General features: G+C 43.8%; 46 protein-coding genes. 20 read left to right on the forward strand and 26 right to left on the reverse strand.

The annotated features are described in order from the left end of the window. Both JFC07_RS07730 and pncB read left to right on the forward strand, forming a co-directional pair. A partial coding sequence (locus JFC07_RS07730) for a zinc ribbon domain-containing protein (RefSeq protein WP_198328778.1) occupies positions 1 to 110 on the forward strand: 110 nt, incomplete at its 5' end. A gap of 253 nt (positions 111 to 363) precedes the next feature. Then, entirely contained in the window at positions 364 to 1605 is a 1242-nt protein-coding gene (gene pncB, locus JFC07_RS07735; protein WP_068408208.1) for a nicotinate phosphoribosyltransferase, read from the forward strand. A 17-nt stretch (positions 1606 to 1622) separates the two neighbouring features. Here the strand turns inward: pncB and xseB are convergent, their stop codons facing one another. The 3 genes from xseB to JFC07_RS07750 all read right to left on the reverse strand — a co-directional run bounded on the left by xseB (position 1623) and on the right by JFC07_RS07750 (position 4168). Next, complete coding sequence (gene xseB / locus JFC07_RS07740) at positions 1623 to 1868, reverse strand: exodeoxyribonuclease VII small subunit (RefSeq protein ID WP_068408206.1); 246 nt, start codon at positions 1866 to 1868, stop codon at positions 1623 to 1625. Between the two features lie 196 nt (positions 1869 to 2064). Beyond that, positions 2065 to 3591 (reverse strand): exodeoxyribonuclease VII large subunit, encoded by a 1527-nt coding sequence (gene xseA / locus JFC07_RS07745; protein ID WP_068408204.1) that lies wholly within the window; start codon positions 3589 to 3591, stop codon positions 2065 to 2067. A gap of 208 nt (positions 3592 to 3799) precedes the next feature. After that, on the reverse strand, positions 3800 to 4168 hold the full coding sequence (locus JFC07_RS07750; RefSeq protein WP_068408202.1) for a hypothetical protein: 369 nt from the start codon (positions 4166 to 4168) through the stop codon (positions 3800 to 3802). Positions 4169 to 4352: 184 nt separating this feature from the next. On the opposite strand from JFC07_RS07750, the gene JFC07_RS07755 reads away from it, so the two are divergent. The 11 genes from JFC07_RS07755 to purF all read left to right on the forward strand — a co-directional run bounded on the left by JFC07_RS07755 (position 4353) and on the right by purF (position 15129). Continuing rightward, positions 4353 to 5018 (forward strand): alpha/beta hydrolase, encoded by a 666-nt coding sequence (locus JFC07_RS07755; protein ID WP_198328779.1) that lies wholly within the window; start codon positions 4353 to 4355, stop codon positions 5016 to 5018. A gap of 80 nt (positions 5019 to 5098) precedes the next feature. Continuing rightward, positions 5099 to 6205, forward strand: coding sequence for a cell division protein ZapE (gene zapE / locus JFC07_RS07760; RefSeq protein WP_068408266.1), 1107 nt, complete (start codon positions 5099 to 5101; stop codon positions 6203 to 6205). Between the two features lie 45 nt (positions 6206 to 6250). Then, positions 6251 to 6925: a nitroreductase family protein gene (locus tag JFC07_RS07765; RefSeq protein ID WP_198328780.1), complete on the forward strand. Its 675-nt coding sequence runs from the start codon at positions 6251 to 6253 to the stop codon at positions 6923 to 6925. Positions 6926 to 7138: 213 nt separating this feature from the next. Beyond that, the gene (locus JFC07_RS07770; RefSeq protein WP_198328781.1) at positions 7139 to 8425 is read left to right on the forward strand and encodes an NAD(P)H-dependent glycerol-3-phosphate dehydrogenase; all 1287 of its coding nucleotides are present in this window, start codon (positions 7139 to 7141) and stop codon (positions 8423 to 8425) included. A gap of 90 nt (positions 8426 to 8515) precedes the next feature. Beyond that, positions 8516 to 8974: a SixA phosphatase family protein gene (locus tag JFC07_RS07775; RefSeq protein ID WP_193030591.1), complete on the forward strand. Its 459-nt coding sequence runs from the start codon at positions 8516 to 8518 to the stop codon at positions 8972 to 8974. A 120-nt stretch (positions 8975 to 9094) separates the two neighbouring features. Beyond that, complete coding sequence (gene gspL, locus JFC07_RS07780; protein ID WP_193030589.1) at positions 9095 to 10387, forward strand: type II secretion system protein GspL; 1293 nt, start codon at positions 9095 to 9097, stop codon at positions 10385 to 10387. 2 nt (positions 10388 to 10389) lie between these two features. Beyond that, a complete protein-coding gene (gspM, locus tag JFC07_RS07785) occupies positions 10390 to 10953 on the forward strand; it encodes a type II secretion system protein GspM (RefSeq protein WP_198328782.1) in 564 nt (187 codons plus the stop codon). A gap of 127 nt (positions 10954 to 11080) precedes the next feature. Further along, positions 11081 to 11506 (forward strand): DUF4870 family protein, encoded by a 426-nt coding sequence (locus JFC07_RS07790; RefSeq protein ID WP_102076389.1) that lies wholly within the window; start codon positions 11081 to 11083, stop codon positions 11504 to 11506. Positions 11507 to 11745: 239 nt separating this feature from the next. Further along, positions 11746 to 12780 carry a quinone-dependent dihydroorotate dehydrogenase gene (locus JFC07_RS07795; RefSeq protein ID WP_102076526.1) on the forward strand — a complete coding sequence of 345 codons (1035 nt, stop codon included), beginning with the start codon at positions 11746 to 11748 and terminating at the stop codon, positions 12778 to 12780. 70 nt (positions 12781 to 12850) lie between these two features. Continuing rightward, complete coding sequence (locus tag JFC07_RS07800; RefSeq protein ID WP_068408192.1) at positions 12851 to 13348, forward strand: CvpA family protein; 498 nt, start codon at positions 12851 to 12853, stop codon at positions 13346 to 13348. 245 nt (positions 13349 to 13593) lie between these two features. Beyond that, positions 13594 to 15129: an amidophosphoribosyltransferase gene (gene purF / locus JFC07_RS07805; protein ID WP_068408191.1), complete on the forward strand. Its 1536-nt coding sequence runs from the start codon at positions 13594 to 13596 to the stop codon at positions 15127 to 15129. A 236-nt stretch (positions 15130 to 15365) separates the two neighbouring features. Here purF and JFC07_RS07810 read toward each other — a convergent pair whose 3' ends face one another. The 6 genes from JFC07_RS07810 to yajC all read right to left on the reverse strand — a co-directional run bounded on the left by JFC07_RS07810 (position 15366) and on the right by yajC (position 21911). Next, positions 15366 to 15737: a branched-chain amino acid transport AzlD family protein gene (locus tag JFC07_RS07810; protein WP_068408190.1), complete on the reverse strand. Its 372-nt coding sequence runs from the start codon at positions 15735 to 15737 to the stop codon at positions 15366 to 15368. After that, on the reverse strand, positions 15727 to 16458 hold the full coding sequence (locus tag JFC07_RS07815) for an AzlC family ABC transporter permease (RefSeq protein ID WP_198328783.1): 732 nt from the start codon (positions 16456 to 16458) through the stop codon (positions 15727 to 15729). The genes JFC07_RS07810 and JFC07_RS07815 overlap by 11 nt, the downstream gene beginning before the upstream one ends. A 90-nt stretch (positions 16459 to 16548) precedes the next feature. Then, positions 16549 to 17943, reverse strand: coding sequence for an MATE family efflux transporter (locus tag JFC07_RS07820; RefSeq protein ID WP_198328784.1), 1395 nt, complete (start codon positions 17941 to 17943; stop codon positions 16549 to 16551). 179 nt (positions 17944 to 18122) lie between these two features. Continuing rightward, entirely contained in the window at positions 18123 to 19385 is a 1263-nt protein-coding gene (gene secF / locus JFC07_RS07825; RefSeq protein WP_068408187.1) for a protein translocase subunit SecF, read from the reverse strand. A 9-nt stretch (positions 19386 to 19394) separates the two neighbouring features. Continuing rightward, positions 19395 to 21272, reverse strand: coding sequence for a protein translocase subunit SecD (gene secD, locus JFC07_RS07830; RefSeq protein ID WP_068408185.1), 1878 nt, complete (start codon positions 21270 to 21272; stop codon positions 19395 to 19397). A 309-nt stretch (positions 21273 to 21581) separates the two neighbouring features. Next, positions 21582 to 21911 (reverse strand): preprotein translocase subunit YajC, encoded by a 330-nt coding sequence (gene yajC, locus JFC07_RS07835; RefSeq protein WP_068408182.1) that lies wholly within the window; start codon positions 21909 to 21911, stop codon positions 21582 to 21584. A gap of 512 nt (positions 21912 to 22423) precedes the next feature. Between yajC and JFC07_RS07840 the strand changes: the two genes are divergently transcribed. The 3 genes from JFC07_RS07840 to JFC07_RS07850 all read left to right on the forward strand — a co-directional run bounded on the left by JFC07_RS07840 (position 22424) and on the right by JFC07_RS07850 (position 27728). Next, positions 22424 to 23734, forward strand: a complete 1311-nt coding sequence (locus JFC07_RS07840) for a hemolysin family protein (RefSeq protein ID WP_193030583.1) — start codon at positions 22424 to 22426, stop codon at positions 23732 to 23734. A gap of 286 nt (positions 23735 to 24020) precedes the next feature. Further along, complete coding sequence (locus tag JFC07_RS07845) at positions 24021 to 24515, forward strand: nuclear transport factor 2 family protein (RefSeq protein WP_191692031.1); 495 nt, start codon at positions 24021 to 24023, stop codon at positions 24513 to 24515. Positions 24516 to 24686: 171 nt separating this feature from the next. Then, positions 24687 to 27728, forward strand: a complete 3042-nt coding sequence (locus tag JFC07_RS07850) for a LysM peptidoglycan-binding domain-containing protein (protein ID WP_198328785.1) — start codon at positions 24687 to 24689, stop codon at positions 27726 to 27728. A gap of 137 nt (positions 27729 to 27865) precedes the next feature. Here the strand turns inward: JFC07_RS07850 and JFC07_RS07855 are convergent, their stop codons facing one another. Further along, positions 27866 to 29089 carry a transglycosylase SLT domain-containing protein gene (locus JFC07_RS07855; protein ID WP_198328786.1) on the reverse strand — a complete coding sequence of 408 codons (1224 nt, stop codon included), beginning with the start codon at positions 29087 to 29089 and terminating at the stop codon, positions 27866 to 27868. Positions 29090 to 30169: 1080 nt separating this feature from the next. After that, a complete protein-coding gene (locus JFC07_RS07860) occupies positions 30170 to 31051 on the reverse strand; it encodes a Nif3-like dinuclear metal center hexameric protein (protein ID WP_198328787.1) in 882 nt (293 codons plus the stop codon). Between the two features lie 416 nt (positions 31052 to 31467). Between JFC07_RS07860 and JFC07_RS07865 the strand changes: the two genes are divergently transcribed. Then, positions 31468 to 32802 (forward strand): S1C family serine protease, encoded by a 1335-nt coding sequence (locus tag JFC07_RS07865; RefSeq protein WP_198328788.1) that lies wholly within the window; start codon positions 31468 to 31470, stop codon positions 32800 to 32802. Positions 32803 to 32920: 118 nt separating this feature from the next. Here the strand turns inward: JFC07_RS07865 and yfaE are convergent, their stop codons facing one another. The 15 genes from yfaE to JFC07_RS07935 all read right to left on the reverse strand — a co-directional run bounded on the left by yfaE (position 32921) and on the right by JFC07_RS07935 (position 48998). Further along, a complete protein-coding gene (gene yfaE / locus JFC07_RS07870; protein WP_068408173.1) occupies positions 32921 to 33187 on the reverse strand; it encodes a class I ribonucleotide reductase maintenance protein YfaE in 267 nt (88 codons plus the stop codon). A gap of 146 nt (positions 33188 to 33333) precedes the next feature. Continuing rightward, on the reverse strand, positions 33334 to 34467 hold the full coding sequence (nrdB, locus tag JFC07_RS07875; RefSeq protein WP_144296877.1) for a class Ia ribonucleoside-diphosphate reductase subunit beta: 1134 nt from the start codon (positions 34465 to 34467) through the stop codon (positions 33334 to 33336). Between the two features lie 77 nt (positions 34468 to 34544). Further along, on the reverse strand, positions 34545 to 34916 hold the full coding sequence (locus JFC07_RS07880; RefSeq protein ID WP_227678252.1) for a hypothetical protein: 372 nt from the start codon (positions 34914 to 34916) through the stop codon (positions 34545 to 34547). Between the two features lie 22 nt (positions 34917 to 34938). Then, positions 34939 to 35226 carry a type II toxin-antitoxin system RelE family toxin gene (locus JFC07_RS07885; RefSeq protein ID WP_198328789.1) on the reverse strand — a complete coding sequence of 96 codons (288 nt, stop codon included), beginning with the start codon at positions 35224 to 35226 and terminating at the stop codon, positions 34939 to 34941. Next, positions 35216 to 35467 carry a type II toxin-antitoxin system Phd/YefM family antitoxin gene (locus JFC07_RS07890; protein WP_198328790.1) on the reverse strand — a complete coding sequence of 84 codons (252 nt, stop codon included), beginning with the start codon at positions 35465 to 35467 and terminating at the stop codon, positions 35216 to 35218. The genes JFC07_RS07885 and JFC07_RS07890 overlap by 11 nt, the downstream gene beginning before the upstream one ends. A gap of 78 nt (positions 35468 to 35545) precedes the next feature. Beyond that, the gene (locus JFC07_RS13270; protein WP_265091040.1) at positions 35546 to 35671 is read right to left on the reverse strand and encodes a hypothetical protein; all 126 of its coding nucleotides are present in this window, start codon (positions 35669 to 35671) and stop codon (positions 35546 to 35548) included. Between the two features lie 280 nt (positions 35672 to 35951). Continuing rightward, entirely contained in the window at positions 35952 to 36926 is a 975-nt protein-coding gene (locus JFC07_RS07895) for a tetratricopeptide repeat protein (protein WP_198328791.1), read from the reverse strand. Positions 36927 to 37111: 185 nt separating this feature from the next. Beyond that, the gene (gene nrdA / locus JFC07_RS07900) at positions 37112 to 39388 is read right to left on the reverse strand and encodes a class 1a ribonucleoside-diphosphate reductase subunit alpha (protein ID WP_198328792.1); all 2277 of its coding nucleotides are present in this window, start codon (positions 39386 to 39388) and stop codon (positions 37112 to 37114) included. 549 nt (positions 39389 to 39937) lie between these two features. Beyond that, positions 39938 to 40249 carry a YbeD family protein gene (locus JFC07_RS07905; protein WP_286797783.1) on the reverse strand — a complete coding sequence of 104 codons (312 nt, stop codon included), beginning with the start codon at positions 40247 to 40249 and terminating at the stop codon, positions 39938 to 39940. A gap of 221 nt (positions 40250 to 40470) precedes the next feature. Next, positions 40471 to 41169, reverse strand: a complete 699-nt coding sequence (locus tag JFC07_RS07910; RefSeq protein WP_198328794.1) for a class I SAM-dependent DNA methyltransferase — start codon at positions 41167 to 41169, stop codon at positions 40471 to 40473. An 86-nt stretch (positions 41170 to 41255) separates the two neighbouring features. Continuing rightward, positions 41256 to 41903 carry a thiaminase II gene (gene tenA, locus JFC07_RS07915; RefSeq protein WP_198328795.1) on the reverse strand — a complete coding sequence of 216 codons (648 nt, stop codon included), beginning with the start codon at positions 41901 to 41903 and terminating at the stop codon, positions 41256 to 41258. 365 nt (positions 41904 to 42268) lie between these two features. Further along, positions 42269 to 42709, reverse strand: a complete 441-nt coding sequence (locus tag JFC07_RS07920) for a hypothetical protein (protein ID WP_198328796.1) — start codon at positions 42707 to 42709, stop codon at positions 42269 to 42271. Between the two features lie 221 nt (positions 42710 to 42930). After that, entirely contained in the window at positions 42931 to 44850 is a 1920-nt protein-coding gene (gene rpoD, locus JFC07_RS07925) for an RNA polymerase sigma factor RpoD (protein WP_144296886.1), read from the reverse strand. 619 nt (positions 44851 to 45469) lie between these two features. Further along, positions 45470 to 47659: a DNA primase gene (locus JFC07_RS07930; RefSeq protein WP_198328797.1), complete on the reverse strand. Its 2190-nt coding sequence runs from the start codon at positions 47657 to 47659 to the stop codon at positions 45470 to 45472. 175 nt (positions 47660 to 47834) lie between these two features. Beyond that, entirely contained in the window at positions 47835 to 48998 is a 1164-nt protein-coding gene (locus tag JFC07_RS07935; RefSeq protein WP_198328798.1) for an outer membrane protein assembly factor BamD, read from the reverse strand. 745 nt (positions 48999 to 49743) lie between these two features. Between JFC07_RS07935 and JFC07_RS07940 the strand changes: the two genes are divergently transcribed. The 3 genes from JFC07_RS07940 to JFC07_RS07950 all read left to right on the forward strand — a co-directional run bounded on the left by JFC07_RS07940 (position 49744) and on the right by JFC07_RS07950 (position 52603). Next, positions 49744 to 50952 carry an RluA family pseudouridine synthase gene (locus tag JFC07_RS07940; protein ID WP_227678251.1) on the forward strand — a complete coding sequence of 403 codons (1209 nt, stop codon included), beginning with the start codon at positions 49744 to 49746 and terminating at the stop codon, positions 50950 to 50952. 91 nt (positions 50953 to 51043) lie between these two features. Beyond that, positions 51044 to 51916, forward strand: coding sequence for a purine nucleoside phosphorylase YfiH/LACC1 family protein (locus JFC07_RS07945; protein WP_227678250.1), 873 nt, complete (start codon positions 51044 to 51046; stop codon positions 51914 to 51916). Positions 51917 to 51973: 57 nt separating this feature from the next. Next, positions 51974 to 52603, forward strand: coding sequence for a flavodoxin family protein (locus JFC07_RS07950; protein ID WP_198328800.1), 630 nt, complete (start codon positions 51974 to 51976; stop codon positions 52601 to 52603). The last annotated feature ends 109 nt before the right edge of the window (positions 52604 to 52712 follow it).

A 52712-nucleotide genomic window follows, 5' to 3' on the forward strand; every position in this document is an offset into this window, starting at 1 on the left:
GAGAATGGCTTTGCGAGTGCGGTGTCACTCATGACCGTGATATTAATGCGGCAAAGAATATTCTTGCGCTCGGGCTTGAGCGTCTAGTAGTAGGAATCCCCTCACTTTAGGGAGGAGAGGAAGTCAAGGCTGTTATTCCAAACCTATAAGTCAGAGTAAAAGGATAAATACGATTATTATCGTTGTAGTTTTGCTTTTATAAGCGTTGAGTTATGAAAAATGAGACAAACTTCGTTATACTCAAAATCTGAACCTTTTCTATTATTGGCATTTTGATAACTTTGGCATCTTGATAACTATTGCTACCTATTTCGTCGCTCGTTTTGTTTAGCGACTTTTCATTTTTGTATTTAAGGCTGTAACATGACCGTTACTCAAACTTCTAAACCTTTTGAACCTATTATTACCTCGTTATTGGATAACGACTTATATAAATTTACTATGTTGCAAGCCATGCTACATCAGTTTCCGCAGACCCATGGCGTTTATCGTTTTCGCTGCCGTAATAACGAAGATACGCTGTATCCATTGGCGGATATCAAAGACGATTTAGAGCAACAGCTAGACAGCTTGTGTGAATTGCGATTCTTAGAAGATGAGCTGGAGTATTTACGCGGATTGCGCTTTATGCGTTCAGACTTCGTTGATTATCTAGAATTGTTTAAGTTAAAGCGCCGTTTTATCACCGTTAGCACCGACGAAAAAGGCCGCTTGTTTATTGACATCGAAGGGCCGATGATTCAGGCAATGTTTTTTGAAGTATTTGTCCTAGCCATTGTGAATGAGCTATATTTTAGTGCTTTATCAAATGCCAGCGTTATTGAAGAAGGGCAACGTAGGCTAGATGAGAAAGTTGAGTTATTGCATCAGTATGCGGTAAAACAGGAAAAATATGATAATAATACACCGCCATTTATCGTCGCTGATTTTGGTACACGTAGACGCTTTAGCAAGGTTTGGCAAGCGCATGTGGTTGAGACTTTACATAACGCTGAACCGAAAATCGTCAGCGGTACGTCAAACGTTTATTTAGCAAAAAAACTCGGCATGACGCCAATTGGTACCATGGCACATGAGTTTATGCAGGCATTTCAGGCATTGGATGTGCGTTTGCGTGATTCACAAAAAGCGGCACTTGAAGCGTGGGTACATGAATATCGTGGTGATTTGGGTATTGCGCTGACCGACGTCGTTGGGATGGATGCATTTTTACGCGACTTTGATTTGTATTTTGCCAAGCTGTTCGATGGTCTGCGTCATGATAGCGGCGACCCGTATGTTTGGGGCGATAAGGCCATTGCGCATTATAAAAAATTAAAAATAGACCCAAGAACCAAGATTTTGACCTTTAGTGATGGATTGGATTTAAATAAGGCGTGGAATTTACATCAATATTTTAAAGGTCAAATAAGAACCAGCTTTGGCATTGGCACCAATTTGACCAACGATATGGGCATCACCCCGATAAATATCGTCCTAAAATTGGTTGAGTGCAATGGGCAGCCAGTTGCCAAATTGTCGGACAGCCCAGGCAAGACTATGATCAATAATGATACCTATCTTGCCTATTTGCGCCAAGTTTTTGAAGTCGATGAGCCAGAATAGAGCTGACTTAATTTAGTTTAAATGTCACTGTTCTCTGTGCTATCTTCTTCGGCGAAAGCGGCATCTAACGCTTGCTGCACGGCATTGATACGGGTTTCGCAAACGCGATAAGCGGCAATCGATTCCTCAACCGTTGTCATCAGATTATCGATATCTGGCTCATCTTGTTGCTGTAGCTCAGCGGCATTGGTTTTTAGAATAACATAAGCTGCCTTAAAGGTCTTTGGGGCGGCTTTTTTACGTTTGCGAGTAGGGGTTGTCATAAGGTTTCCTAATATTCACATTAGTTTAAGAAAAAAACATAGAAAGAAAAGTAGATAAAAAGTTGTTAAATATTTTAGTTTCAGGAGTCTGCTGCTGTTATAAATTTTCCTTGCTTGCTGTGTGACTTCGTCACTGTTCGAGGCTACGCAAAATTTATCCCAACAGCTGTGTATTTTTATGGCAAACAGACTATAACTAATTGGTCTTCACATCAATAATCTGTGCTTTTGCCTTACCATCTTTTAAGATGATATGTACCGTTTTCTCAGCATAAAGTTGCGTACTGCTGGTCAGTATCTGCTTGTCTTTTGCATCAGTGAGCATGGTGTAGCCTTGTTTAAGCACGCGAGAAGGACGATGCAAGAGCACAATATCGCGCAGATATTCGCTATCACGTCGTGCTTGTAGCAACTGCTGCTGCGCACTATGTATAATCGTCTTTTTTTGGTTTTGGCTATAACTTGATGCAATGGTTAATTGCTGATAAGCAGAATTTTGAGTTTGGACTCGCAGCTCACTGGTTCGTCTGGCTGCTTGTTTGACTTGGCGCTGGGCACTTTGCTGAATACTCTGCCAAGCATAATCACTGTCTTTTTGCAGGGCGGTCAGTTGACCAATCGTTTGCGACTGAATGTGACTCAACTGGCGTGTCGTTTGTTGCTCAGCGATATTCAGTTGACGCTGCGCTGCTTGTTTGATTTGCGCTTGGTATTGCAGCGTTTGCGTGACGAGCTGGGCTAAATGCGCCATGATAGCGGCAATCACTTTTGATGGCGTATCAAAGCTGGTATGCGCCACTTCATCTAAAATCACTTTATCACGCTCATGACCGATACCAACCCAGACAGGGATAGGCTGCTCGGCAACGAGGGCAGCAAGCTCATAATCATTGAGATACGCCAAATCACCAACCGCGCCGCCACCACGGATAATGACTAACAAATCTGGCAGGCGTTGATAGGTGTCGTAAAACTGCTGCTGGGCGCTGACGATAGCTTGTCGGATTTCACTTGGTGCGTGATTGCCCTGAAAGGTGGCGTGATGGTAATGGAAATGACAGGCACCTGTACGAGCTAAGCGGTCCGCATCGGCTTGAAAGTCGCCCAATCCCGCTGCTTTTTCAGGGGCAATGACTAAGACATGTTCGATATCAAATGGGACGGGTAGCTGCTGATTGAGGTTTAATAAGCCTTCGCCAGTCAAGCGGTCGACCATCTCCGCGTATTGCCGCGCCAAGTCGCCTAACGTATAGCTTGGGTCGATATCTTCAATAGTCAGTGAGAAACCGTATTGTGCATGAAAGCCTGCCGATACTTTGAGTAATACGGTCAAATCACGGTCAAGCGGCATACCGGTTGCGCGCTCAAACTTTGCTAAGACGCGCGCCGCTTTAAAGCGCCAAAGATTACCACGGCAGCTGGCAATAACTTTGCCGTCGTCATCTTTTTCTGCCAGCTCAAAGTAATAATGCCCACCTTTGCTTGATAGGTTGCGAATTTCAGCTTTAACCCATACGCGGTGATTAAAGGTCTGTTTGATGACCATATCGACCGCCGACAAGTAATCACTTAGGCGTAAAACCGTATCTTCTAAACTGACTTCCAGACTGTTTTCTTGCTCAGCCAGTTCAGCTTCCAAGGTCGCTAAATCTTTGGCAGGCACCAAAACTTTGTCTTTTTTAGAGCTGGCTTGTTTCATATTTGCTAGATTGGGTTTGCGCATAAGAGGAGACCAAAGGTAATCGAGGCTGAAAGGTTAACGACGTTAGATTAACTCATCAAAGTAAAGGTTGCAGGTATAAAAGACCAGACAGGATAGTTTACCCCAAAAGTGCCGCTACAAAAAGTAAAGCCAATAAGCCGCGATAAATATAGATGAATATAATAGCTATCTCACAAACTTATTGGCTAAAGGCTAAATAATGACGGCTTTATTGGCAACGAAAATTAATCATGTACTCATAATCATCTTTACGTGATAAATCTGGCGTGCCCGTCCCAAAGATTGAACCGATGACCGCGCCCGCTTGTCCGACCATACGGCCCGTTTGCTCATTTAAAATACCGTTATATTTGACTTTATCATCAACGATAATCACTTGTTTTCTTCCGCAAGTTTTTTGCGCACTGTCTATCGCATTTTGCTGGGCTTTTACTTTGCTCTCAGCGATGCCTGTGGTTTCATAAATCGAGTTAGCGCGCTGAATTACCGGTGAAGAAGGCGTGCTTTGACAGGCACTCAAAGCCAGAGCCGCAGCCAGTGTTGCTGTTAAAGTAGCGGTTTTATTAAAAATATTCATAATAGTTTCCTTTTTCCTATAAGTTCAATATATTACTCGACAACTTGTATGAATCTAACGTATTGCGACAAGGAGTGTCTAGGCGGTTATTGTGTGCAACGTTGCAGGTACACAGCAAATTACTTGAAATATAAACCATATCTAGGATAATTGAGGTATTCACCTTTAACCAATAAGTAAATTTATGCAACTGATTCCTGCTCCTGCTGGCGTGCTCGAAGTCGACGCGCTATGGCAACAAGACAATCCTAAAGATGCGAATACCGATACAGTGGCGCTGCTTTGTCATCCCAATCCGTTATTTGAAGGCACGATGAACAATAAAGTGGTCACGACCATGTATCGTTTTGGGCGTGATAGCGGCATGCATGTGGTACGTTTTAACTTTCGCGGCGTTGGCCAGTCAACCGGCGAGCACGACTACGCAGATGGTGAAGTAGTCGATGCGATGACCGTGCTACAATGGATTGCAGAGCAGACCAACGCTCGTAAGCTATGGCTAGGTGGCTTCTCCTTTGGTGGTTATGTGATAGCACGTGTCGCTGAGCAAGTCATGGTAGCGCCGCATATTTGGGGACTGGGTGATTTTGAAATAGCAAACGTCGCGCTTATCGCGCCCTCAGTCGAAAAAAATGACAGCAGTGATATCACTTTACCCATTGATAAAACCTTTGAGATATATGGTAATGCTGATGAAGTGATTGACCCAAATAATATGCAAGCATTCGCTGAGCGTTTAGGACTGGACGTTAGTATCGTTGATGGTGCTGGGCATTTTTTCCATGGACGTTTATCTGAGCTAAAAGGTTTGTTGGAAGAGCATAGTTTTGGCTCTAAAGAGTCGCAGTAAAACCAGCTGGTGTCTTAACCAATTTATCTAAGCATACTTTTAGCTTTTTATATTTATTTTGTCTAATAATGAGTCGTATTATGAGTTTATCTCCCTTGCAACGTTATGAGCAGGCCATTAGCACTGATGAGTTTACTCGAGATGAGCAGCAATATCAGGCAATGAGCTATTTAGATGGGTTGTATCATCAGCTTAATGATAGCGTGGCGCAAAAAAAAGGCTTTTTTAGCTTTTTAAAGTCAAAACCTGCGGCTCCCAAAGGTTTGTATATGTGGGGCGGGGTGGGGCGCGGTAAAACGTGGATGATGGATATGTTTTACGACTCTTTGACCATTGAGCGTAAGATGCGCCAGCATTTTCACCACTTCATGCAGCGCGTCCATCAAGAGCTAAATAATCTACAAGGTCAAAGCGATCCGCTAGAAAAAGTCGCGGATATCATTTATGCAGAAGCACTGATTATCTGTTTTGATGAGTTTTTTGTCTCCAACGTCTCAGATGCGATGATTTTAGGTGATTTGTTTACCATGCTATTTAATCGCGGCGTGACTTTGGTCGCCACATCAAACATTGAACCAGCAGGGCTTTATAAAGATGGTCTACACCGTGATCGCTTTATGCCAGCTATCGCCGAAGTTGAGCGTCACACCACAGTGATGAATATTGACTCTGGTATTGATTATCGCCTGCGTGTCTTACAGCAAGCGGAGTTATATGAGTCGCCGTTGACTAAGGCCAATCACCACTGGCTTGCCAACCGTTTCGCTAGCTTGTCTAACAATCAAAAAATCAGCAACGCGCCTATTACCATCAATGGTCGCGAAATCAAAATCAATGCCCGTACCGAAGATATTTTATTTTGTGACTTCCGTCATTTGTGTATGGAGCCACGCTCAGCGTCTGATTTTATCGAGATTGCCAAAGAATTTAGCACGGTGTTAATCAATTCTGTGCCCGCTTTAGATGATGATTTGCGCGATCCGACCCGCCGTTTTATTTATCTGGTTGATGAGTTTTATGATCGCCGTGTCAAACTGTTGGTAAGAGCAGAGCAGCCAATTCTCGAGCTCTATCAAGGACAAAAATTGGCCTTTGAGATTGAGCGGACGCGCTCACGCCTGCTTGAGATGCAGTCAGAAGATTATTTGCGCATGGACCATCGCATCGAAGGCTCAGAAGCGGCGTAAGGCATATCGCTAATGCATTTACATAATAATAAATAAGGATAAAATATGAATAGTTCTGAAGATAATATGGATAATAGCAACGAACTGAACAGTGATAGTGAAGAAAATCAAGCCGAAAGCCCGAGAGGGGCAAACGCGCAAGTAACCGATGAGCAACTGATTAACTGGATTAAATCAAGACGTAGTATCGGCAATTTGAGCATTCCTGCACCGACAGAAAGCCAGATTAGAGCAGCTATTGATTGTGCGGTTACCGCGCCTGATCATAAAAAACTGCGTCCGTGGCGCTTTATCGTTACCCAAGGTAATGCGCGTCACGACTTGGGCCGTGCTTTTTTAGCAGCTGCTGAAGCACAAGCGGCGCAAGAGGGCGAAGAGCTGTCTGAGAAATCACGCAAGAAAACCTACAATATGCCGCTGCGTGCGCCCGTTATTATTACAGTCGTCACCCACATGCAAGTGCATAAAAAAGTGCCACCTTTTGAGCAAATGCTCAGTGCAGGTGCAGCAGTGCAAAACCTTATTTTGGCACTACAAGCTCAGGGCTTTAGTACGGTTTGGCGTACGGGATTATTGGCCAATGAGCCTGCCGTCAAAGCCTATTTTGACGTTGGCACAGATGATTATGTCACGGCTTTTGTTTATACTGGCAGCAGTCCTTGCGATATGCCAACGCGCAAGCCGATTGATATTGAGCCATTACTGCGTTTTGAGTCATAGCGTCGAGACAGGTCTATGATTACGGCGATGTTTCAATAAGGTAATGGCTGTCATAACGCGACACAGCAAAGCAAAACAATGACCAAACTGGTCACGTTATTTCAATAAAATAACGGTTCTATATCAATAATTGTTGAAACATACCGTCAATCTCACTGTATACTCAGCACAAATTCTAATCATAATTCAGTCAGTCAATACGGATAAAATAATATGACCAGCGCTAATGATAAAAAGACAGATGCAAATATAGAGGACAGTCAAACAGATGACAAAGGGGCTGAAAAACAAAACAGTTTGCTATCCGGTATCATTGAGCGTGCCACCAAATCTGGGCTTGGACGTAAGAAGTTAAATCCTAGCGCGGTTGAATCTGCGGTGGCAAAAAATATGGCAGAAATCCATAACAATCCAACCAAATTGCGTTTGGCATTTTTAGGTGGCGGTAGCTTTGGTACGGCGATGGCAAACTTGGCTGCTCGTAATGGCTGTGATACCACGCTGTGGGTACGCAATAAACGTACTGTTAAGGCTATGGCAAAGACGCAGACCAATAAAAAATATCTGCCCGGTTATAAGCTTGATGATCGCCTCAAATACAGCCACGATTTACAAGCGGCGGTCAAAGATACCGATATTATTTTTATCGCTGTCCCAGGCCTCGCGTTTCGCGAAACCCTTAAAAGCATCGCGCCCTTTATTAGCGGGCAATCTATTGTCTCTTTAACCAAGGGTATGGAAAAAGATACCTTTGCTTTGATGAGTGATATTATTAAAGATGAGCTGCCGGAAGTAAATTTTGGCGTGATGTCAGGGCCAAATCTCGCCATTGAGATCATGAAAAATATGCCGTCTGCTACGGTCATTGCCAGTGACTCTGAGCCACTACGCCATGCGGTACAAGCAGCATTACATAGTGCTTTCTTTAGAGTGTTTGCCAGTGATGATGTTCGCGGTGTTGAGCTTGGTGGCGCGCTAAAAAATATTTATGCCATTGCCATGGGAATGGCGGCAGCTTATGAAGTCGGTGAAAATACCAAAGCCATGATATTAACGCGCGGTTTAGCGGAAATGAGCCGTTTTGGTGTCCATGCCGGTGCCAATCCGCTGACCTTTTTAGGTCTGTCGGGTGTCGGTGATTTATATGCCACTTGTAGCTCAGAGCTGAGCCGCAATTACCGTATTGGTAATATGCTCGGTCGCGGTATGACCATTGATGCGGCGGTCAAAAAATTGGGTCAAACCGCTGAAGGCGTCAACACCATTCAGCAAGTACATGAAAAAGCCACCAAAGAAGGCATTTATATGCCGATTACCCATGCGCTTCATGCAGTCATTTATGAAGACAAAGCGGCACTTGGCGTTGCTTTACATCTTATGGAAGCGGGCTTCCGTAGTGATGTTGAGTTTGTCATGGAGCATGACCATAGTAATGCGGCACTAACGGCGCAAATGCAAACAGCAAGCAAGACTAAGCATAAAAAAGACGAAAATAAGTAAAGCGTTTAGCAGAATGTAGCTATTTCATTGTTAACATTACTTTATCATCAAAATAGTCAGGTAAACGTAACACACAAGGTGGTTAAGATTATGAAAATTATCTTAGTACGTCATGGTCAAGCAGAAGATGGGACGCGCCCAGACAGTGCACGGCAGTTGACAGATTTTGGTCAGAAACAAGCGGCGGAAACGGCAGAATATATTACCACTCATTATCAACCTGATTGTTTTGTTGTGAGCCCTTATAAGCGGGCGCAGCAGACGCTGGCAGAATTACAGTTGCGCGCTCCTAACGTGCCCTCACAAATACAAGAGAATATCACGCCATCCGACGATGCCCATCAGGCGCTCATCGATATTGGTAATGTTGAAGCGGAGTGTCTGGTGGTCGTCTGTCATATGTCTATCGTTGCTCACATCGCAGGCCTGCTAACGGGTGATTATCCTGAATCCTTCTCTTTGGCAGAAGCGCGCGTGTTTGAGATGGATTTTGTGATGATGGGTATGGCAACCGAGATCGACCGCTTTGTCCCAGAACAACCTTATTAGTATCAATCATACACATGCTCATAAGACATTTAAATGCTTGCTAGACCATAGCTTTAATAAATGACAGCTTTAATCAGCAATGACTCTAAACAACAGCTTGGATAATTAAGGACACATTTGGTGTTACATGTTTGGTTAAGAGCGCAGCACAGTCCTCTAGCGGTCTGGCACGAAGATATAAAACAATGGCAATTGGTCGATGGCTGGCAACAGCTGCATGATATCTATGGTAGCTATAAAACCAATAGCCAAAAATCGGTTTGCCTGTATTTCCCATCAAGCCATGTCTTACAAGTAGAGTCTGAGCTAAATACGGCTCAGCTTAAACAATTAGGTATGAGCGGTAAGCAGTATTTATTTGAAGAAACTTCTCTGACGCCGGTTGAACAATTAGCCATTCGCCAAATGACTGAAAATACCAGCCATCATCTCTATGCTTTGGCTCAAAGCGATATCGAAGCATGGCAGCAAAGCGCTAAGCTTGTTGGCATGAACATCGTAGCGTTATTGCCTGATTTTTTATTACTGCCAACGCCAGAAGAGGGCGCAGGTCAGCAACTTGTATTGTACCAAGATAACCACACCATGCTACTGCGCCAATCCTTACATCAAGGCATGGCCGTCAGTTATCTGCCTTTAATCTTTGAGCGTTTTCCACATTTAAGCGAAGTGCTGCTATTACCAGCTATTGATGACGCCTTTGTAGATTCGAGCCACGCTACTGATATGGTTAATGAGCCTGCGTTCGATGATATTGATTTAACCAAGCATGAAACTACCGTCAAAGTAACTACTCAAACGGCGGCAATGATTGCCGAGCATCAATTACTATTAACCACGCTACCAGTTGCTCCTAAACCGCTTGAAATTCCTGAGCGTCATGCGCTGAACTTTTTTATTAAATCGACCGATTCGCAATTATCACCATATCTGCGGGTGGCGATGATGGTGGCGCTGTCAGCACTGATATTACAGATGGCGACCGATGGGGTACAATTCTACCAGTATCAGGCGGCAGCAGCAGCGACCAAAACTGAGATTGCCACCCAGTACCAGTCTTGGTTTCCTAATGAGCCGCTTAGTACGCGCACGAAATTGCAAGTGCAGTTGCAACCAAAACTGCGTAGTGATAGCCAAGCGCCTAACGCTCACATAGCGGTATTATCACGTATATCACCGCTGATTAAACAGTCGTCATTACGCGCGCAGGCGTTAGTCATGCAGCCAACTGCACTTAGCTTTACACTGATTGCACCAGACCGCGGCAGTCTTGATCAATTTACCAATACGCTAGTTGCTCAAGGATTAAATGCTAAGTTGGAACAAGTGAACGGCAATGAGCAAGGGCAGTTTAGTGGTCAAGTGACCGTTGATGTGGTAGAAAACAATAGTAGCGTTAGCAATAAAGGGTAACCATGAAAAGATTACAACGCCTTGCCAAACGCAGCACTATGGTGGCTGACCCTAAAAGCAGCGCATTATCAACGCGCATGAGTAGCTATCAAAATATTTTAATGACACGTTGGCAAACATTGTCTGCGCGTGACCAATTAGCCTTACTGCTATTGTCGGCGTTTTTGCTGTTATTTGTCGGTGGTTATGGCGGCTATAGCGTCCATCAAGCAGCAAAAGCGAGAAAAAATGAGTATCAAGAGCAGGTTGCTGACTATTTTTGGTTGCGTGCCCAAGCTGGTAATATTGATAGCAATGCGTTAAATGCTACCAATTCAGCAGATGGCGCTGAAGCGATGCCGCCGGCTAGCCGTATCAGTGCGCTGTTAAATAACTCAGGGATTGCTGATGCGCAGGTCATTGCAGCAGGCGATGCGGTGCAGCTGAGCTTTACCCATCCAAGCCAAGCGGTGGTGAGCGGGGCGCTGGGTAATCTTGAGCAGCAAGGTTGGCAATTTACTCAACTGTCGATGCAACAAGATTTGGTTACCAAGGCCATTCAAGTACAGGCAACCGTCAGTTCTTAATATTTTTAGTCAATTATGTAAGAAAAATATTTAACCACATTAACGCTTTAAAAATTACCACATTGAAAACCTGATAATTTGCCACAATAAAAATAACTACAGACCACAGAACATAACGAGTGACAGCATGATAAATAATTCTAATAATACGATGAGTGATGATAAACGCCGCTCTTTGACGATGTATAACCACATCACCTATTTGCTCTATGTGCTCAGCTATTTTACCGCTGGGCTATTGTGGATTGTGCCTATCTTTATGAACTATGCCAAACGCCGTGATGCTGACGGTACTTGGCTCGCTACCCATTTTGACTGGCAAATCAAGACGTTTTGGTACAGTATTGTCCTGTTCGTCATTGGGGTGCTTATTGTCACCTTTGCCTTAGGCGGTTTTGGTGTCAGTATGTTCGCTGAAACCAACAACATTGCCATCGGCTCAGTATTAATGGCCATTTTAGGTTTTATGGTGATGGGCTTTACTTTTATTTGGCATCTGTACCGTATTGTGCGTGGTTGGATTGCGCTTGCTGATGGCCGCCCAGTGCCTTAATCTGAAAATATGAATATCAATAAGTGGTATATGTGAATAAAAATGCTGTCTGATAGGGGTTTCTTTACTAGGTTTAGTCAGTCAATTGACAGTATTAACGCTTACTTATTGGCAGGATATGGCGTAATTTTCCTGATGAAACTTTGGTCTTATTTCAGTTAAGCTGATATAATCGCAGCGCTTGACCGCATTCGTTTTTCTCATTCATTATTTCTTTTTAAGCAGGGTCTGTCATTACTATGTCTTACGCCTTACTTCGCCCTTTTTTGTTTAATATGGACCCCGAGCACGCGCATGAGATGACCTTATCTTTATTGGATAAAGCTCATAAAGCGCGTGTGTTAGGCTTAGTGTATGGTCAGTCAATGCAGCCAACCGACTGTATGGGCTTGCAATTTGCCAATCCTGTTGGGCTTGCCGCCGGTTTGGATAAAAACGGCGATTATATTGATGCATTAGCAGAGTTGGGATTTGGTTTTATCGAAGTAGGTACGGTCACCCCAAAATCGCAAGTTGGCAATGACAGACCTAGACTATTTAGAATCAAGCAAGCCGATGCCATTATTAACCGCATGGGTTTTAATAATGAAGGCGTCGACTACCTGATTGAAAACGTCAAGCGCTGTAAATACCAAGGCAATATCGGCATCAATATCGGTAAAAATGCTGCGACTCCGGTTGAAAATGCGGCTGATGATTATGTCTATTGCTTAGAGCGTGTCTATCCGCATGCGTCTTATATTACGGTTAATATCTCCTCGCCGAATACCAAAAATTTGCGCGACCTACAAAGCGGTGAAGCGTTAACCCAATTATTAGATACCATTAAAAATCGCCACAATCAGCTGGCAACCGAGTATGGTTTTTATGTGCCTTTGGTCCTAAAAGTCGCCCCCGATTTAGAGCCATTACAAGTGGATTACATCTCTAAGCAGTTGCTGGACTTTGAGATTGATGGTTTGATTGCCACCAATACCACGTTGAGCCGCGTAGGTGTCGAAGATTTGCCCGATGGTGAGCAAGCAGGCGGCTTATCCGGTCGTCCGGTCAGCCACATTAGTACGCAAATTCTACAACAATTCTCTGACCAGTTGGGTGGTAAGGTCACGTTGATTGGCGTTGGTGGTATCGATAGCGGTGACAAAGCCGTCAAAAAAATTGAAGCAGGTGCAGATTTGGTGCAGCTATATTCAGGACTTATCTATAAAGGGCCGGGACTGGTACAGTCTTGCATTCAATCTATCGGTGGCTATTACGATGCGATGGAAGGTTAAGATTGTTAAAACTGCAAGCTTTTCACCTTCACTGAAGTACACCAAATAAGATGCAAATGAGGCGATAAACATGAGTGGTTTAGATATTGTAATTGCTGTGGTTGTCCTGATTGGCTTATGGCGTGGTTTTCAGGTAGGTCTGATTAAGACAGCTGTCGGTTTAGTCGGTTGGTTTATCGCACTTATTGCTGCCACGCGTCTGGCAGGTTCGGTCGCGCCGCAATTATCAAGTATGGTAGAGAATCCTGTTTTACAAATGGCGCTGGCGTTTTTAGTGATTGTGATTGCTATTTTAGCCATTATGCATCTGGTTGCGTTTGTGTTTTCTGGCGTACTTAAAACCTTACGTCTTGGCGTCCTTGATAAAATGGCGGGCGGGGTACTTGGCGCGGCAAAAAACGTGCTTATGGTTTTGGTGGTGCTTAGCGTCAGCGCGCCATTGTTGGTACAAATGCCGCAGTGGGAAACCTCAGTGCTCGCGCCTGAATTACTGCCTTATGCGCCCATGGGTAAAGAGCTGGTCTCAGATATGTTTGGGATGGCATGGGATCAGGTCAATCAGTCTTAAATTTTATAGATCCAAAGGCATGCTAAGCACTTAAAAAAACTATTCAAGCGTCTTTAATATTCGTAAAATATACCTCTATTTGTCATCATTAACTTGTCTTATGGATAATTAGCCTTATCTATTGTCCGTAAGACGTTATTCTCAGCAAGATCATCAGCTTTGCGGCAAAAGATAGGCAAACATTTAAGACACGCTTATCAGCCGTTATTGTGTTATCAATGTGTGGTACAAAATAGGATACAACTATGTGTGGAGTCGTTGGGGTCGCAGCTCATGAGCCGGTCAACCAAATTCTTTATGATGCCTTAACCATGTTGCAGCATCGCGGGCAAGATGCGGCAGGTATTGTGACTTTACAGGATGGGCGTCTTTATTTACGTAAAGAAAATGGCATGGTACGTGACGTGTTTATGAACCGTCATATGCTAAAACTGGTGGGTAAGTTTGGTATCGGTCACGTTCGTTACCCGACCGCTGGTACCTCAAGTAGCGCCGAAGCACAGCCTTTTTACGTCAACTCGCCTTATGGTATTACCCTTGCGCACAATGGTAACCTAACCAATGCTGAAGGTCTGGCAAAATCTTTGTATCAAGAAGATCGCCGTCATCTCAATACCGATTCAGATTCTGAGGTGTTGCTAAACGTGCTTGCGCATGAAATGCAAAATATCAATAAAACCCACCCGACGCCTACGGATATCTTTGCAGCAGTGACAGCGGTTTATAGCCGTATTGAAGGCGCTTATGGCGTGGTTGCCATGATTACGGGTCATGGGTTGCTAGCATTCCGTGATCCAAACGGTATCCGTCCGCTGATTTTTGGTAAGCGTATGGCAGCTAACGGTGGCACAGAATATATGGTCGCGTCAGAGTCAGTTGCGTTGACAGGTTCAGGCTTTAGCATTGTCCGTGATGTCAAACCAGGCGAAGCGATCTTTATTGATTTGGACCATAAACTGCATACGCATCAGTGCGTTGAGCAAAAAGAATACACGCCTTGTATCTTTGAATATGTGTATTTTGCCCGTCCAGATTCTATTATGGATAATATCTCGGTTTATAAATCACGCCTACGTATGGGTGAAAAACTGGCTGATAAAATCCTTGCTGAATGGGGTGAGGACCATGATATCGATGTGGTTATTCCTATCCCTGATACCTCGCGTACTTCAGCGATGGAGCTGGCGCTAAAAATGAATGTCAAATACCGTGAAGGGTTTATGAAAAACCGCTATATCGGTCGTACCTTTATCATGCCAGGTCAGCAGCAACGTAAAAAATCCGTGCGTCAAAAGTTAAGCGCCGTACCGCTTGAATTTAAGGGCAAAAACGTCCTCTTGGTTGATGACTCAATCGTTCGCGGTACGACGTGTCATGAAATTATCCAAATGGCACGTGATGCTGGTGCCCGTAAGGTATTTTTTGCCAGTGCTGCACCGCCGGTTAAATATCCAAACGTTTACGGTATCGATATGCCAGTGCGTAGCGAGCTGATTGCTTCAGGTCATAGCGTTGAAGAGGTACGTGAGATTATCGGTGCCGACCGCTTGATTTTCCAAGATTTGGACGATTTGATTGAAGCAGTAAAAGATACCAAGCATAGCAAGGTTGAAGGCTTTGATTGCGCGGTATTTAATGGCTGCTACATCACTGGGCAAATCAATGAAGCGTATCTCGATCATCTACAAGAGCAACGTAACGACACCGCCAAAACAGGCAAAAAAGGCGTGCAAATCGTTGCTGATACCCCAGTCGATATGATGGGCGTAGAAGAGTTATAATAGAATAAGTAACTCAAAAATGGTAGTAAGTAAAAAGGCTGGATTCGTAAAGATTCCAGCCTTTTTTATTAGCACAAATAAACGTAGTCAGTATGAAATAAAATGATGAATAAACAGCCATAGGTGGCTGGTATAAATTTTCCTTGCTTACTGTTATCACAGAGGTTACGAAAAATTCATCCCAGCCGCGCTGTATCTTTTTTAGGGTCAATATACGCTATACACTAAATTTTTAATCAGCCTAAAAAACGCGTAAATAACCACAAAAAGCCATTAATCGCCGCGATACCGACGATCATGCTGACCAGCAATTGACGACTAAGATGATAGATAAGTAGCACCAATAATAACGCGCCAATTTGTGCCATAAATAAATGTACTTCGGCACTATTTAAGCCAGCTTGGAAGCCAGCATCGCCTGACAAACCTTGATAAGAAAGGCTGGTTAAAATAAGTAATACCATCACTGACAGCGGCAAGCTTTCATTTAAGCGATGTAGCCACGGCGTATCTAGCAGCTTCTTAGGTATTAAAGCGGGCAGGGCACGGGTAATAAAGGTCACGGCTGCCATCGCCAGTGTGGCAAGAATCAAATAACTACTGCTCATTGCTGCCTCCTTGCACACTGCGCTGTAACCAAAAACCACGCGCTAAAATCAGCAGCATACAAATCGTAATCGCTACTAATAACAACCAATTACTGGTAAAGAACGAGGCAATCACTAAAGCAATGACGGCAATACCAATGGGGAAATAGCGTTTAATACTTTGGAATTGCTCATAAGCCAAAATGGCAAACAGACACACCAAGGCAAAATCTAAATGCGGTACCAAGTCACTGAGCGCGCTGCCAATCATCACGCCAATAGCGCTAGCAAGTACCCACCAGCTTTGATTAAACAGACTGATAGGCAAAATCAAGCGCGCTCTTGACTCAGGAGGTAAACTGGTCATCACTGAAAACGTCTCATCAGTAAGGGCAAATAAACAGTAGGTTTTCGCTATTTTATTTTTTGGCAAATACTGCAATAACGGCATACCATAAAAGACGTGACGCAAGTTAATGGCGGCAATGTTGGTAGCAATATTTCCAATAGGTAGCCCAGCACTTAGCATCGGTAAACACGCATATTGCGCCGCGCCTGCATATAAGACTACACTTAGCATAATAGTCCCCCACACTGGTACACCGGCTACTTGTGCGAGCACGCCAAAGGCGATGCCTGCTGGCAGATAACCCATGGCCACTGGCAAGCTTTTTTTAAAGCCTTCTGCCCATTCGTAATGATAAGCTTGATTTTGATTAATCTCATTTGATTGAGTAGTCACGTAATATCCTAATTTTTCTTACTTTTATGTATCGTTTATTATCTCTTTTGTGTTTATTAAACGCCTCATGTTAGCTAATTACTTTAATGGTCAAGCTTCAGGCTGCAATTTTTCATAGCTGCCTGTTTGATGGGCACGGTATAAAAACCCACCAAGAATCATCAATCTTAATAATAATAAGCACCAAACGCTAAGCCAAATACCGGTCATATCCCATTGCTGGTAGAGTAGCCAACTTAAAGGGAAAAAGATAAGCGCCAATATCAGCGCGGCATTACGAATGACGCTACCAGCCGTTAAACCAAAGAATATTCCATCGAGCCAATAAGCGCCAACGCCAACCAGTGGCAGTAGTACCGCATAAAGGTGATAGTCATAAGCCAGCGCAAAGACGGGTTCGATATTGGTCATAAAATCCAAATAAGTTGGCATCGCAAGCCACCAAATCGTGCTTAGCATCATGGCAAGGCCGTAACTGACCACGCCTGTGCGTTTGACGATAATACGAAAGTGCGGCCAATCGCGTCGTCCAGCTGCTTGTCCGCTCAAGGTTTCTGCCGATACCGCCACGCCGTCAAGAGCGAAGGCTGAGATGCTTAATACCTGCAATAAAATAGCATTGGCGGCCAAAATAACATCGCCGCTTTGGGCAGACAGTCGGGTAATCCAAGCAAAGCTTAGGGTTAAAATAAGCGTACGGATAAAAATATCTTTATTTAATGAGAATAGCCTAAGCATCTTATCTTTGGTAAAGTGGTCTTTATTGGCATTAAATAACGCGCGCCAAGAGATTTGTAGATGTCGACAGCTGAGCCACAATGCTAAGACTACCCCAAGCCAAAAGGCAATGGTCGTCCCTAATGCCACCCCAACCAAACCCATTTGCAACACATAAACAAAAAATAAGGTCAGAATAATATTAAGCATGGCGATAAAGCCTTGCTGATAAAGCATATAGCGGGTTTTGCCTTGACCGGCAAACCAGCCGATAAAGGCAAAATTCATCAGCTCTGCGATAACGCCCCAAAAACGGACGTCCAAATAAGTTTTGGCTGCACGACCGCTATCGGGATTGGCAGAAAGCGCTTGCAAGCCAAAATCAATGAGCCAAGGTTTTGCAATAAGTAGCACTGCGCCAATCATAAACGCAAGTAACAAAGCCCGCTGCAAAATTGATAGCAGCGGCGATTGCGTTTGTTTATGCGCATCATTATGAGCCAGCTGACCGAGTGCTTGTGCGGACAGTCCAGATGACGCGTATTGCAAAAAGTTAAAGCTGACTAATATCAAAGACAGCAGCTGAATAGCCAAACCCATGCCAGCAAGCTTGGCAGTGTCATTCATATTACCGACAATAGCTGTATCAATGACGCTTTGTAGTGGCATCGCAAGGTTAGCCAATAATACAGGTAAGGCAATCGCGATGATACGCGCATAGCGAGTATCAATAGGCGGCATAGCACTTGGCGGCAGGGTAGATGACATAGCTTAGTCGCTTATATAACCATATAATAAGACAGAAAAGTTTAGTGATGACTTATCGAATAGTATTAAAAGATGGATAAAAATAGTATAAAGACAAAAGCACCTAGAGTTTAGGTGCTTTTATCGTGATAACGTTTGCTAAACAACTAAAAGTCTAGTGATTGGCTTTTATACAAGCGTTAGTCTTGCTCATACATTTTTGGATCATTAAAAGTAACGATTTCTTCTTCAAACTCAGGCTTTACTTTAACGATAAAGTCATCACGTGACAAACCCATCGCTAGAGGAATCGAGCTTGCGATATAAGTAGATGAGTAAGTACCAGCAAGTAGACCAATAAACAGGGCAGCCGAGAACCAGAATAAGCCATCACCGCCTAAGAATAACATCGCTAGTACTACCAATAGTACCGTTGAGATGGTCATAATCGTACGGCGCAGCGTCTCTGTCAATGACAAATCAACCGTTTGACGCGGCGTGATACCACGCACGCGGCGGAAGTTTTCACGAATACGGTCATAAACGACGATCGTATCGTTCAGCGAGTAACCAATCAACGCCAGTACAGCAGCTAGGACAGTTAAATCAAACGGAAAACCAAATAAGGCAAAGACCCCGATGGTTACCACCGCATCATGGAATAGCGACAGTACTGCGCCAAGCGCTAGCTTAAACTGGAAGCGTAGGGCAACATAGCCAAGCATACAAGCCAATGCCAATGCCAATGCCATAACCGAGTTTAAGTAGATTTCGTTACCGACTTGGCTACCGATTATATTAACGTTACTGATTTCAACGTTATTATTAGGCAATGCTAATGCTTTACTCAGGCTGGCGTTCAGTCCATCGACGTTATCTGACTGTGGTGGCAAGCGTACTAAAAGCTCTTGGCGCGTACCTAGATACTGTACGACCGCATCGTCAAAGCCATTATCGGCTAGGGCATTTACCACATCGGCTTGCTCAGCAGGCTGCTCATAACGCACATCTGCTGAAACCCCGCCGGTAAAATCAAGACCTAGATTTAGACCATTAACGGCGATGGCGATAATACTGCCAATCACCATCAGAAGCGATAGAAGTGCCATCGGCTTTTCTAACTTCATAAATGGGATGATACGTTGATCGCCAATGGCTTTGATACCACCTTCTGCGTAAGCAGCGGCATCTTCGGCAGAACCACCTAACATCAAATTAGGATCAACCGCTGCTGTGTTACCAGATGCTTGGGTCGCCAAGGCTTGATTTTCTTTCCCACCGCGGCGGGTTTTTGAACCGGTCAATTTAGAGGTTCTAGGATTATTAGCTTGCGTATTACTGCCTTTGCCATCACGGCGCGGTTTTTTACGGCGGCGCGTACCAGTAGTATTTGCTTCACCGTTTGAGCCATTTCGATCTGGGTTATTTTCTTGTTCTAGCGGATTGTTATTATCGATAGCCATAGTTTTCTCCTAACCGATGCTCAGACGTTTGATAGATTTGCGCTTGCCGTAAGCAATTTGTATCAGCGCACGCGTCACCAAAATGGCGGTAAATAGCGAGCTGACAATACCAATCGCGAGGGTAATCGCAAAGCCTTTAATCGGACCCGTACCTATCGCAAATAAGATAAAGGCGACCAGTAAGGTTGTGATATTGGCATCGAAAATACTACTAAAAGCACGGTCAAAACCTGCGACGATGGCGGATTTTGGCCGGACACCATTTGCCAGCTCCTCACGTATCCGCTCAAAGATCAGCACGTTGGCATCGACCGCCATACCAATGGTCAAGACAATACCAGCAATACCCGGTAGGGTGAGTGATGAGCCTAAGATTGACATGATAGCAATGATAATAATGACGTTAATTGCTAGGGCCACGTTGGCAATGACGCCAAATAAGCGATAGAAAACAATCATAAAGGCGAAAACTAATAGATAACCCACTTGGGTAGAGAATAAGCCTTTTTCGATATTTTCTTGACCGAGTGATGGACCAATCGTACGCTCTTCCACGAAATACATCGGTGCTGCTAGCGCCCCTGAACGTAGTAAAAGGGCAAGCTCAGCCGCTTCAGCGCTACTGTCAAGTCCAGTAATACGGAATGACGAGCCCAGTACCGCTTGGATATTGGCACGGTTAATGACTTTGGTTTCTGCATACGGTGTACGTACTTCAACCGTCTCACCAGTCGCTGGGTCTTCTTTATAAGCGATACGTTGTTTATTCTCAATAAACAGCACCGCCATTTGTTTACCGACAGCAGTACGGGTAGCGTTTTGCATGAGCTTGCCACCAGCACTATCTAGGGTAATGCTGACTTCAGGCGAGCCATTTTCATCGATGCCTGTCTGAGCATTGGTGACTTTATCACCGGTGACAATCGCTTGACGCTCAAGCAATACTGGCGGACCATCGAGTGTTTCAAAGGGGAACGCTTCAGTGCCAGCAGGCGGAATACCGCCCATATAGTTTTCAGCACCTTCAGCAACCATACGGAACTCAAGGTTAGCCGTACGACCAAGGACACGTTTTGCCTCAGCGGTATCTTGTACGCCTGGAAGTTCAACGACGATACGGCTAGCACCTTGCGATTGTACCAAAGCTTCAGTCACGCCAAGCTCAGCAATACGATTGCGTAGGGTGGTCAAGTTTTGGTTGACCGCGTAGCTATTGATTTCATCTAAGGTGGCATCGTTATACGCTAAAATTAGCGCTGGGCCTTGCTCATCAATCGAAGACTGTAGCGTGAAAGTATTACCCATCGAGCCTTGTAAGATGTTTTGCGCACGGTTACGGGTATCGGTATCAGCGAAATGCAGCACCACGCCACGTTTTTCGGTTTTGATACCTTTTACCGCAATACGCTCAGCACGTAAGTCACGGCGCATATCACGACTGGCACTGGTCAAACGCTGCTCGAGCGCTTTATCCATATCCACTTCTAGTACAAAACGTACACCGCCGCGCAAATCAAGCCCGAGTTTCATCGGTTTTGCACCGATATCACGCAACCACTCTGGGGTCGTTTGTGCCAAGTTTAGTGCGACCACATAGTCCTCGCCCAAATTCTGACGCAGCACTTCCTGAGCTTTTAGCTGATCGACTGGATTATCGAGACGCACCAGCGCGCTGTTGCCCTCAAAGGTACCATCATGATTATTGATGCCAGCCTCTTCAAGTAAGCTTTTAGACTGGGTCAAAATACCTTCAGACAGCTGTGTACCTGCTGCGGCACTGGTAATCTGTACGGCAGGTTCATCAGGATAGAGGTTAGGGGCCGCATATAGACCGGCAATGATAAGCACGACGGCGATGAGTAAGTATTTCCAAGCGGGATATTGCATAATCACTTCTTTAAGTTGATAAACTACTGGCGACGCAGGCCACAAGTTAGCAGATGGGAAGTTAGCGATAACAATGGCAGGTGATTAAATGGAGAGCTACTATTGTGTGTTAGTAGTCGTACTAAATTCTGCACCACTGCGATCATCCGCGATGATAGTAAAGCAAAAAACGGTTAAGCGTAAACAGTAAAGCGAAAAATGACCGTAAATAATGTACGGTCATTTTACAGTCATTACAACCAATAATTGATATCTAGCAGCAATTAAGCTCAATAAAAGTTTGTCAATTATTGAATTTCTAAATGACAATTAAACGCTTTCAATCGTGCCAGCCGGCAATACTGAAATCACGGACGCACGTTGCACTTTAACATCGGTATGATTGTTTAAGCTCACTACCGCATAATCACCTTCCAATGCCTTAATACGGCCCATAAGACCACCAGCAAAAATGATTTCGCTGCCAACGGTCAACGCGTTGACCATCGCACGGTGCTCTTTGGTACGCTTAGACTGTGGGCGAATCACCAAAAAGTAAAAAATGGCAAAAAAGGCAACCGGCAACAAGATTTGACCAAACATTGACGCAGCGCCGGCAGTTTCTGGTGCCGCATGGGCCGCTTGAATGAATAAGCTCATAATTTCTCTCAGTAAGTCATAGATAAGAATAAATTTACACGCATAGTAACAAAAAATCTCAGGCTTGGTAACTGTTAATCATAGGCTGAGAGCGTTTTTGTTAAAACTCACGGACTAACCATGACCGTTATAATGGTGGGCGTTTTCTTATTATAAAGGATATAAGGATAAGTTACTGAGCAGACAAAAAAGCCAAATGTTAAGTTAACATAAAGCTATGATAAATTTATATTAACTTTATCAGTTTAAAATTTCGTGGGCATAAATTTATAAGTAACTGATAAGTATGGTAATTTATTGCGAAACACTATTATTAACATTGATATTAAACAAGCTCTTATCATAAACCAAATGGCTGTATAATAGAGTTGTTTGAGCGCGTTTTTAGTGATTGGATAGAAATGCATTCGCATTTATCGGCTATTATTTTCTATCTGCTGGCGCTTGCGCATGATATATTGTGATTTCCTTTTTCTTCTTTGTTTAGGTTACCTAACTTGTTTACCTTTTTTATGTCTGTACCTCGCTTATACCGTCCGCGCGCTTGCCGCAAAGACGCTTCTGCTGAACCTCCCCCGACGATGGGTGGCAATGGTCGCTCTTATGTGATCAGATTTAATAGTAAATCGTTTTTCGCGTTTATTCTATTGCTAACCTCTTTGCTACCACAAGCGGTTTGGGCGGCGGGCGAGGTAGCAAATCCTACTGCTAGTAGCGTTCTACTGCTTATTTTATTTGTGCTCATTGCCATTGGCATCTCGTTCATTTGTTCGCTCGCCGAGGCGGCATTATTGAGTATGACGCCGTCATATATTGCTGACTTGCAAGAAACGAACCCAAAAAAATCCAACATGCTAAAACGCCTAAAGGTCGATAATATCGATCAGTCGTTAGCAGCTATCTTAACGTTAAATACCGTGGCGCATACTTTAGGCTCGATTGGGGCGGGTGCGCAGGCGACGATTGTCTTTGGTAGTGCTTGGTTTGGACTTTTTTCGGCGTTCATGACCTTGGCTATTTTGTTTTTATCCGAAATCATGCCAAAAACCCTAGGCACTATTTATTGGCGTCAATTGGGCGGCATGGTTGCTTATTTTGTCCGCGGTATTATTTTGCTGCTCTATCCTTTGATTTGGTTCTCAGAAAAATTAACCAAACTACTGGTACGCGGTAAAGAGCCGCAAGCGTTTAGCCGCCGTGAATTCGCGGCACTCGCGAGCATTGGCGAAGAATCAGGACAAATCGATCCCTTAGAGTCACGTATTATTCGTAATCTATTGGCATTTGGGGCGATTAAAGTTGAAGATATCATGACCCCGCGTTCGGTAATGCTTGCATTTGAAGAGCATAAAACCGTCGCTGATTTATTGGTTGATCGGCCAAAACTGACCTTTTCGCGTTTGCCAATTTATGATGGCGATTTGGACAATATCACCGGTTTTGTCTTAAAAACTGACATGCTTTTGGCAAAATTTAATCATGCTGCTCATAAACCGCTGACCCAGTTTAAACGCGACATTACCTTTGTATTTTCAAAGATGAAACTGTTTGATTTATTAGAGCTGATGCTAAAAAACCGTATTCATATTGCTATCACCGTTGGTGAGTACGGCGAAGTTAAAGGCTTGGTAACTTTAGAAGATGTGTTTGAAACTTTATTAGGGCTTGAAATTGTCGATGAGATAGATCGCGTCGAAGACATGCAAGCCTTAGCTCGGCAGATGATGGACAGACGCGTTGAGCGTTTAGGCATGAAGCTCAGCGATGATGAAAGTTATGAAGACGGCCATAATGAACACAAGCATGAGAAAAATGGTCATTAAAAATTGGACTGAGCAGATAAATGCACAGCACTGTTTTGCGTGAGATTCGCAATAATCACACAGGGTGTCACATAGCTGTGAGAATTGGGTGATAGGCTAAAACTAACATAACAATGTGTCGTTAATTAACCTAAGTTTTACACACAAATAGCCTTAAAACAAAAGAATTATAAGCGCCTGATAAATTTAGGTCTTAAGTCAATGTATGACCATAATCTATCGCCATAACATTATTTGGCTTTAACGACACACGACGATAATGATAATAGTATTACTAAGGAATATCATGAAACGACTATGGGGAAAAGGGCTAATTGCTCTATTGATAAAAAGTGCTGGCGTGACAGCGGTAGTGGCCGCTGCTGGCGCTATTAGTATCAACGCGCAAGCGGCGACCATGAGCAATGCGCTGGTACAAAACTACGCCGCTGCCATGAAATCAGCTGCCAATAGCCAAAACACCAATCAAGTTGCGCGCTTGGTGTCTGATGATGCACTGATTTCGATGTCCAGAAAAGGCAAAACCACCAGCCTTGATAAAGACGCTTATCTGCAACTGCTGCAAAGAAGCTGGCGTGATACGTCAAATTATCGCTACGATATTACGGTGGATAACATTGTGATTACGGGCGACCAAGCCAAAGCCAATGTCACCACCAATGAAAGCTGGGTAAAAGACGGTCAAAAAGTTTCATTTGTCACTTCATCGCGGGTCACACTGACTTTATCTACAGGTAATGCGGTGCTTTTACGCGCGGTCTCACAAGTGACCATCAACTAAAAATTAGTCATATATCAAGTTCTGTATAATGAAGTAAGCCATCAAAAGATAGGACGGATGACTTTTTGCGCATTATCTTTACGATTAGGCTGGTTTTTGTCTGATATTGCGTACTATACTGTCGATTAACTTTATTTTATCACTTATTGTTGTTAGGAAACTTCCACTATCATGTCTACTGTGTCATCAAAATCTCGCTCCTTTATCGCTTTACCATTGACGCTGGCGGTGTCGACTTTACTTATCAGTGCTTGTAGTAATACCTCAGCGGTAAAAAAGACGGGTGCGACCGGCAGCTCAGCTGTGGTTAACAAACGTCCCGCTACTCAAGTGACTAAACCAAGCACGGGCGCTGATTATTCAACGGCTTTTTTGGATGCTGAGAGCTTAGATGAGCTGGCAGATTTATTAGAAGCGACTGATATGACGATGGTTGAAGGCAATAAACTTGCTATTCAACAATATGGTGATTTGTGGAATCGCTTGCGTGCAGGCTACCGTATGAATGGTGGACGCCCTGTTTATAATCAGCGTATTGAAGCGCAAAAAGGTTGGTTTACCAGTCGCCAAGACTATCTAAACCGTTTAACCGCCCGTGCCAGTCGCTACCTTTACCATACGGTGCGAGAAGCTGAGCGCCGTAATATTCCAACCGAACTTGCGTTATTGCCAGTGATTGAGAGCTCCTACGATCCAAGTGGTACCAGTAGTGCCGCCGCCGCAGGTTTATGGCAGTTTATTCCAAGTACTGGGCGTATCTATGGTCTAAATCAAAGTAGTACCTATGATGGTCGCCGTGATGTGATTGAATCAACGCGTGCCGCTTACGACTTTTTGACTGCGCTGCATAATCAATTTGGCAGTTGGGAGCTGGCACTAGCTGCTTATAACGCCGGTCCTGGTCGCGTACAAAAAGCCATTGATGCCAATGCGGCGCGCGGTTTGCCGACCGATTATTGGTCGCTCAGACTACCGACTGAAACCATGAACTATGTACCGCGCTTTTTGGCGGTTGCCGAAATCGTTGCCAAGCCTGAGCAATATGGCGTCTATCTGCCTGCTATTGCTAACCGTCAGCATTTCCGTAGTGTACCGGTCAATTATGGTGTAAGCCTAGCTGAAGTGTCGCAAGTGACAGGGGTCAGTTACGATGAGTTAGAAAGGCTGAATACGGCGCTGACATCAGCGCGCGTCGACGCATCAGGCCCGCAGCGTATTATCATTCCAAACGATGTCAGCTTGACGACAGATGCTAAGCTTAGCTCGTTAAGAGGTAATGGTAGTAGTAATGTCATTGCTTCTAGCAATACCAGTATTAGCACGACGCCTAGCTATTCAGGCTCAACCACACCAAGCTACAATAATAAACCATACACCAGTAGTGGCTCATTACCGACTACCGGCAGCGCCCTTGCAGAGTATGCCGCGAGCGCAAGCGTACCGCAGCAGACCACCAGTTATATTCCGCCGACGGCTTCACCGACCAGCAGCTCCGTTTATAGTAACAACAATACCGTCCGTACTGAGCCACCGCTGACGTCTGCTGAAACCAAAAAGATTAACGCTGAACTAAAGAGCAGTAACAGCTTACCGACCACATCGGCGCAAATTACGCAAAACAATACCATCATTCAAGAGCCGCCATTAAGTAAAGCGGAACGTGATTACATTGCCAATCAGATTCGTATTAGTACGCCTGAAACCAATATCGTCAATGCCGATGGTAATATCAACCTATCAGCTGTTCAGACGCAGCAGTCGATTTTAGAAGCGACTGGGCAAGAGAAGAAACTGAGCTTCCCGAAAAAATCGGCTAGCAAACCAAAACCACAAGGCACGCGTAGCACTTATACCGTCAAGCGCGGCGATACCTTGGCGAATATTGCTAGTCGTGCTGGTGTTAGCTGGCGTGATATCGCTGAATGGAATCAGATAGATGCGAGTGCCAATCTGCTAGCAGGCAGCACATTATACTTATATAACGCCAAATCTATCGAGCCATTGAGTAGTGCGAGCAATACCGCCGCAAGCCAGCCTGAAAGCTATATCGTTCAAGGCGGTGATACGCTAATCGGTACCGCCAATCGCTTTGGTTTGTCAGTGACTCAGCTAGCCACCTACAATAATCTGAGCAGTAGAGCAGACTTGCTACGTGGGCAAAAACTGTGGTTGGTACCTGGTAAAGTCACCGCGCCTGCGGCCACGCCTGCTGCGCCATCGACCAAACCTAGTAAATCCAGTACGGCTACCAAAAATTATAAAGTCAAACCGGGCGATGGTTTGATTGCGCTATCTCGTCAATTTAATGTACCGACCACCACCTTGGCAAATTTAAATAATATGGGTACGATGGACTCACTATACGTCGGTCAAATCTTAAAAGTGCCTGCCAATGTAGACTTTACTGCCGCAAATACTAGCTCTAGCAGCGCTAGCAATCCTGTGAAAACCAATAGTCCTACAAGCACAGTGGCAACGACTAACTATAAGGTTAAATCGGGTGATACTTTAATTGGTATTGCAAATAGTGTTGGTATCAGTCCTGAAGAGCTAGCAGCCGTCAACCCTAACTTTGATGCCAAAGCGCGCTTACAGCGTGGTCAGACAATCAAAGTGCCTGTCACCAAAGATTTGGTCGATCGTCAGCTTAATGACAAAGCGGTTAGCTATAAAGTAAAATCAGGCGATACGTTAACGGGCGTTGCTCAGCGTTACAATATTGGCTTAAGTGATTTGGCCGCTGCCAATAATTTAAAAACCAATTCTAATCTGATATTGGGTCGGACGATTACCATTCCTGCAAACGGTACGGTCAGTGTTGCTAGCACGTCTAACAATACTAGTAACAATAGTAAGAGCAGCACCGCAAGTACAGAAACAGCCAGTAGCACCAGCGCTGGTAAAAAACTTGGTAATACCGAAAGCTATAAAGTAAAAGCGGGCGATGGTCTGATTGCGCTAGCGCGTCAGTTTGGGATATCGGTAGAGGATTTGGCGGCGACCAATAATTTGGCGACCAACGCCCAGTTACAACGTGGGCAGACCATCAAAGTACCAAAAGCAACGGTCAGCTATACCGTGGGCTCGGGCGATAGTTTGATTGGCCTAGCACGTAAGTATGGCGTATCCACCAAAGAGCTTGCCGATATGAACAATATCGCTGTCGATACCATGCTACAACGCGGTCAACGTTTAACCGTACCGAATCGCTAATGTAGAATGTAATCGCATTTGACAAATTTTAAGCATTAAAAAAAGCTGCTCTTTTATAAGAGCAGCTTTTTTATTGGCATTACTTTGTTCAAGATTTAAGACTTTATTCAAGGTTTAGAGCCTTTAGCACGACCATATTAAACCGTTTGGGTTTTAATGGTTTCAAGATAACTTCTAATATTACTCACATAATGCATTGCCTGACCATAACGGCTGTTCGACGCTCTATTTTCCGACAAATAAGCATATATGTTTGCCCAGCTTTTATCATCGATGCCATTGGCGCTCAATTTACGCTGGATACCTTTTACAGCATTTGGACCCATATTATAAGCGGCAAGGGCAAACCAGATGCGATCAGTCTTTGGTACATCAGCGAAATCGGCTTTCATTTGCTCCAAATAACGAGCACCGCCACCAATACTTTGATACGGGTCAACGCGATCAGAGACGCCCATCGCCTTAGCGGTATTATTGGTCAGCATCATGATACCGCGCACGCCAGTCGGAGAGACGGCATTGGCATTTAAATGCGACTCTTGATAGCCCATGGCGACCAGTAGCTCCCAATCATGATTATAATTGCGCGCTTGCTCTTGAAACGATGACTGATAATCAGGCAACTTTTCTGTCAAGGTCTTTTTAAAATGGTCTTGGCTATAAGCGTCTTTTAATAAGTTCTGATTATAAAACGCCGCCAATTTTTGCGTGTGTTCAAGCTTAATACTATCACATAAAAAGTAACTGGCTTTTTGCGATAATGGATCGTTGGCAGAATTAAATGTCCAACTGACCTTAGGATGCAGCCCATTTTTAGTCAAGCTGGCATCATAGCCGCAGCTGACATTGACAGAAGCTAAATCTAACTGGCTTTTTAGCTGGGTGCTGGCGGTGGTCAAAGCTATATCGGCATCGCCTGATTTTAAAGCTCTGAGCGCTGCTTCTTCGCTAGCATAGGCTTTGAGATTGATGTTGACGCCAAGCCCATCTGCATAGCTACGCACTAAATCATAGCCAAAACCGTGCTGAAAGCCGTCGGTTGCAAAGTAGGTGCTGTCACCCGGTACAGCAGCAACCGTTAGAGTGTTTTCTAACATAACGTGCGCATAGGCAGGCACAGGCGCGTTCATCGTGGTCAAGCTCTCAGCCGGTAAAGAGAGCAGAGCGATGCTTGATACTTGTGCCAATTTCTTGGTTTTGGAAAATTTGGTTTTGGCGCAACCAGTCACTTTGATAGGTGCAACTGCTGGAACGAAGTTACTTTTGGTGTGCAGTAAGCGCTTAGATGGACGCAGTAAATAAGAAATACGGCGTTTGGCCCCTTGCGCAGATACTTTCACACGGTAAGTAATACGCTGCATGGATGTCTCCTGATTTTAGCCATCCTTCATACCATAAAAATGCTTAATCAATTTATGCGGCTTATATAGTTATAAAAAGCGTATGGCTATATAAGTGGCATAAACTGGCGTTACATTTTAGATCACATCAGCCTGATAAATAGCATAAGGTCGCTGTCATCTTGTTTACATATGGCGCTGCTAACATCAAATATATAACCGTTAGCACAACCATCTTTTTATCATTTAACGCATAGGTAGCTACTTTTTAGAAGATAAAACACGCACTTCAAACATCATTCTAAAAAAAGACGCACCACAGCGCGAAGGGTATAAATCGGATGATTCCTTCATCGCTATAAAATGAGTTAGTGATTAAAAGACTGGCTATAAAACCATATGAAACATAGGTAAGGTCATGAATAAATTATTGAGACAAATATACAGCATAAGCGCCGTACAACTGCACTTAATCGTTGCTGCGTTTATATTAATCACGAGCTACTCTTTAAATCGATTGTAGTAGAGGAGCGGGCTAATAATATGGTTTGCTCAGCGATAAAGATGAGTAATACCCCTTGTCTGCTAGCGAGTAAAAAAAACACCATCAGAGAAATTTTGCTCTAATCTTATCGCGACGCTAAAATAAAAATACTGTTTAAAACCACTGTCTCATCAGCTAAATAAGGCAAAGAGAGTATTTAAATGATCACCGTTAAAAACCTTATTAATTTATTAAAAAATAGAGCTTTAATCGATGAAAAAAATTTTAGCGCCATAACCGGAAGCTATAAAAATGGGAAGTCTCATGACAAGACATTCTTTCTTCAGGAACTAATATGCGGATATTCATTATATTATTCAAGTAGATTTAATAAATTAGCGATAAAACTTAACAATAGCACTATAAACGGTAAAAAACGCCTTTGTTTTGGCTGACCCAGTGACAAAAAGTGCTATAAGAAAAGATTGCGCCTAAGCAGCATTTTCTGTATTTGACGCAAAATATTAATATTAACGCTTAATAAACTTAGTGCTTCAACTGAGAAAAAACAATTGTAGGTAGATAAAACTGTTTGATTATCAAGCGGAGCTTAATGGTTAGGCTGGGTTATCAATGTCAATAAAAGTCACGAGCAAGCCAAATTGCTCAGCCAGTAGTTCGCCCAACGCTTGAATACCGCCGCGCTCGGTCGCATGGTGACCGCAGGCAAAGTAATCAATGCCAAGCTCACGGGCGCTATGGGTAGTGCGCTCTGATATTTCACCAGAAATATAAGCATCACAGCCCATCAATGCTGCTTGCTCAATCATATCTTGCGCGCCGCCCGTGCAGATACCCACGCGTTCAATCAATCTGCTGTCCGCTTGCGTAGGCTCAGCGTTGGTTGCGGCGTTATAGGTGGCGGGAATGTGTAATGGCACCCGACCTAAAGCAGCGGTAATCTGGGTAATAAGGTTTTGAGCGCTTTGCGGCTGGCAGCTGGCAATATTGCCAACCGGATGCGACTCATGCGGATAAAGCGCACCGATGATATTCATATCGAGTAACTCAGCAAGTTTGGCATTATTGCCAATAATAGGATGGGCATCGAGTGGCAGGTGGTAGCCAATCAAAGAAATGCCATGCTGCATCAGTTTGCGAATACGTTGACCTTTCATGCCTGTGATGGTCTCAGGCTCGCCTTTCCAAAAATAGCCATGATGCACCACGATAGCATCGGCGTTATCAGCAATCGCGGCGTCAATCAACGCCTCACAGGCGGTGACACCGGTGACAATACGACCGATAGGTCGCCCGCCATCTACTTGCAAGCCATTTGGTGCATAGTCTTTAAAGGCTGCTGCTGATAAGTAGTCGTCACAAAAATCCGTCAAAGCTTGTGTGCTAATCGTCTTATTTGGCGTTTGGCTTGAAAACTGACTTGAGAACTGATTTGAAAGCTGGTTTAAGGTTTCGGTCGAGCTATTGTGTTCGGTCATGGTCTTTCCTTATAATTGTTGCCGTTACGGACGGTTCTTGATTGTTTGTTATTTACAAATTTCAAGCGTTCAATGCAGTAAGTATTGCCGCTAAATAAGCAAAATATCTGTTTATAATTAACTTTGCTCTAAGTCGTTAGGGTGTTTAATAGCGCCATTTTAGCATGGTGCTGTAAAAGAGTAGATAACGCGGATAACTGAAACGGTACACGATACGTTACTATTTATCGATGTTGCCAGTTATAATTTGCATACCTGAATCTATAGAATCCGTAGCGCTTATATTATTCAATCTTGTCTTAGGTATTACTAGGCATCATTGCCCAACGAGAAGCGTTTGCGTATAGTTATCATTCATTCACTGTTTTTACCAAACTGTTTTCACAAAACTATTTTTAAAATAGAGAGGTTTTTATATGTCGTCTTCTCGGAATACCAATAACAATAACAAGGCCGGCGCGTTAACGTGGTTGCCTTGGGTTTTGTTGCTGATAGTGGTTGCAGCGTTTATTTGGTTGTTTACGAGTATGAAGACGGCATCAGAGCAAGCGTGGGAGCCGCCTAGAACCATGCCTGCCGAGCAGCAAGCATCAGCGCCAGTGTCCGATACACCTGCGCCGATTGCTTCTTATCATAATGGCGTTGCTCGCGCGTCACAATCTGTCGTCAATATCTATACCACGCAGACGATGGCCGAGCATCCTTATATGAACGATCCGGTATTGCGCCGATTTTTTGAGTTTCATGGTGGGCCGTCCCAAGAGCAGGGCAATACCAACTTGGGTTCTGGGGTCATTGTTTCAGAAGATGGTTATATTGTGACCAACGCTCATGTCCTTGAAAAAGCTGATGAAATTACGGTTGCCTTTAATGATGGGCGCAAGAGTCGTGCGAAATTGATTGGTACCGATCCAGACAGTGATTTGGCGGTGATTAAAGTTGATATGACTGATTTGACGCCCCTTGGTTTCCGTAAAGACCCTATTCGTGTTGGCGATGTGGCATTGGCGATTGGTAATCCATTCGGGGTTGGTCAGACGGTGACGCAAGGTATTATCTCGGCGACAGGGCGAACAGGACTTGGCGTTAATAAGTTTGAAGACTTTATCCAGACCGATGCGGCGATCAATCCGGGTAACTCAGGTGGCGCGCTGGTTGATGCTTACGGCGAGCTCATTGGTATTAATACCGCTATTTACTCGCGCTCTGGCGGTTCGATGGGTATTGGATTTGCCATTCCTACTGCCATCGTTGAGCAAGTGATGAATGCGATTATTAAAGATGGAAAGGTTAGCCGTGGTTGGCTCGGTATCGAAATCCAATCGCAGCTGCGCGACCCAACCCAGCTTGAAACTTCAACAGGTGTCGAAGTATTTAATGTCGTGCCTAAAAGTCCAGCGGCTAAGAGTGGCTTACGCATTGGCGATATTATTTTGTCAATTGACGGTATTGAGATGACCGATGCCAATACCTTAATCCAGTATGTCGCTCGTAAAGCGCCAAATACCACGCTTAACGCTCAAGTCCTGCGCCAAGGCAAAAACAAGCAAGTAAAAATCCTGCTAGAAGAGCGTCCAGCGCAAGAACCTATGGCGCGCCCTGTCGTTATTCACGATGAAACGCTAGGTGGTATGGGCGATCCTAGTCTACAAAATGATGGAGAAGAAGTGCCCATGATGTCAGAAGCGGAGCGTGACCGTATGCGCGAAGAGCTATTGCAGTTATTTGAAAGAGATGGCGCACCTTTATAAAAGTATGGTTTACACATATTACTGTGGAATTTAAAAAATAAAAAAAGCGCGCTATTTTGAAGATAGCGCGCTTTTTTATTAGCATGTTTTTTTAATCATAACTCTATGAATTTGGCAGCTACTTTTCTATTAGCTCGTGATTGATATAAATGACGCCTTGCACGCGGCAGCAACAGGGCAAGATTTCGTCTTCTTCAATCATAGCAAGTGGCTCAAACGGATAATCAATAACGTGTGAGCTGGCGATGCGCTTGATGCGGCAACTGCCACAATAGCCTTCCTTACACTGATAATTGATATCATGTCCGGTGCGTAGCAATCCATCGAGCAGACTTTCGTCATCATGCAAGTAGAATTGCTTCTTACTCGTCATTACCCAAGTCATAATTCAACCTTATCTTAATTTTCCCATCGCATGTAAAGTTGTCTTTAATGGTACTTTTTAATCATAAAATCTTACTAAAACGATAGCGGCCTAACCTTAAAATAGTAAGATTAAGCCATGACAATAATGTGTGTAAAGTTAAACGTTTAAAGTTCAAAATCGTCAAAGTCGCTATTGGATAAATCTGAATCAATTTGACCGACCAGGTACGAGCTGATTTCCGTTTCTTGCGGCGCAACTTGCACGTTATCAGACGACAACCAAGTATTAATCCATGGAATAGGGTTTGATTTTGAGTTCGGGAACGCGACTGGCAAGCCAACCGCTTCCATTCGTAAATTGGTGATATATTCGATATATTGACAAAGGATATCTTTATTTAAGCCGATCATTGAGCCGTCTTTAAACAGATAACCCGCCCATTCTTTTTCTTGCTGCGCCGCTTTGGTAAAGATTTCGATGCTTTCTGCATAGCATTCATTGGCAATCTCAACCATTTCTGGATCGTCACGACCATTACGCATCAAGTTTAGGATATGCTGCGTACCGGTTAAATGCAGCGCCTCATCACGGGCGATTAATTTAATAATCTTAGCGTTACCTTCCATCAGCTTACGCTCAGCAAAGGCAAACGAGCAGGCAAATGACACATAAAAACGAATGGCTTCTAGGACGTTAACCGCCATCAAGCATAAATACAGCTGCTTTTTCAGCGATTTTAAGCTAACGGTCACTTCTTTGCCATTGACGGTATGCGTGCCTGCGCCATACATATTGTAAAGCTGTGAGTCGTAGTACAAATCATCGTAGTACTTGGCGATATCAGAGGCGCGTTCTAAAATGTGCTCATTTTGCATAATGTCATCGAAGACCACGCCGGGATCATTGACGATATTACGAATGATATGGGTGTAGCTGCGCGAGTGAATGGTCTCAGAAAACGTCCAAGTCTCAATCCACGTCTCAAGCTCAGGAATTGACACCAGCGGCAATAGCACCACGTTTGGACTACGACCTTGGATAGAGTCGAGTAGGGTCTGATATTTTAGATTACTGATAAAGATGTGCTGCTCATGCGACGACAGGTTGCCATAATCGATACGGTCTTTTGAAACGTCGACTTCTTCTGGACGCCAAAAGAATGACAGCTGCTTTTCAATCAACTGCTCAAAGATAGGGTGTTTTTGTTGGTCATAACGCGCCACGTTGACCGGCTGACCAAAAAACATCGGCTCTGTTAGCGCATTGTTTGGCGTTTGGGAAAAAATCGAGTAAGTCATAGTTCCACCTTTATAAGTGCTACAGTTGTGAATCAAAAGTTTTAAAATACCGTCTAAAGAATACGGGCAAAACGGTGTTATAGGTTCTCTAAAGATATTTGCGTCTGTTCTTGACCATCATTCATATAGGCTTTAAATATCTCGCTAAGCTCACTATCGTCTAAGCCTTCTAGCTCATCGATAGCACTTTTACGCAGCGTACTTAACTCCACGTCTACGGCTTTCTGAACTTCTTTTTTTGTCTGCTTTTTAACGGGTTTTTTTGCTGGTCTTGGCGCGTCCATTTTCGCTACTGCGCTACTATCTAATTGCTGACGAACGTCCTCGATATCGACTTCTACTTGCACGATATGCGAGTTACCATCATTTAGGTCGGAAAATACATTAGGGATAAATAAACCACCGTCTTTGATGATTGCCGTATATTGCACGTCTATGACCTCCGTCATTTTTATTCTTTCTGTGTTTCGATTATAGCTGGCGAGTCGCAAGCGCCTCATATACTTTGTTATTTTCTCTTTTGCCTACGGCTAATACATAAACCACGACGACATCATCTTTGACGATATATACCAAACGATAGCCGATGGTGCGTAGTTTGATTTTATAGGCGTCTGTATGTCCTGAGAGTTTTGACGCAGGCACACGCGGACTTGCTAAGCGCTGCTGTAATTTTTTCTTAAACTGCTGCTGAATACTGGGCGCTAGCTTTTTCCATTCTTTTAACGCCAAAGGATGAAATTCAAGATTATAAGTCATCCAAACTTACCTTTATAGGTGTTTGGTCGTCATTCATCCGTGCGCTGACAGTTTGGCTTAATGCCATATCGTCCATCGCTTCCATCATGCGCTCATACATATCTGTGGAAACCAAGTAAGCCACCGGTTTATTATGATTTAAAATAGCAATAGACTCACCGTCTGACTGTCTAATCAGTGCCGAAGGGTTGTTTTTCAGCTCTGAGATACTGGCTGTCTGTGTCGCAAATATTGGTTGCATGATTCATTCTCCGCTAAAAATATGCTCTAAATATAGGGCTAATATTAGCACGAAAATTAGGTCTTAATTGTTATTGTGTTAAATTAAATATTTGCGGTAGCCAATCCCGCCTACCGCTTGTATCTGCTTAGCCGCTGGCGTGCAGTCTATCGTGTCTGACCGCATTCCTGTTGTCTCGATACTACGCTCAGTCACGGACTGCATCGTCATCGTCGTCAGCAGGATACCGCTATAGTCGCGGCTAAAAAGCCTTGCTGTAGCATTGATGCTCTTTCTAATTAAATCTACTAATTAAACGTGATTTGTAGGGGGCTTTTTAAGCACCGTTTGCACGGTTTATCTATATTATGAGCAAACGCCAACTATAACGCCAACTATAGAGTCGAGTGTATTTTTGCGTAGGCTGGGTTTTTAACCCAGCTTCTCAATCTCGCAAAGTTACTATTAAAGTAATAGAAAATCCTGCTTAAATTATATTGTTAGATTAATTCTCTAGACTAATATCTATGTCATTATCTTCAATAATTTTACTTATTATTACACTATTTTTATAATGCGATATAATATTTTTTGTACTAAGATCTAGCGATTTTTTTAATAGATTATTACATTCAGTCTTTCTTCCTTCATAGTATGAAACTATAGCATCATTCAAATAATAGAATATAAGTTCATTTTTTTTAGACACTAAAGTATTAGAAGCTTTTATATATGCTCTTGCTCTATCTAAATCCCCCATAACTGCTAATGCTACTGCATAGTTGGAAAGTGCATATGACCCGTCTTCGCCATTAGATATAGCAGAAGATAGTATAGATGCAGCTTCGGTTAATTCTCCTTCATGAAGAAGTGCAAAAGCAACATTGTTTTTACACGATGGTATTGAGTAAGTATAACTTCTGCCTAGTTTAGATACTAATACCGATATAAAAATAGCTAACAAAATCAAAGGTACAAAAACTTCGACTAAAGTAGAAAAATTAAAATCTTTATTTTTCTTAATAGTTTGAGTGGGACCTTCTTTACCAATGCTTTCATTACTTCTTAGACTGAAATTAACATCTGAAGTATTAGTTAATAAATAGTTAACTGAAACTATTTCTTTAGGTAGTAAATTATCTATAAATATAGTAGCTGTTTTATTATCATCTGAAATTTCAAAACTTAATTTTGCACCCTCTTTACTTTCAGGCTTAAATTCTTTGATTTCTGCGGATTCAGAGATGAATGTTGCAACAACATCTTTAGCAGGTTGATTACCAATATTCGCAAAATCTATAAAACCTATAGATAAACTGTTATCATCACCTTCAAAAGCTATTTGACTCTTAGTTTGATACGTTAATGATTCTGATTTTATAGTGTCGTTATCTTGAGTAATGTAGTATACAAGCACACCACCTGTAACGGTTACTGCAAGAGTAATAAGGGCTCCTATAATTAACTGTTTCCATTGCATTTCAGCTTCTCTTCCTTGATTTTCATATTAAATAATTTTAAGGATATGTTATAAATAGTTAATCTGTATATAATAAAAGAGCAGGTTTAACCCAAAAGCCAAACCCGCCATCCATCAGAAATTCTATTTAAAGAATTTCTCTTGCGAACCTAAAATTGACATGCAATTTTTTAACGGTTCTCACCTTAAATCTTACAAGCCCCACCAGCACAATCATCTTCCATATCCGCTTGCGCATCGTTCGCACCATCACGAGTGTTATGGTAGTACAACGTCTTCACGCCAAGCTTATACGCATTTAGCAAATCTTTAAGCAATATCTTCATCGGTACACGGCCACCTTCATAACGAACAGGATCGTAGTTGGTATTGGCAGAGATACTTTGGTCGACGAATTTTTGCATGATAGCGACCAGCTTTAGGTAACCGTCATTGTTCGGCATTTGCCATAGTAGCTCGTACTGACCTTTTAGCTTGTCAATCTCAGGTACTACTTGCTTTAAGATACCATCTTTTGACGCTTTGATAGATACCAGACCGCGTGGTGGCTCGATACCATTGGTGGCGTTGGCAATCTGGCTAGAAGTTTCAGACGGCATTAAAGCAGTTAGAGTAGAGTTGCGCAGACCGTGAGTGGTGATTTCACCTCGTAGCGTTTCCCAATCGAGATGTAGCGGCTCTTGGCAGATTTGATCCAAGTCTTTTTTATAGGTATCAATCGGTAGGATACCTTGCGAGTAAGTAGTCTCATTAAAGGCAGGGCAAGCGCCTTGCTCTTTGGCCAATTTGTTCGAGGCTTTTAAGAGGTAATACTGTAGCGCTTCAAAGGTTTGATGGGTCAGACCAAGCGCGCTGCCGTCTGAATAGCGTACGCCATTTTTCGCAAGATAATACGCATAGTTAATCACGCCAACACCTAAGGTACGGCGACGCATACTGCCATTTTCAGCGGCTTTGACCGGATAGTCTTGATAGTCGAGCAGGGCATCAAGCGCACGGACGATGAGTTCGGCTGGCTCTTCGATGTCGCTAACGTTTTCAACTTTACCTAAGTTGACTGCTGATAGCGTACAAAGGGCAATCTCGCCAGTTTCATCATTGATATTATCAAGTGGCTTTGTTGGTAGCGCGATTTCCATACATAGATTTGACTGGCGAATCGGCGCAACTGTCGGGTCAAATGGGCTATGCGTGTTGCAATGGTCGACGTTTTGGATATAGATACGACCAGTGCTGGCGCGCTCTTGCATCATCAGACTAAACAATTCCGTTGCTGGAATTTGACGGCTACGGATATTAGGGTCGTTTTCATACTTGGTATATAGTTCTTCAAAGGTGTCTTGATCTTCAAAGAAGGCATCATACAAACCCGGAACGTCGGACGGTGAAAACAGCGAGATATCTTGACCTTTAATCAAACGGGTATACATGGTTTTATTTAGCTGGACGCCGTAGTCCATATGACGGACACGGTTGTCTTCAACGCCGCGGTTGTTCTTTAGCACCAATAATGACTCAACTTCTAAATGCCATAATGGATAAAATAACGTCGCCGCACCGCCACGCACGCCGCCTTGTGAGCAGCATTTCACCGCTGTCTGAAACAGTTTGTAAAATGGAATACAGCCAGTATGCTGTGCTTCGCCGCCACGGATAGGGCTACCAAGGGCGCGGATACGACCAGCGTTGATGCCGATTCCAGCGCGCTGCGAGACATAACGGACGATGGCACTGGTGGTGGCGTTGATAGAGTCTAGGCTATCACCGCATTCGATTAGGACACACGAGCTAAACTGGCGCGATGGGGTACGTACACCCGACATGATAGGCGTTGGTAGCGAGATTTTAAATTGTGAGGTCGCATCATAAAAGCGTTTGACATAGCTTAAGCGCTCGCCCTTGTCATAATTGGCAAACAAACACATGCCAACGAGCATATATAAGAACTGCGGGCTCTCGTAAACGGTTTTGGTCACGCGGTCTTGGACAAGGTATTTGCCCGCCATTTGCTCAACGGCGGCATAAGCCAGATTCATATCGCGCCAGTGGTCGAGGTACTCTTCTAATTCATCAAATTCTGCGCGGCTATAGTCGGCTAGGATATGTTCGTCATATTTACCAGCATCGGTCAACGTTTTGACATGGTCATACAGATGCGGCGGGGTAAATTTGTTATAAGCAATTTTACGTAAATGGAAGATCGCCAAACGCGCGGCTAAATACTGATAGTCAGGTGTGCTTTCAGAAATAAGGTCGGCGGCTGACTTGATGATGGTTTCGTGAATATCACGCGTTCTGATACCGTCATAAAACTGAATATGCGACTTTAGCTCAACTTGCGATACCGACACATTATCTAAATCATGAGCTGCCCACTCGATAACCTTATGAATCTTGTCTAAATCAATGGGCTCTAAACGTCCATCACGTTTGGTTACTTTGATATTATCGATATGTGTCATGCTGACCTCGTAAGTTGATTGCTAGGTAGTTATTTATAATGTTGCTTTATAGGCTGCTGCGCGGTTAAATCTGGCAGACATGCTTTGTCACGCTATCTTTCAGACGCTATCTGTTTTAAGACAAGACATCCTGTTATGGTAGGTTTTTTTAGGCAAAACGATGCCGCAGCTCATAGTGACGGTTTAAATCACTGAGCACTACATATAGCGTATTTGTTAGCAGGTGGACACAATATAGCGGGAAAATTTTGAAAATGCTATATTGATTTTAAGGGCAAACTATGTTGATGCGAGGGTAAAGCGTGTCCAAATTTTGGCAAAGGACGATGGGATAAGGGTTAGACGCCGATAAGAAAAATAATAAAAGTTTTGTAAAAAATGGCGCGAATTTACTTTTTATTGTTGGCTAAATTTATAAAGGCCAATTGTCTAAATAGCAGTTATATTTCGGGTGGAGATTGTACCGCAGACAATAAAAAATCGCCACCCATATGAGTGACGATTCGGATGAAAAACGGGCTAGATTTTATAAAATTAGCAAAACTACCGTTAAACCACCATACGTACGGTTCTTGCATTATCAAGCGCCGCATAAAGCGTGTTCACTTGCTCAACGGTGGTTAAGTATAAATTGGCACGTACCGAATGGAAGCGTCCTGTTTTTGATGGTTTGACTTCCATAGAGGCCAAATCAAACTCAGGGAATTGGCTACCCAAGATAAGCTTCACTTCATTAAGCAAGCTTTCGTGCTCACCTTCATGACCGATGATGCTCATTGGATAGTTCATTGGGAACTCCCACAGCTCAGGGTTTTGCACATCGGTTTTTTTGCCTTTTAAGATACCGTCATTAGCGACCAATTCTGTCACTTTAACTTCTCTTTTCGACGTTGGACTAGCATTGCTGCCTTGACTTTCGGTGCTCGAGTTGTCAGTGTTTGGAGTAGTGGTGTCTTTTGGATCATCAGTCATGATGTGGTCCTTATTTTTTATTGAAATATGATAAGCGCTTTATGCACCATTTATAAGGGCGTTCGGCGTATTATTCAAGTGTCAGCCAGCGATAACGCACATTAAAACCGTTATTTTTTATAACCACAAATTGCCACGTAGTCGCCGCGATCATAGCCTTCGATGACCTCTTGTACCTTGTCGTTGGCATACATAGGATGGGTCAATAAAGTCTGCGCATATTCAAAATCAACGAAACCATTGGCTTGCATTAAGGCGATTTTTTCATCAGAGGTACGCCAGTTAGCTGACTTAACCAGCTCGATAGGATAAGGATCAGCAGGCGAGATGTGCGCAAGTAGTGGATGCTCCCACGTATCTACCGCGCTGGCAAGGTTATATAAGCTGGCAAAGCCACTTTCTTTTGGTACATCAATCAGAATAAGTTTGCCGCCCGTTTTTAGAGCGTCAAAGGCTTTTTTGATACAGGCATCTAAATCGCTGATATAGCTGACGCTGCCGTTAAACATGATGATGTCAAACTTATTGGGCTCAATCTCGCAGGTTTCGGCAGGGCTGATATCGACTTGCATACCGCGCTTTTCTGCAACTGCTGCCATGTCTTTTGACGGCTCAATACCGTATTTGATATGAATGTCACAGTCTTTTGCCAGTAGAGACTCAAACAGTCCGCTACCACAGCCGACAGACAATATCTCGCTGTCTTTATCCAAGAAATGAGCAACCAGTTTTAGTTCGCTGGTGAGCAAGTTTTGATTGTCAAAAAACCAACTGTCATACGCGCTTGCGTGTTCATCGAATGCTGCCATGATGTTTTTCCTTGTGGATCGTTATTATTGATCATTGTTTTTGATTCTAGAGGGTTTTTTTAGAACCAAGTCAGATTGTTTATAAATTAAGACAAATCTAACGCCTGCTGCCAAAAATTGACTTCCATTCGAGATGCGGTGTTAAATAAGCGTTGAAATTTGTCTGCTTGAGTAGCGCTAGCGTCTGTCAGCAGCTTATTAATATGCGCTTCATTTTGTGCAGTAATGGTTTGGAATTCATCACTGGCAAAGACATCTATCCATGGTTGATAAGGATTGCCCGCGACAAAGCCTTGTTCTTTAATACGTTTACCAATTTCCCCATAACCCATCAAGCAAGGTGCAATTGCAGCATACAGTTCAGCTAGCGAGCCTGACATTGCCGCATCTAAGATATAACGGCTGTAGGCAATGGTGGCTGGCGATTCAGGAGCGTTTTCAACTTCCTCAAGCGCGATTCCCCACTGCTGACAAAAGTCTAAATACATGCCAATTTCTAAATCAAGCATGGCGTTGATACCGGCTTGACCGACGCGCATTTGTGCCAGCGTGTCGCTCTTATATACGCTCAGCGCTATCACGCGGGTATAGTGAATTAAGTATAAATAGTCTTGCACAAGGTAATGGCGAAAGCTGTCAGGGGCGAGCGTTCCTGCTGCCAGTTGATTGACAAAATCATGTCCAATATAAGCATCCCAAGTCGGACAGTTATTGCGTAGTGTTTGGTAATCCATAGTTTTCACTTACTGTTATAAAGTGCAGTAAGAAAATGGCAGAAAAAAAGAGATAATAAGGCACAATAAATTTGCCAGTCTAGGTTAAATAGATTGGCAAAATATAAAGTAATTGTGACTTATATATCGACACGCTTGTTTCCTACGTCAGTGCTAACTGCATCAGGTTCGCGGGTAACTCTCAGCCATGATTTTGATGGTAGTTAAAGCGTCAAAATCAAAGCACCCCGACAAGGTTTTTATGACTCAAATGTTGGTCTTTATGGTTATAAGACAACCGAGCGTCCCTATGATAGGCGAGATCAGTCATCATTAGCAAGTGATGCTCAAATAACCATTAATAAAATTGTTTTACATTTAAAAAGCTATTTTTTATTAAGCTGTGCAATAGCTGTATGATAGAGCATTAGCATGGCTTTAAAACGGCGCTCATATAACCCTTCTGCATATAGCAGCTCCACACTTAAGCTATCGATAACACCTAAATAGGCGTCGGTATAAAGCGCTAGCTGCCCAGCATCAAGCTCATAAGGCTTCAGAGCCAGCTGTATTTGCTCAGTCAACACCTTTATATAGACATTAAAAGTCGCCGCGCTGGTATTAGTCAAATGCGCAGGTGCGGCATAGGCCATGCGAATTAAAAACCGTAAGGTAATTGCGCTTTTATAACGTACTTCAAACGCTTGGCAATATGCTTCACCGGGAGCAGGAAATTCACCAGTCGTCGCAAAGCATGATTCAATAAATGCACATTCTGACTCGAGCGCATCTTGTAGTAATTCTAAGTATACTGCTGCTGATAGCAATTTTTCTTGCTTGCTGTGCCTGCGCAGACAGAGGCTATAAAAAATTGATATCAGCAATAACGCAGCGTTTTTAGGATATTTTGATTAGATAAGTTAATAGCATAAGCTAATAGCTATTAAATAACCGCCATCAAATAACGGGCACAAAAAAGCTGAGACATGCTCAGCTTTTTTGATGTAATTTTAAGAAATTTTTAGACAATGAATCCTGTCTAGATAAATTAGTCATTTTCTAAGAACGAGCGCAGATGCTCAGAACGTGAAGGATGACGCAATTTACGCAAAGCTTTTGCCTCAATCTGACGGATACGCTCACGCGTGACATCAAACTGCTTACCGACTTCCTCTAACGTATGATCGGTTGGCATATCGATACCAAAGCGCATTTTAAGCACGCGTGCTTCACGCTCAGTCAGATTGCTCAAGACATCACGCGTGGCTTCTTGCAAACCAGCCGCCGTCGCATCGTCAACTGGGCTTGAAATTGTACCATCTTCGATGAAATCACCTAGGTGCGAATCTTCATCATCACCGATTGGCGTTTCCATTGAGATAGGCTCTTTGGCAATTTTGAGCACTTTGCGGACTTTGACTTCGTCCATCTCTAAGCGTTCGCCCAATTCCTCAGGTGTAGGCTCACGTCCCATTTCTTGTAGCAACTGACGAGAGACACGGTTTATCTTATTAATAGTCTCAATCATATGCACAGGAATACGAATGGTGCGCGCTTGGTCAGCGATAGAGCGGGTGATTGCCTGACGAATCCACCATGTCGCATAAGTTGAGAACTTATAACCACGACGATATTCAAATTTATCGACCGCTTTCATCAGACCGATGTTACCTTCTTGGATTAAGTCCAAGAATTGCAGACCACGGTTGGTATATTTTTTAGCGATAGAGATAACAAGACGTAAGTTAGCTTCGACCATTTCTTTTTTGGCGCGGCGTGCTTTAGCTTCACCGACAGCCATACGGCGTGCGACGTCTTTCATATCGTGGATTTTCATATCGAGCTGCTGCTCGTAGTCACGAATGCGGCGCTGCAATAAAATCACATCGTCGGCGACTTTTTCTAGCGTACCGGCAAACGCAGGCTTACCTTTAATACGTTCAATCAGCCAATCGACGTTGGTTTCATTGCTTGGGAATGTCTTACGGAACTCGTCACGCGGCATACGGCCACGGCGAATTACCAAACGCATGATTTGACGCTCATGCTTACGCACATCATCATAGACATCATGCATGATTGCCATGACTTGGTCTGACAAGCGATTATTGAGTTTGAGCATCATAAAGCGCTCAGCAAGTAGGGCGTAAGCCGCTTCAGCTTCTACGCTACCACGGCCATAATCAAGCAAGGCTTGCTTGGCTTTGATAAATAGATGTTCAATTTCTTCTAAACGCAGACGAACTTCTTCTGGGTCGATACCGCCGGTTTCTTCTTCGGCTTCTTCTTCAACCTCTTCTTCGTCTTCATCATCATCGTCAAGCGCCAATTTGGCATTGGCTTTTGCTTTGATGACAGGCGGATTTTCTTTTTCTTCTTTGATACGCTCGCGCTCTTCTTTAGCAGCATCTTTGGCTTCTTGTGCGGCGATTTTATCTTCTTCGGTTTCAGGGTCTAAAAATCCTGTGATAACGTCAGACAGTTTTTTCTCGCCATCTTGTACTTTTTCGTACTCATCAAGGACAAACTGTACCGTACCCGGCCAGTAGGCCATGGCATGTTGCACATCACGAATACCTTCTTCGATACGCTTAGCAATGGCAATCTCGCCTTCGCGGGTCAAAAGGTCAACCGTACCCATCTCGCGCATATACATACGTACAGGGTCAGTGGTGCGTCCCGGTTCGGTCTCAACCGAAGCCAATACTGCTGCGGCCTCATCGGCTGCCATGTCATCATCGCTTGAATCATCGTTCATCAAGATGTCATCGGCGTCGGGCGCAGATTCAAAAATTTTAATGCCAACGTCCGTTAGCATTTGCACGATATCTTCAATCTGATCACTTTCAGTAATAGAGTCGGGCAGTTGGTCATTCACCTCGGCATAGGTCAAATACCCTTGCTCTTTACCCATTTGGATTAAGGTGGCCAGTTGAGATGTGGACTTAGAAACTGACTTATCGTTCATAAATACTCGCTTGCTTGTATCGGACATTTTTATATTGTGACTCGCTAACGCTTACGGGGTGCGTTGATATAATCAATCGATTCATCAAAATATGGCGTAAAGGTTGTCAATAATAACAAAAATGAGTGGATATGAATAAAGGCTCAAAATACGACAATTACAATACTAAAAAACCGCTAAAAACTGTTCCTGCATAAATACGTCAAAACACGCTTACCTAAAAAATACCGTTACTTAAACTTGCTTAAAATGGCGGTTTAAAATCTAAAAGCATTTAAAATGAATAGTCTAAAAAACGCTTTAAAAGTTGTTCGCTAAAATTGCGCTTGCACCAAAAATGCTACTCAATAATATGGGCGTATTGTCATCTATTAAATCGGGCTAGAAATATACAGCGACACAGTTTAACACAGACCAGGCTCATCAAGCACAAGCTAGTGAATCTCGCAGGCATTTATTATCTGTATTGATGATTATTTCTTAGCCATGACATTTTTATCATTTTTTAACCAGCGCTTGCTTTGGCGCTCAATATGCAACTGGGCATAATCATTAATAGTGGGGGCAATGGCTGTGCTTTTAAAGGGCTACCGATGATAAATAAAGTTTTGCCTAGCTATTAAGATTTCACCGTGGCCATTTGTGCTGAGCGTTCCGCGTGCTGTTCGCGTAGCCAATCATTCAATAACTGTGATTGCTTACGGACAATTGCCAGTTTTATGTTGTCTGGGTTTTTTACCAAGTCTTGAATTTTTTTCTTCATGTGGCGTTCAAGAAGTTGACTGACCAGCTCTTCGACCAAGCCATCTAAACTTAAGATATTACGAGCAGTAAGGGCTTTATAAAAAGCGCCCCAATCACCGCTAAGCGTTTCTTGGGTGCTCGGTTTGACATTCGATAAAATAAAGTGCGCCGCAGCATTAGCGTCTTTTGGTAGATAATTAAGACAGCGCTTAATGGTGCTGACGATATCGAGCAGAGCATTATCTTGCAAATCTTCCCATGCCAGTGGACGCAATATATCAGCAGAGGCTTTTTGTTTAATATGCGCTGGTAGCTGCAGCTCATGAATACCTGCCTGCTGCCAAATGGCTTCGATAGGGTCATCGATTAAGGTGCGCGGCTGGAATAAAAAACACAGCTGCAGCTGCTGACTGATGGTCATCTCACCATCGAAATCTAACAGCGCATCTCTTGCGTCTTTGTTTTGATTGCGCCTGCCGCCAAGCTTTTGATAAATATCATTGTTCAACAGATAGCGAAAGCTGCTACCTTTCGGCAGGGCAGTGGTCAAGGCGCGCACTTGTGACATCAGCTTGGCTTTGCCTTCGACCAGACTTAAGTCATAACGCTCACTCAAATAAGCAAAGATATATTGCGATAGCGGCATGGCATTGGCGATTTGCTCGCGCATGGCGTCCGCGCCCTGACTTTTGATAAAGGTATCAGGGTCATGGTTATTCGGTAGGGTTAAAAACCGCAGCTCTTTATCATCGCCAAGCACAGGCAGCGCGACTTCAAGCGTACGCCAAGCGGCTTTTTGCCCTGCGCTATCTCCATCGAAACTCAATGTCAGGGTAGGGTTTAATGTCAATAGCCGTGATATTTGGCTCTCATTAATCGCCGTACCCATCGACGCCACCGCACCATAAATGCCGGCTTGATACAGGGCAATGACATCCATATAGCCTTCGACTACTAACCATTTATCAGCGCGCTGCTGGCGAGATTCATAGTAGCCATATAGGACGTGCTGCTTATGAAAAACGGGCGAGTCAGAGGAGTTAATATATTTGGGTTTTACTTCGTCATCAAGCGCGCGACCGCCAAAACCAATGGTGCGACCTTGGTTATCGCGAATTGGGAAAATTACCCTGTCACGCAGTAGGTCATAGTCGCGCCCAGATTCTGATTGGCGTACCAAGCCTAGCGCTTTAAGCCCCTCGATATCTTGCGGGAATTGATGCTCAAGATGCTGCCAACCAAAGGGCGCATAGCCGAGACCAAAAGCCTCAAAAATATCTTCGGTGATACCGCGCGATAAAAAGTAATGCTTGGCATGCGGATGAGTGGTGAGATTATGCTGATAAAACTGCTGGATTTGCTCTAATAACTCGTAAAGGTTGCCGTCTTTATCAGAGACGCTAGTTTCATCATAAAGAGCAGTAGTATCAGCAGCACTACCACCACTGGTCAACCATGCAGGCGGATAACTATTATCGTCTTGATCGTTAGCACCTTGATAATGAGTATCGTAGTCATCGGCTGTATAAGGCATCGAATCATACGCGTCTAATGGCGGATAATTTTCATAATTATCATTATAAGTTGGCGGCTGCATATCAGCAGTTGGCAAGTTTGTGGACGTTAAATTGTCAGCTACGGGCTGGCTATGAAACGCTTGCGGTTGCATTGCCGCTGCCGATGTTGTTGGCTGAATAGCGAGTCTTGGCTTGGTTACCGGCTTAGCTTTTGGTTTAACGGGCGCGCGCTGATAGCTGACGTTTTGCTGCTCTTCTTTTGGCACTTCGATGCCCGTTTGTTTGGACAGCTCATTAACCGCTTCGATAAAGGTTAAGTTTTCATAGTCACGTAAAAAACTGATGGCATTACCACCAACGCTACAGCCAAAGCAGTGGTAGATGTTTTTTTGTGGATTGACATAAAAAGACGGCGATTTTTCGCCATGAAACGGGCAGCAGCCTTTGTACTCACTACCCGCACGTTTGAGCGTGGTATGACGCCCAATGATACTGATTAAGTCAGCTTGGCTATTTAATTGTTCGAGAATATGGTTAGGAATGCTCATACAAAAAACAGTTTACCATAGGACGATTATATTAAGCATCGACAATCAGCTACAAAAAACTGACAGTAGATAAAAATTATAAGAAGTAAAAACAGAAAAATAAGGCCAACAGAACGTTGACCTTATTTTTGATGATAGGTACTAAGCGTCTAAAATAGACGCGAGCCGTATCAATTTACTCAGCAGGTAATGTAGTACGGCGTACAGGATTCATGTTTTGTGGGTCGACATCGGCTTCTCTAGCAGTATCGCCAGTGCTCGATTGGCTCGTCACGCGCTCGGTCGATGCTTCAGGCAAACCTAAGCCTACATTGATACCACTATTGGCACGCTTAGGAGACATATTTAACGGTGCGTTAGCATTTGCTGCAGCCGCATTATCACTCGGCAATCTTAATTGATTGGCATTGCGAATCACTTGGGTTTTGGTGGCGCCATTGTAGTTACCTGACGCAACCGAGGTATCTTTATTAAAGCGGTTTAATTGTCCAAAGGTGAGTTTATTAAATAAAGTACGCTCACGTTTGGTATTGAGCTTGACGCGTCCATCAGCGCTGAGCATGTTTGGATAGTTGATTTGCAATAGCGTCTTATACTCATTTGCTAAGTCATTAAGACCGAGCTTTTCATGGCTATAAGCCAATACGGCGAGGGCATCAGGCACAGATTCACTTAATGGATAATATTGGAATACCCATTTAGCTCGGTTGACCGCAGCGACATAGGCTTCACGCTCGACATACCAGTTGGCTGCACTCATCTCGCTTTCGGCAAACTGATTATAGATAAAGGTCATACGCTGAGCAGCATCGGGCGCGTAAGGACTGTTTGGGTATTTATTGATAAGCTCTTGGAAGTTAGCAAAGGCAATACGCAAATAGGCGGTATCACGCTCAGCTTGATTGAGCTTAAACAATTTTAGACCTTCAGACGAGCCTTGCATATTGGCCACGCCGCGCACGTAGTAAGCATAGCTGACTTGCGGATTAGAAGGATATAGGCTAATAAATTGCTCAGCGCTGGCCGCAGCCGCCTCGAACTTCCCACTTTCGTATTGGGCGTACATCACATCAAGCAAGGCTTGTTCGGCATATTGTCCCGTTGGATAAAAAGTGCGCAGATTGTTCAAATCTTCGATAGCTTGCGTATAGCGACCCTTATCAATCTGAGCGATGGCGTCATTATAATAACCTTGCTCAGACTTCTCAGCAGTGGCAACCGCATCCACGTCTTTACCGCCAGTTAGGTTTTTAAACGTTTGACAACCCACCAAGTTGACGCTTAACGCCAGTAAGGTGATTGAGGACAGTTTGATAAACGTATTGCCAACAGCTTGCATACTTCTTCTCCGACACAAGACGCGTAATAGCAGCGACGCTATTAGGCTAAATTATAAAAGGGTAATAAGGGTAATAATAAAAAACGATGCTGGCGGCATCCATTAACGGTCGGCTACTAAGTAAGCGCTAGCAATTAGCGCACTTATTATCCACATCGTTTTATCAAATGCAGTTTTGCCAATATTAATAAAATAAATTATTTTAAAAGTTCTTATTTTAAAAATCAGTGCCATAGCATACAGCAAAACAACGCTTACTTTATAGAATAACGCATGCTTCGTCTATTTTTTCGTTATCTATTTTGTAGTTAAAGGCCTAATGCTTTATCTGTGTTAGCTTCGGTCTGTAGTTTAGCATGAGCCGTCGTCACGAGCGATATTGAATATGGCTGACAAGGACAAATATACAGTAAATTACAGCCATGTCATATTTTAGAGAGCTAATCTACCAAACAATGCCATCGGCTGGCGGCTTAACTTTTATCACTTTTCATAGATTTTTAACACGGCTCACCACCTTTGAAAAGAAGGTAACGATAAAATCGCAGATAACACGCAGCTTCTGTAGGGCTTAGGCGCTTGGCATGTTACACTATGACGATATAACTGCTGCTTTTTTCGACCGTCCTTATTTTTGCTGGTCTGTAAGCGCCAGTCCACTTTCTTATCTCGTTTTCTTATGAAGTCGGCTTATAAAGCTGTAAGTGACTTTGCCCTATATCAATCCGCTATGAATAATGATGCTATGACGACCAATTCCCTTAAGAAACAACCGTTAGATACCGATATATCAGCACAAGAGTTACCAATGCCAAATGAATTATTAAATGACCATCAGCGCGCGCTTGATGAGCAAACGCCGGACATATCCAATGATGAGTTGGATGAATTGGTCGATGACGATATTGTCGACGATGAAGATGAATACGAAGACGAATACGAAGACGAAGACAGTGAGGATTCAGTCGTAGTTGCTGGGCAAGCGGTTCCGGTCGTTATTGATGTCACGCATACCGTCATAGAAGACGAAGCGGGCTTACGTATTGATAAACTGGCATCAAAAGTATTTGCCGATTTCTCGCGTGCCCAGCTGCAAGGCTGGATTACTGATGGCAGCTTGCTTTATAACGGGACGGTACAAAAACCGAAAATTCGTGTCAAAGCAGGTGATGTCTTGCATTTATCGACGACACTGCAGCAGCATAGCGAAGATCAGCCAGAAAATATCGATATCGAAGTTGTCTATGAAGATGATGATGTCCTAGTGATTAACAAACCTGTCGGTATGGTTGTCCATCCGGGCGCTGGCAATCAGACCGGCACTTTGGTCAATGCGCTTCTCTATCATTATCCGCAGCAGCACCACTTGCCGCGGGCTGGATTGGTACACCGCATTGACAAAGACACCTCGGGACTGCTGTTAATTGGTAAAACCAAGCCTACGCAAATGGCTTTAATGGAGCAGTTAAAGGACAAATCTGTCTATCGTCATTACCAATGTGTGGTTGCAGGGGATGCGGCAAGTTTACTGCGTCATCGCCGTATTGACGCGCCGATTGGTCGCCATCGCAATCAACGTACCAAAATGACGGTGATGACGGCAGGGCGTGAAGCGGTTACGCATTTATTGAATGTCACACCGCTGAACGATAACTATTGCCTATTAGACGTCGGTCTTGAAACGGGGCGTACCCATCAGATTCGTGTGCATCTAAGCCACATTACCTATCCGATAGTCGGTGACCGTGTCTACGGTGGGCGTCGTCAATTGCGAGCAGGCTTAACAGAAGCGCAGCGTCAGGCAATCAATAATTTCCCGCGTCAAGCATTGCATGCTTATACTTTAGGTTTCGTGCATCCAACGACTGGTGAAGATATCGAAGTTACCACGCCAATCCCTGAAGACATGCAGCAATTGATGGCGGTGTTAAGCGAAGGTTATGACGAAGAATAAAATCTGATGAGCTCTATTAAATAATGACATTCGTCTGGTAACAATCTGGCTGTAATGCTCTAATAATAACGATAAGACTGGTGCACTGACCATGCCTAACATAACAAACAATCTGCCTGTCACCTTAGTTGCTCAGCTTGATGACGTGACGGTTTTTCAAACGGCAGCTTTTAGCAGCGATGATAGTGAAGCGGCTAATGAGGTAGATAATCAGGCAAATTATGGTGCGCTAAATTTAGGCTTGCATGTCAATGATAACGCCAAAACAGTCTTAAACAATCGCATGCGTCTATTAACGGCGATTAATGAGCAATTAGCGGCGGGGCAGCGTGCGCCAATTAATAGCTTGCACTGGCTCAATCAAGTTCATGGGCAGCAGGTTTATGATGTCGATGCGACGGCGCTACCTATACGCCCGCTAGATGCCGATGCCATGGTCAGTCAGCAGGCGGACTTGGGGCTTGCGATTATGACCGCCGATTGCGTACCGTTAGTTTTATACCAGCCCGCAACGGGGCAGATAGCTGCTATCCATGCAGGCTGGCAAGGGCTGGCGTGCGGCGTCATAAAGGCAACCGCCGAGCGCTTTGATGCTGATAAACCAATCACGGCATGGATTGGCGTCTGTATCAGTCAAGAAAATTATGAAGTCGGCAGCCAAGTACGAGATAAGTTGCTCGCAGGCTGTGTAGATAATCAAGTCTTGTCATCACAGCATCTTGAAAGCTTTGAACAACGTTATGTCTTAGCATCTGTAGCGGACAAGATTAAACTGAACCTGCCAAAGCTTGCCGCTGACCAATTAAGTGCAGCAGGCATTACCGTTAGCAATCAATCCGAAATACCTTGCAGCTATGCGGATTCGCATTATTATTCTTATCGACGTCAAACGCATCTTGGCCAGCCTGCAACCGGACGTATGGCATTGATTATTACCCGTAGCGCTTCTAGAGAGTTGGCTTGATTCAGCTCTTGAGCTTCTATTTTTATTTCATTTTTAATTGTCATTATTAGAGTTCGTATGAATACACCTGACACACCGCCTGCCATTTTAGAGCATGAGAACAATCTCGCTAATATATCGATGGCGGTTATTTATCATAGTAATTATGGGCATACCAAACGCGTTGCCGAAGCAGTGGTGACGGGCGCGCGTCAACAATTACCAGATTCGCAGGTTAAAGCGGTCGATGTGCATGACGTTGATTGGGATTTTGTCGATCAGGCGGATTTATTGGTGTTTGGTAGTGCCGTGTATATGGGCAGCGTGACCGCAGGCTTTAAGACTTTTATGGATGAGACTTCTAAGCGTTGGTATCACCGTAAATGGGAAGGCAAGTGGGCCGCAGGTTTTGCCAATTCGGGCGGTCTGAGTGGTGATAAGCTTGCCGTCCTGCAGCAGATTTGTCTTTATGCCATGCAGCACGGAATGAATTGGATCGGTTTACCACTGATGCCAACAGGACATGAAGCGCATGATTTAAATCGTCTTTCGAGCTTTCTGGGTTTGATGACGCAGTCGCTAGATGGACCGCCTGAAGTCACGCCTGGCGCAGGCGATATTGATACCGCCATTTGGTTTGGCGATCATTTGGCCAAGACCATTATCAAGCATCAGCCCAAACAACAAATAGTCATTGCAGAAGATTAAAGTTAAATATTTCTATTGATTATTAATAATACCAAACCCAACAATTAAAGTTGTGCCCAAGCACGAGCAGTTAACGACCGAATTCTTTGTGGCTGTTTAAGCAAATTAT

Source organism: Psychrobacter faecalis, assembly GCF_016107575.1.
Classification (GTDB): Bacteria; Pseudomonadota; Gammaproteobacteria; order Pseudomonadales; family Moraxellaceae; genus Psychrobacter; species Psychrobacter faecalis.

Bases quoted from the DNA above. Each gene is read 5' to 3' on its own strand.
- JFC07_RS07865 (WP_198328788.1), top strand. From the start codon at position 31,468: ATGTCGTCTTCTCGGAATACCAATAACAATAACAAGGCCGGCGCGTTA.
- JFC07_RS07880 (WP_227678252.1), bottom strand. From the start codon at position 34,916: ATGACGGAGGTCATAGACGTGCAATATACGGCAATCATCAAAGACGGT.
- JFC07_RS07950 (WP_198328800.1), top strand. From the start codon at position 51,974: ATGAATACACCTGACACACCGCCTGCCATTTTAGAGCATGAGAACAAT.
- yfaE (WP_068408173.1), bottom strand. From the start codon at position 33,187: ATGACTTGGGTAATGACGAGTAAGAAGCAATTCTACTTGCATGATGAC.
- yajC (WP_068408182.1), bottom strand. From the start codon at position 21,911: ATGAGCTTATTCATTCAAGCGGCCCATGCGGCACCAGAAACTGCCGGC.
- nrdB (WP_144296877.1), bottom strand. From the start codon at position 34,467: ATGACTTACTCGATTTTTTCCCAAACGCCAAACAATGCGCTAACAGAG.
- JFC07_RS07820 (WP_198328784.1), bottom strand. From the start codon at position 17,943: ATGTCATCTACCCTGCCGCCAAGTGCTATGCCGCCTATTGATACTCGC.
- JFC07_RS07790 (WP_102076389.1), top strand. From the start codon at position 11,081: ATGATAAATAATTCTAATAATACGATGAGTGATGATAAACGCCGCTCT.
- JFC07_RS13270 (WP_265091040.1), bottom strand. From the start codon at position 35,671: ATGCAGTCCGTGACTGAGCGTAGTATCGAGACAACAGGAATGCGGTCA.
- JFC07_RS07885 (WP_198328789.1), bottom strand. From the start codon at position 35,226: ATGACTTATAATCTTGAATTTCATCCTTTGGCGTTAAAAGAATGGAAA.
- gspM (WP_198328782.1), top strand. From the start codon at position 10,390: ATGAAAAGATTACAACGCCTTGCCAAACGCAGCACTATGGTGGCTGAC.
- JFC07_RS07935 (WP_198328798.1), bottom strand. From the start codon at position 48,998: ATGCAAGCTGTTGGCAATACGTTTATCAAACTGTCCTCAATCACCTTA.
- JFC07_RS07855 (WP_198328786.1), bottom strand. From the start codon at position 29,089: ATGCAGCGTATTACTTACCGTGTGAAAGTATCTGCGCAAGGGGCCAAA.
- nrdA (WP_198328792.1), bottom strand. From the start codon at position 39,388: ATGACACATATCGATAATATCAAAGTAACCAAACGTGATGGACGTTTA.
- JFC07_RS07890 (WP_198328790.1), bottom strand. From the start codon at position 35,467: ATGCAACCAATATTTGCGACACAGACAGCCAGTATCTCAGAGCTGAAA.
- secF (WP_068408187.1), bottom strand. From the start codon at position 19,385: ATGGCTATCGATAATAACAATCCGCTAGAACAAGAAAATAACCCAGAT.
- zapE (WP_068408266.1), top strand. From the start codon at position 5,099: ATGAGTTTATCTCCCTTGCAACGTTATGAGCAGGCCATTAGCACTGAT.
- JFC07_RS07945 (WP_227678250.1), top strand. From the start codon at position 51,044: ATGCCTAACATAACAAACAATCTGCCTGTCACCTTAGTTGCTCAGCTT.
- JFC07_RS07850 (WP_198328785.1), top strand. From the start codon at position 24,687: ATGTCTACTGTGTCATCAAAATCTCGCTCCTTTATCGCTTTACCATTG.
- JFC07_RS07750 (WP_068408202.1), bottom strand. From the start codon at position 4,168: ATGAATATTTTTAATAAAACCGCTACTTTAACAGCAACACTGGCTGCG.
- JFC07_RS07845 (WP_191692031.1), top strand. From the start codon at position 24,021: ATGAAACGACTATGGGGAAAAGGGCTAATTGCTCTATTGATAAAAAGT.
- pncB (WP_068408208.1), top strand. From the start codon at position 364: ATGACCGTTACTCAAACTTCTAAACCTTTTGAACCTATTATTACCTCG.
- JFC07_RS07770 (WP_198328781.1), top strand. From the start codon at position 7,139: ATGACCAGCGCTAATGATAAAAAGACAGATGCAAATATAGAGGACAGT.
- JFC07_RS07895 (WP_198328791.1), bottom strand. From the start codon at position 36,926: ATGCAATGGAAACAGTTAATTATAGGAGCCCTTATTACTCTTGCAGTA.
- xseB (WP_068408206.1), bottom strand. From the start codon at position 1,868: ATGACAACCCCTACTCGCAAACGTAAAAAAGCCGCCCCAAAGACCTTT.
- JFC07_RS07910 (WP_198328794.1), bottom strand. From the start codon at position 41,169: ATGGCAGCATTCGATGAACACGCAAGCGCGTATGACAGTTGGTTTTTT.
- JFC07_RS07840 (WP_193030583.1), top strand. From the start codon at position 22,424: ATGTCTGTACCTCGCTTATACCGTCCGCGCGCTTGCCGCAAAGACGCT.
- JFC07_RS07860 (WP_198328787.1), bottom strand. From the start codon at position 31,051: ATGACCGAACACAATAGCTCGACCGAAACCTTAAACCAGCTTTCAAAT.
- JFC07_RS07765 (WP_198328780.1), top strand. From the start codon at position 6,251: ATGAATAGTTCTGAAGATAATATGGATAATAGCAACGAACTGAACAGT.
- purF (WP_068408191.1), top strand. From the start codon at position 13,594: ATGTGTGGAGTCGTTGGGGTCGCAGCTCATGAGCCGGTCAACCAAATT.
- secD (WP_068408185.1), bottom strand. From the start codon at position 21,272: ATGCAATATCCCGCTTGGAAATACTTACTCATCGCCGTCGTGCTTATC.
- JFC07_RS07930 (WP_198328797.1), bottom strand. From the start codon at position 47,659: ATGAGCATTCCTAACCATATTCTCGAACAATTAAATAGCCAAGCTGAC.
- JFC07_RS07795 (WP_102076526.1), top strand. From the start codon at position 11,746: ATGTCTTACGCCTTACTTCGCCCTTTTTTGTTTAATATGGACCCCGAG.
- tenA (WP_198328795.1), bottom strand. From the start codon at position 41,903: ATGGATTACCAAACACTACGCAATAACTGTCCGACTTGGGATGCTTAT.
- JFC07_RS07940 (WP_227678251.1), top strand. From the start codon at position 49,744: ATGACGACCAATTCCCTTAAGAAACAACCGTTAGATACCGATATATCA.
- rpoD (WP_144296886.1), bottom strand. From the start codon at position 44,850: ATGAACGATAAGTCAGTTTCTAAGTCCACATCTCAACTGGCCACCTTA.
- xseA (WP_068408204.1), bottom strand. From the start codon at position 3,591: ATGCGCAAACCCAATCTAGCAAATATGAAACAAGCCAGCTCTAAAAAA.
- JFC07_RS07810 (WP_068408190.1), bottom strand. From the start codon at position 15,737: ATGAGCAGTAGTTATTTGATTCTTGCCACACTGGCGATGGCAGCCGTG.
- JFC07_RS07755 (WP_198328779.1), top strand. From the start codon at position 4,353: ATGCAACTGATTCCTGCTCCTGCTGGCGTGCTCGAAGTCGACGCGCTA.
- JFC07_RS07800 (WP_068408192.1), top strand. From the start codon at position 12,851: ATGAGTGGTTTAGATATTGTAATTGCTGTGGTTGTCCTGATTGGCTTA.
- JFC07_RS07775 (WP_193030591.1), top strand. From the start codon at position 8,516: ATGAAAATTATCTTAGTACGTCATGGTCAAGCAGAAGATGGGACGCGC.